The 57,084-nt window shown below is 72.1% G+C and carries 50 protein-coding genes (1 of these 50 only partly in view); 27 read left to right on the forward strand and 23 right to left on the reverse strand.

The features are described from left to right. On the reverse strand, positions 1-1,098 hold a 1,098-nt coding region (locus ACYVK5_RS19550; RefSeq protein ID WP_460707645.1), incomplete at its 3' end, for a hypothetical protein. Positions 1,099-1,644: 546 nt separating this feature from the next. Between ACYVK5_RS19550 and ACYVK5_RS19555 the strand changes: the two genes are divergently transcribed. Both ACYVK5_RS19555 and ACYVK5_RS19560 read left to right on the forward strand, forming a co-directional pair. After that, positions 1,645-2,253 (forward strand): TetR/AcrR family transcriptional regulator, encoded by a 609-nt coding sequence (locus tag ACYVK5_RS19555; protein ID WP_460707646.1) that lies wholly within the window; start codon positions 1,645-1,647, stop codon positions 2,251-2,253. Beyond that, a complete protein-coding gene (locus ACYVK5_RS19560; protein WP_460707647.1) occupies positions 2,250-3,413 on the forward strand; it encodes an FAD-dependent monooxygenase in 1,164 nt (387 codons plus the stop codon). The genes ACYVK5_RS19555 and ACYVK5_RS19560 overlap by 4 nt, the downstream gene beginning before the upstream one ends. A 26-nt stretch (positions 3,414-3,439) precedes the next feature. Here ACYVK5_RS19560 and ACYVK5_RS19565 read toward each other — a convergent pair whose 3' ends face one another. After that, positions 3,440-3,631 carry a DUF4236 domain-containing protein gene (locus ACYVK5_RS19565; RefSeq protein ID WP_123813808.1) on the reverse strand — a complete coding sequence of 64 codons (192 nt, stop codon included), beginning with the start codon at positions 3,629-3,631 and terminating at the stop codon, positions 3,440-3,442. Positions 3,632-3,920: 289 nt separating this feature from the next. Here ACYVK5_RS19565 and dnaG point away from each other — a divergent pair, with 289 nt between their 5' ends. From dnaG to ACYVK5_RS19580, 3 genes are all read left to right on the forward strand, one after another. Further along, complete coding sequence (gene dnaG / locus ACYVK5_RS19570) at positions 3,921-5,903, forward strand: DNA primase (protein WP_460707648.1); 1,983 nt, start codon at positions 3,921-3,923, stop codon at positions 5,901-5,903. Positions 5,904-6,173: 270 nt separating this feature from the next. Further along, entirely contained in the window at positions 6,174-6,443 is a 270-nt protein-coding gene (locus ACYVK5_RS19575) for a hypothetical protein (RefSeq protein WP_460707649.1), read from the forward strand. Then, on the forward strand, positions 6,440-6,832 hold the full coding sequence (locus tag ACYVK5_RS19580; RefSeq protein ID WP_460707650.1) for a PIN domain-containing protein: 393 nt from the start codon (positions 6,440-6,442) through the stop codon (positions 6,830-6,832). Before ACYVK5_RS19575 ends, ACYVK5_RS19580 begins: the two co-directional genes overlap by 4 nt. 209 nt (positions 6,833-7,041) lie before the next feature. Here ACYVK5_RS19580 and ACYVK5_RS19585 read toward each other — a convergent pair whose 3' ends face one another. The 3 genes from ACYVK5_RS19585 to ACYVK5_RS19595 form a co-directional block, all read right to left on the reverse strand. Then, positions 7,042-7,968: a sugar ABC transporter permease gene (locus tag ACYVK5_RS19585; RefSeq protein WP_460707651.1), complete on the reverse strand. Its 927-nt coding sequence runs from the start codon at positions 7,966-7,968 to the stop codon at positions 7,042-7,044. After that, positions 7,965-9,551 (reverse strand): ABC transporter permease subunit, encoded by a 1,587-nt coding sequence (locus tag ACYVK5_RS19590; protein ID WP_460707652.1) that lies wholly within the window; start codon positions 9,549-9,551, stop codon positions 7,965-7,967. Before ACYVK5_RS19590 ends, ACYVK5_RS19585 begins: the two co-directional genes overlap by 4 nt. A 170-nt stretch (positions 9,552-9,721) precedes the next feature. Then, positions 9,722-11,002, reverse strand: a complete 1,281-nt coding sequence (locus ACYVK5_RS19595; RefSeq protein WP_460707653.1) for a sugar ABC transporter substrate-binding protein — start codon at positions 11,000-11,002, stop codon at positions 9,722-9,724. 269 nt (positions 11,003-11,271) lie between these two features. Between ACYVK5_RS19595 and ACYVK5_RS19600 the strand changes: the two genes are divergently transcribed. The 5 genes from ACYVK5_RS19600 to ACYVK5_RS19620 all read left to right on the forward strand — a co-directional run bounded on the left by ACYVK5_RS19600 (position 11,272) and on the right by ACYVK5_RS19620 (position 17,195). Then, on the forward strand, positions 11,272-12,318 hold the full coding sequence (locus tag ACYVK5_RS19600; protein ID WP_460707654.1) for a LacI family DNA-binding transcriptional regulator: 1,047 nt from the start codon (positions 11,272-11,274) through the stop codon (positions 12,316-12,318). A 155-nt stretch (positions 12,319-12,473) separates the two neighbouring features. Further along, entirely contained in the window at positions 12,474-14,234 is a 1,761-nt protein-coding gene (locus tag ACYVK5_RS19605) for a glycoside hydrolase family 13 protein (RefSeq protein ID WP_460707655.1), read from the forward strand. A gap of 308 nt (positions 14,235-14,542) precedes the next feature. Further along, entirely contained in the window at positions 14,543-15,178 is a 636-nt protein-coding gene (locus ACYVK5_RS19610) for a hypothetical protein (protein ID WP_460707656.1), read from the forward strand. Further along, positions 15,175-16,779 carry a hypothetical protein gene (locus ACYVK5_RS19615; RefSeq protein ID WP_460707657.1) on the forward strand — a complete coding sequence of 535 codons (1,605 nt, stop codon included), beginning with the start codon at positions 15,175-15,177 and terminating at the stop codon, positions 16,777-16,779. Before ACYVK5_RS19610 ends, ACYVK5_RS19615 begins: the two co-directional genes overlap by 4 nt. A gap of 2 nt (positions 16,780-16,781) precedes the next feature. Continuing rightward, positions 16,782-17,195, forward strand: a complete 414-nt coding sequence (locus ACYVK5_RS19620) for a hypothetical protein (RefSeq protein ID WP_460707658.1) — start codon at positions 16,782-16,784, stop codon at positions 17,193-17,195. A 160-nt stretch (positions 17,196-17,355) separates the two neighbouring features. On the opposite strand, the gene ACYVK5_RS19625 is transcribed toward ACYVK5_RS19620, so the two are convergent. Next, on the reverse strand, positions 17,356-19,089 hold the full coding sequence (locus tag ACYVK5_RS19625) for a carbohydrate-binding module family 20 domain-containing protein (protein WP_460707659.1): 1,734 nt from the start codon (positions 19,087-19,089) through the stop codon (positions 17,356-17,358). 306 nt (positions 19,090-19,395) lie between these two features. On the opposite strand from ACYVK5_RS19625, the gene dusB reads away from it, so the two are divergent. The 4 genes from dusB to amaB all read left to right on the forward strand — a co-directional run bounded on the left by dusB (position 19,396) and on the right by amaB (position 25,202). Next, positions 19,396-20,613 carry a tRNA dihydrouridine synthase DusB gene (gene dusB, locus ACYVK5_RS19630; protein WP_460707660.1) on the forward strand — a complete coding sequence of 406 codons (1,218 nt, stop codon included), beginning with the start codon at positions 19,396-19,398 and terminating at the stop codon, positions 20,611-20,613. Between the two features lie 81 nt (positions 20,614-20,694). Beyond that, a complete protein-coding gene (locus ACYVK5_RS19635) occupies positions 20,695-22,086 on the forward strand; it encodes an NAD(P)/FAD-dependent oxidoreductase (RefSeq protein ID WP_460707661.1) in 1,392 nt (463 codons plus the stop codon). Positions 22,087-22,122: 36 nt separating this feature from the next. Further along, positions 22,123-23,652 carry a 2-oxoadipate dioxygenase/decarboxylase gene (hglS, locus tag ACYVK5_RS19640; protein WP_460707662.1) on the forward strand — a complete coding sequence of 510 codons (1,530 nt, stop codon included), beginning with the start codon at positions 22,123-22,125 and terminating at the stop codon, positions 23,650-23,652. Then, on the forward strand, positions 23,649-25,202 hold the full coding sequence (gene amaB, locus ACYVK5_RS19645; protein WP_460707663.1) for an L-piperidine-6-carboxylate dehydrogenase: 1,554 nt from the start codon (positions 23,649-23,651) through the stop codon (positions 25,200-25,202). The genes hglS and amaB overlap by 4 nt, the downstream gene beginning before the upstream one ends. Positions 25,203-25,395: 193 nt before the next feature. Here amaB and ACYVK5_RS19650 read toward each other — a convergent pair whose 3' ends face one another. After that, positions 25,396-25,560: a hypothetical protein gene (locus tag ACYVK5_RS19650; RefSeq protein ID WP_460707664.1), complete on the reverse strand. Its 165-nt coding sequence runs from the start codon at positions 25,558-25,560 to the stop codon at positions 25,396-25,398. A gap of 326 nt (positions 25,561-25,886) precedes the next feature. On the opposite strand from ACYVK5_RS19650, the gene ACYVK5_RS19655 reads away from it, so the two are divergent. Both ACYVK5_RS19655 and ACYVK5_RS19660 read left to right on the forward strand, forming a co-directional pair. Beyond that, positions 25,887-26,339, forward strand: coding sequence for a helix-turn-helix domain-containing protein (locus ACYVK5_RS19655; RefSeq protein ID WP_460707665.1), 453 nt, complete (start codon positions 25,887-25,889; stop codon positions 26,337-26,339). After that, entirely contained in the window at positions 26,336-26,707 is a 372-nt protein-coding gene (locus ACYVK5_RS19660) for a HepT-like ribonuclease domain-containing protein (protein WP_460707666.1), read from the forward strand. Before ACYVK5_RS19655 ends, ACYVK5_RS19660 begins: the two co-directional genes overlap by 4 nt. A gap of 172 nt (positions 26,708-26,879) precedes the next feature. Here ACYVK5_RS19660 and ACYVK5_RS19665 read toward each other — a convergent pair whose 3' ends face one another. The 4 genes from ACYVK5_RS19665 to ACYVK5_RS19680 form a co-directional block, all read right to left on the reverse strand. Further along, positions 26,880-27,461 (reverse strand): hypothetical protein, encoded by a 582-nt coding sequence (locus ACYVK5_RS19665; protein WP_460707667.1) that lies wholly within the window; start codon positions 27,459-27,461, stop codon positions 26,880-26,882. Between the two features lie 139 nt (positions 27,462-27,600). After that, positions 27,601-28,734 (reverse strand): zinc-binding dehydrogenase, encoded by a 1,134-nt coding sequence (locus ACYVK5_RS19670; RefSeq protein ID WP_460707668.1) that lies wholly within the window; start codon positions 28,732-28,734, stop codon positions 27,601-27,603. A gap of 55 nt (positions 28,735-28,789) precedes the next feature. Continuing rightward, positions 28,790-29,158: a MerR family transcriptional regulator gene (locus ACYVK5_RS19675; protein ID WP_460707669.1), complete on the reverse strand. Its 369-nt coding sequence runs from the start codon at positions 29,156-29,158 to the stop codon at positions 28,790-28,792. A gap of 131 nt (positions 29,159-29,289) precedes the next feature. Next, the gene (locus ACYVK5_RS19680) at positions 29,290-30,696 is read right to left on the reverse strand and encodes a glycine--tRNA ligase (RefSeq protein WP_460707670.1); all 1,407 of its coding nucleotides are present in this window, start codon (positions 30,694-30,696) and stop codon (positions 29,290-29,292) included. Between the two features lie 146 nt (positions 30,697-30,842). Here ACYVK5_RS19680 and ACYVK5_RS19685 point away from each other — a divergent pair, with 146 nt between their 5' ends. From ACYVK5_RS19685 to ACYVK5_RS19700, 4 genes are read left to right on the forward strand one after another with little or no spacing between them, the layout of a single operon-like run. Further along, the gene (locus ACYVK5_RS19685; protein ID WP_460707671.1) at positions 30,843-31,877 is read left to right on the forward strand and encodes a metal ABC transporter substrate-binding protein; all 1,035 of its coding nucleotides are present in this window, start codon (positions 30,843-30,845) and stop codon (positions 31,875-31,877) included. Then, a complete protein-coding gene (locus tag ACYVK5_RS19690) occupies positions 31,874-32,671 on the forward strand; it encodes a metal ABC transporter ATP-binding protein (RefSeq protein ID WP_460707672.1) in 798 nt (265 codons plus the stop codon). Before ACYVK5_RS19685 ends, ACYVK5_RS19690 begins: the two co-directional genes overlap by 4 nt. Before the next feature lie 23 nt (positions 32,672-32,694). Then, complete coding sequence (locus ACYVK5_RS19695; RefSeq protein WP_460707782.1) at positions 32,695-33,606, forward strand: metal ABC transporter permease; 912 nt, start codon at positions 32,695-32,697, stop codon at positions 33,604-33,606. A 5-nt stretch (positions 33,607-33,611) separates the two neighbouring features. Then, positions 33,612-33,986 (forward strand): Fur family transcriptional regulator, encoded by a 375-nt coding sequence (locus tag ACYVK5_RS19700; RefSeq protein WP_460707783.1) that lies wholly within the window; start codon positions 33,612-33,614, stop codon positions 33,984-33,986. A gap of 60 nt (positions 33,987-34,046) precedes the next feature. On the opposite strand, the gene ACYVK5_RS19705 is transcribed toward ACYVK5_RS19700, so the two are convergent. Then, entirely contained in the window at positions 34,047-34,727 is a 681-nt protein-coding gene (locus ACYVK5_RS19705) for a DUF4386 domain-containing protein (RefSeq protein ID WP_460707673.1), read from the reverse strand. 114 nt (positions 34,728-34,841) lie between these two features. Here ACYVK5_RS19705 and ACYVK5_RS19710 point away from each other — a divergent pair, with 114 nt between their 5' ends. The 5 genes from ACYVK5_RS19710 (at position 34,842) to ACYVK5_RS19730 (ending at position 42,083) form a co-directional block, all read left to right on the forward strand. Further along, a complete protein-coding gene (locus ACYVK5_RS19710) occupies positions 34,842-37,727 on the forward strand; it encodes a BTAD domain-containing putative transcriptional regulator (RefSeq protein ID WP_460707674.1) in 2,886 nt (961 codons plus the stop codon). A 113-nt stretch (positions 37,728-37,840) separates the two neighbouring features. Next, entirely contained in the window at positions 37,841-38,893 is a 1,053-nt protein-coding gene (locus tag ACYVK5_RS19715) for a FecCD family ABC transporter permease (protein ID WP_460707675.1), read from the forward strand. A gap of 2 nt (positions 38,894-38,895) precedes the next feature. Further along, positions 38,896-39,987 (forward strand): FecCD family ABC transporter permease, encoded by a 1,092-nt coding sequence (locus ACYVK5_RS19720; protein WP_460707676.1) that lies wholly within the window; start codon positions 38,896-38,898, stop codon positions 39,985-39,987. After that, the gene (locus tag ACYVK5_RS19725; RefSeq protein ID WP_460707677.1) at positions 39,987-40,913 is read left to right on the forward strand and encodes an ABC transporter ATP-binding protein; all 927 of its coding nucleotides are present in this window, start codon (positions 39,987-39,989) and stop codon (positions 40,911-40,913) included. Before ACYVK5_RS19720 ends, ACYVK5_RS19725 begins: the two co-directional genes overlap by 1 nt. Before the next feature lie 126 nt (positions 40,914-41,039). After that, positions 41,040-42,083 (forward strand): iron-siderophore ABC transporter substrate-binding protein, encoded by a 1,044-nt coding sequence (locus ACYVK5_RS19730; protein WP_460707678.1) that lies wholly within the window; start codon positions 41,040-41,042, stop codon positions 42,081-42,083. A 212-nt stretch (positions 42,084-42,295) separates the two neighbouring features. Here ACYVK5_RS19730 and ACYVK5_RS19735 read toward each other — a convergent pair whose 3' ends face one another. The 3 genes from ACYVK5_RS19735 to ACYVK5_RS19745 are packed head-to-tail and all read right to left on the reverse strand — an operon-like array spanning position 42,296 to position 45,241. Then, on the reverse strand, positions 42,296-42,931 hold the full coding sequence (locus ACYVK5_RS19735; protein ID WP_460707679.1) for a hypothetical protein: 636 nt from the start codon (positions 42,929-42,931) through the stop codon (positions 42,296-42,298). A 31-nt stretch (positions 42,932-42,962) separates the two neighbouring features. After that, positions 42,963-43,688 carry a cytochrome d ubiquinol oxidase subunit II gene (locus ACYVK5_RS19740; RefSeq protein ID WP_460707680.1) on the reverse strand — a complete coding sequence of 242 codons (726 nt, stop codon included), beginning with the start codon at positions 43,686-43,688 and terminating at the stop codon, positions 42,963-42,965. Continuing rightward, on the reverse strand, positions 43,685-45,241 hold the full coding sequence (locus ACYVK5_RS19745; protein ID WP_460707681.1) for a cytochrome ubiquinol oxidase subunit I: 1,557 nt from the start codon (positions 45,239-45,241) through the stop codon (positions 43,685-43,687). Before ACYVK5_RS19745 ends, ACYVK5_RS19740 begins: the two co-directional genes overlap by 4 nt. Positions 45,242-45,360: 119 nt before the next feature. On the opposite strand from ACYVK5_RS19745, the gene recO reads away from it, so the two are divergent. Next, the gene (gene recO, locus ACYVK5_RS19750; RefSeq protein ID WP_460707682.1) at positions 45,361-46,092 is read left to right on the forward strand and encodes a DNA repair protein RecO; all 732 of its coding nucleotides are present in this window, start codon (positions 45,361-45,363) and stop codon (positions 46,090-46,092) included. Next, positions 46,089-46,895, forward strand: coding sequence for an isoprenyl transferase (locus tag ACYVK5_RS19755; protein ID WP_460707683.1), 807 nt, complete (start codon positions 46,089-46,091; stop codon positions 46,893-46,895). Before recO ends, ACYVK5_RS19755 begins: the two co-directional genes overlap by 4 nt. A gap of 178 nt (positions 46,896-47,073) precedes the next feature. Here the strand turns inward: ACYVK5_RS19755 and ACYVK5_RS19760 are convergent, their stop codons facing one another. The 8 genes from ACYVK5_RS19760 to ACYVK5_RS19795 form a co-directional block, all read right to left on the reverse strand. After that, entirely contained in the window at positions 47,074-47,640 is a 567-nt protein-coding gene (locus ACYVK5_RS19760; protein ID WP_460707684.1) for a nucleotidyltransferase family protein, read from the reverse strand. A 215-nt stretch (positions 47,641-47,855) separates the two neighbouring features. Next, on the reverse strand, positions 47,856-48,332 hold the full coding sequence (locus ACYVK5_RS19765; protein ID WP_460707685.1) for a nucleoside deaminase: 477 nt from the start codon (positions 48,330-48,332) through the stop codon (positions 47,856-47,858). Beyond that, positions 48,329-51,463 (reverse strand): molybdopterin-dependent oxidoreductase, encoded by a 3,135-nt coding sequence (locus ACYVK5_RS19770; RefSeq protein WP_460707686.1) that lies wholly within the window; start codon positions 51,461-51,463, stop codon positions 48,329-48,331. Before ACYVK5_RS19770 ends, ACYVK5_RS19765 begins: the two co-directional genes overlap by 4 nt. After that, positions 51,460-52,314 (reverse strand): FAD binding domain-containing protein, encoded by an 855-nt coding sequence (locus tag ACYVK5_RS19775; RefSeq protein ID WP_460707687.1) that lies wholly within the window; start codon positions 52,312-52,314, stop codon positions 51,460-51,462. Before ACYVK5_RS19775 ends, ACYVK5_RS19770 begins: the two co-directional genes overlap by 4 nt. Positions 52,315-52,450: 136 nt before the next feature. Next, positions 52,451-53,269, reverse strand: a complete 819-nt coding sequence (locus tag ACYVK5_RS19780) for a MurR/RpiR family transcriptional regulator (RefSeq protein WP_460707688.1) — start codon at positions 53,267-53,269, stop codon at positions 52,451-52,453. Then, positions 53,269-54,570, reverse strand: coding sequence for an allantoate amidohydrolase (locus ACYVK5_RS19785; protein WP_460707689.1), 1,302 nt, complete (start codon positions 54,568-54,570; stop codon positions 53,269-53,271). Before ACYVK5_RS19785 ends, ACYVK5_RS19780 begins: the two co-directional genes overlap by 1 nt. After that, positions 54,567-56,054 (reverse strand): pyridoxal-phosphate-dependent aminotransferase family protein, encoded by a 1,488-nt coding sequence (locus ACYVK5_RS19790; protein WP_460707690.1) that lies wholly within the window; start codon positions 56,052-56,054, stop codon positions 54,567-54,569. Before ACYVK5_RS19790 ends, ACYVK5_RS19785 begins: the two co-directional genes overlap by 4 nt. Beyond that, a protein-coding gene (locus tag ACYVK5_RS19795; protein ID WP_460707691.1) for an amidohydrolase family protein crosses the window boundary here: on the reverse strand, positions 56,051-57,084 show its 3' portion. The gene runs 607 nt beyond the window's last position; 1,034 of the gene's 1,641 nt are visible here — the last part of the coding sequence; the start codon falls outside the window, past its right edge; its stop codon occupies positions 56,051-56,053. The genes ACYVK5_RS19790 and ACYVK5_RS19795 overlap by 4 nt, the downstream gene beginning before the upstream one ends.

A 57,084-nucleotide genomic window follows, 5' to 3' on the forward strand; every position in this document is an offset into this window, starting at 1 on the left:
ACCCTCCGGGTCCGCCATGTACATGATCGCGCCATCCTCCGGAAGCATGATCGTCGGCGCAGTCAGCTCACCCTCCACACACTCGGCCTGCGTCACCATCGGATCCTGCGGCACCACGATCTCGTCACACTCGACCTCTTCGAGCACGACGACGAACTCCGCCTCGGTATCCGAGGTCTGCTCCCAACCCTCCGGCAGCTCACCCCACACGTGACCCTCGGTCAGCGTCGCGGTCACCGTGACCTCCTGACCCGGCTCATACGGACCCTCCGGATCAGCGACGTACATGATCGCGCCATCCTCCGGAAGCATGACCGTCGGCTCAGTCGGCTCACCCTCCACACACTCGGCCTGCGTCACCAACGGATCCTCCGGCACCACGGCGACGAGGACGGCATTCGCGAACAGGGGCACGGTCTGCATGCCCTGGCCGGTCTCGCCGCATTCACCCGCGCCCGCGTCCAGGCAGACCTGGATCCCCAGGTTGGAGGCATGGAGGTTGCCGTTGATCGTGCCGGGCGGGATGCCGCACGTCAGGGTGGCGTGGTACTCGACCACGATGGTCTCCCCCGCCTCGACGTCGTCGATGGTGGAGGCGAGAACGAGTTCCCCGTCGGTCCATGTCCCCGAGGCCATCGTGCCCATGATCGTTTCCTCGCCGTCCGAGGACCATGAGGAGTCGTCCATGGCGAGGAACGCCGTGACCTCGGTGATGCCGACCTGGTCGTTGTTGCCGAACCGGGTCTCGAACTCGGCCGTGACCGTGACCTCGGACTCGCCGAGGGGCGCGTCCTCGGCCACGGGGATGACCTGGAAGTACACGATGGTGTCGCCGCATTCGAAGAAGCGGTTCTGCGTGTTGCTCGTCAGCTGGGTCTGTACGTTCGAGGTGTCCGCGCCCGACGGGTCCGCGGTGGTGTACGTGTCCGGATGCGCGGCCCGGAAGATCGGCTGGTCGATGTCGCCGGCCGCAGGCCCGGGGCCCTCGGTGTCGTCGGCGGAAGCAGGTCCCGCGCCGAGCCCGCCGACGAGCAACGCCGCCCCGGTCAGTACCGCGGCGGTACGCGCTGACCTCCGGGTGAGTCGCATGAGTTTCATCTTTCGCTCCTCTCAGCACTTCTGAAGTCCTGGTGCTCATGAGTGGAATGGATTCCGTGAATCGACAAGGATCTGATGCGTGAAAAAACTGGACAGAATCCTCGCCATCGGCAGGCTAACAACGGAATGCGCCGACCGCAGGAGCGGCCTGACAACCCCGACGGGCCGCGGAATCACGGGGATCCGCAGGGGTCAGGATGGGCAACGATCCACCCCGCCTTTTTGCCGGAAAATGATGGGCGAAAACACCCACACATCTCGAAAGAATGATTGACAATTCATCGATCGACCCGTCGCATCGGACCTGCTCAGTGCATATTCCCTCGCGATACCACCCCGCGCCCAGCCGTGCGCACCGCCGTGCACACCGGCGCGCGCCCTGCCCTGCGCGCCCCTGCGCGCCCCTGCGCGCCCCTGCGCGCCCCTGCGCGCCCCTGCGCGCCCCTGCGCGCCGAGCCGGTGCACGCCGAGATGCTCCCTTGCCACTCCCCCGTGAGCGCGCTACAGTTTGGGCAGTTGCCCAAGTCGATCGCCCAAGGAGCAGGAATGACCTCACGGACGAGTGCCGACCGAGGGCGCGCGGTGCGCGCGCAGCTGCTCGCGGCCGCGCGCGAGCTCGTCAGCGAGATCGGGTGGAACGCGGTCAGCACCCGGAACCTCGCGGAGCGGGCCGGGGTGCACGCGGGCCTGGTGCACTACCACTTCGAGTCCTTACCGGCGCTGCTGCGCCAGGCCACGATCGAAGGGATGCGCGCCACGCTCGACGAGTCCGCCGCGTGGTTGTCGCAGGCCGACACCCCGGCCGACGGGATCGAGGCGCTCCTGACCGGTCTCGACCGGTACGCGGCCGACGACGCCGCCTCCCTCCTCTTCGTCGAGGCGTACCTCGCCGCCACCCGGGATCCCCTGCTGCGCACGCAGATGACCGATCTCATGCTCGGCTTCCGCCGCGCCCTCACCGCGGCGCTGGAACACGCCGGTCACCCCGCGCCCGAGGCGACGGCGGTCGTCGTCCTCGCCACGCTCGACGGCTTCATGCTGCACAAGGGCCTGGACCCCGAACTCTCGGCCGCGACGATCGCGCCGGTGCTACGACAGCTCGCCGGGGCCGGCGTCGGCCAGGAACCGGCCGGACCGGAAGGAGAACACGAATGAGGGCAATCATCTGCGGAGCCGGCATCACCGGCCTGACCGCGGCCGCCCGGCTCCACCGTCACGGGTGGGACGTGGTCGTCGTCGACTCGGCGCCAGGGCCACGCGAGCAGGGGTACATGATCGACTTCTTCGGCCCGGGATTCCAGGCCGTCACGGCCATGGAGCTGCTGCCGCAGCTGCGCGAGGCCGCCAGCCCCGTCGACGAGCTCCGGTACGTCGACGGAGACGGCCGCACGACGGTCGGCGTCGACTACTCCCGGTTCACCAAGGCGCTCGACGGCGAGATCGTCAGCATCATGCGCCCCGCGCTCGAGCGGATGCTGCGAGAGACGCTGCCCGGCGGCGTCGACCTGCGCTACGGCACCACGATCGAGCGTATCAGCGACGACGAGGTCGAGCTGTCGGACGGCACGGTAACGGCCGCGGACCTCGTGGTCGGAGCGGACGGCATCCACTCGCGGGTCCGGTCGCTCGTGTTCGGGCCCGAGCAGGAGTACCTACGGCCCCTCGGGATGCACACCGGCGCCTACGTCTTCACGGATCCCGAGATGCACCGGCGGGTACGCCGGCAGTTCGTGCTCACCGAGTCGCTGAACCGCCAGATGGGGCTCTACGGGATCGGCGACGACCAGGTCGCCGTGTTCGCCGTGCACCGCACGCCGGACGTGCGCCTCCCGGCTGATCTGCGCCGGACGCTGCAGCACGAGTACGCGGGGCTGGGCGACCTCGCCGACCGCGCCCTGGCCCACTGCCCGCCGTCGGACGAGATCTACTACGACCTGGTCGCGCAGATCGACACGCCGCGGTGGCACGCGGGCCGTGTCGTGCTGATCGGCGACGCCGCCCACGCCGTGTCACTGGTCGCCGGGCAGGGCGCCTCGCTCGGCGTTGCGGGCGCGTACGTGCTGGCCGAGCGGCTGAGCCGGGCGAGCACCGTGGCCGAGGGACTGGCGGACCACGAACGCCTCTGGCGTCCGATGGTCGCCGGGATCCAGGTGAACGCCAGGGATCGCGCGGCCGACTGGTTCGTCCCCGAGACGACGACGAAGCTGCTGCTGCGCCGCTGGGGATTCCGTGCGATGCGGCTGCCCGGCCTCGACAAGATCCTCGTGGGGCCGCTGTTCCCGAAGAACCGGACCATCGCGGAACTGGTGGACTGACGCCCACCGGCCCGCGTGGCCCGAGGTCACTTCGAGTTGCTGTACCAGCTCAGGCCCCCCGGCAGGTTCAGCGAGTGCTTCTTCGTCCGCGAGTTCCACGTCCAGAAGCCGAGCTTGATGCTCATCGACGACAGGCCCTTCTGGGTGATGTTGAACTTCAACGGCCCCAGCGACAGCCGCTTGCGGTACCGGAGGTTGCCTCCGCCGAGCTTGACCATTCTCTCCCTCTCCAGCAAAAAACCGCGGGCCGGTACGCCCGCGACCGAACTCTGGGCAAAGAGTATCGAACACGTGTAGTCCGACAAATCCAAGTTTGACGAAGCGTGGCGCGCGACGGTCCTGCGCTCGTGCCGTCGTCGCGCCCGCCCCCCGTCGTCGCGCCCGCCTCCCGTCGTCGTACGCCGTGGTGGGCGCGCCAGGCGCGGCGGTCCACCGCCGGACCTCCCCCGGCAGCGCCGCCTGTGGACGGTGCCCGCCCCTCCCCCGCCCGCGCATAGACTCACGTGCGTGGCGGGGATCATCAGGCGCGAGGACGTGGACGAGGTACGCGAGCGCGCGCGTATCGAAGAGGTGATCTCGGCCCACGTCACCCTCAAGCCCGCCGGCGTGGGATCGCTCAAGGGCCTGTGCCCGTTCCACGACGAGCGCTCCCCCAGCTTCAACGTGCGCCCCAGCGTCGGGCGCTACCACTGCTTCGGTTGCGGCGAGGGCGGGGACGTCTTCACCTTCCTCATGAAGATGGACGGCATGGGCTTCGCCGAGGCAGTGGAGCACCTTGCCGCCAAGGTCGGCGTCCAGCTGCGCTACGAGGACGGCGGACCGACCCGGCCTCGCGAGGAGCCCGGCAAGCGGCAGCGGCTGCTCGACGCTCATCGCGTCGCCCAGGAGTTCTACGCGGAGCAGCTCATGGCGCCCGGCGCCGCGGCCGCCCGCCGGCTCCTCGCGGAGCGCAGCTTCGAGCGCGCGGACGCAGAGCACTTCGGCGTCGGCTTCGCGCCCCAGGGGTGGGACAACCTGTCGCGCCACCTGCAGGCACGCGGCTACACGCGGGAGGAACTGATCGCCGCCGGCCTGGTCAGCCAGGGACAGCGCGGCGTGTACGACCGCTTCCGCGGCCGCGTGGTCTGGCCCATCCGCGACGTCACGGGCGGCGTAATCGGGTTCGGCGCCCGCAAGCTGTTCGACGACGACAACGGCCCCAAGTACCTCAACACCCCCGAGACGCCGCTCTACAAGAAGTCCCAGGTGCTGTACGGGATCGACCTGGCCAAGCGCGAGATCGCCCAGCACAAGCAGGTCGTCATCGTCGAGGGATACACCGACGTCATGGCGGCACACCTGTCAGGGGTGACGACGGCGGTCGCGACGTGCGGCACCGCGTTCGGCGCGGAGCACGCGCGCGTCATCCGGCGCCTCATGGGCGACACGGCCGCCGGCGGCGGCATGCAACTCCGGTCCGGAACCACGCTCGGCGGCAAGGTCATCTTCACGTTCGACGGCGACGAGGCCGGCCAGAAGGCCGCCATGCGCGCCTTCGGCGAGGACCAGCGCTTCTACGCACAGACCTTCGTCGCCGTGGCCGACGACGGCATGGACCCCTGCGACCTGCGCGTGGCCAACGGCCCCGAGGCCGTCAAGGCCCTGGTGGAGAAGCCCACACCGCTGTTCCAGTTCGTCATCGAGACCGACCTGAAGGACTTCGACCTCGGCACCGCCGAGGGACGCGTCGGAGCGCTCCGCAAGGCCGCGCCCCGCGTCGCCGGGATGCGCGACACCGCCCTGCGGCCCGAGTACGCGCGCATGCTCGCCGGCTGGCTCGGCATGGACGAACGCACCGTCGCGCAGGAGGTCAAGCGGGCCGCGAGCGCGCCGTCGCAGCGTGATGTGCCGCAGCAGCGCCCGGGCGGCCCGGCGTCGGACAGTGGCCGTGGGGGTCGCGGGGGTCCTGGCGGCCGCGCCGGAGACGGCTCCGGTGACGGGGCGGACGCCGCACCGCCGTCGGGCATCCGCGCTCCGGATCCGCGCGACCCGGTGGCACGCGCCGAACGGCTGGCGCTCGCCGTCGTGCTCCAGTACCCGCAGCACGTGCCGGAGACGTTCGACGAACTGGGGCCCGATGCGTTCCTGACGCCCGCGTGGCGGATGGTCCACGAGTCCGTCATCGCGGCGGGCGGCGCGGTGACCGGGAAGGCGGTCGGCCCGGCCGCGTGGGTCGACGAGGTGCTGGACCGCGCCCCGGAAGCGGTCGCCCCGACCGTCACGGAGCTCGCCGTCGTGAACCTCCCCGAGGACCGGGAAGCCGCGGTCCCGGGCTTCGTCGAGGGTGTGGTCCGCGGCCTGGTCGACATGGGCCTGAACCGCCGCATCGCCGAGGCCCGCAGCCGCCTGCAGCGCCTGGACCCGGCCGCCGACTTCGAGGCGTACCAGGCGGCCTTCGCGGAACTGACGAAGATCGAGGGAGCACGCCGCGCCCTCCGCGAGACCGCCTGAGGTCTCCCACCGACCGATGGCCGATCCGGGGCACAAGAGGGCCCGCGGGGAGGCTGTCAATTCCTTTTGAGATCACACCCTCCTCCGATTGACAGCCCAAAGCCCTCTAGGCGTAGCGTTCCCCGCATTCGTGGAACAGCCAGTTCCAGGATTCCTTGCGGGCCGAACCCGGCCCGCTCCATCAAGCAGGGAGCACTCATGACCACAGCAGTACTCGGTCGCGCCCTCATAGGTGTAGACGCACGTCTACGTGCGCTCTACGATGCCTTCATGAGGACCGTCGGCACGCGCGAGCTGAAGCAGAACCCCCAGGCCGTGATCCAGCGTGTGCTGGAGACCGGCGAGGACCACGAGATCACCGCCTACGGGCAGCCCACGGGCGTCGTCCTGGTACGGCGCGAACCCCGGCCGAAGCGCTGGGTCCGCGGCTCCGAGATGCCTGAGATCACACCGATGAGCCGTGAGGACCGCGAAGCCTGGAAGCGGGACATCGACGTATGGGAGAAGGAAGAGCTCGTCGACCCCTGGGAGCGCCGATGATCCTGCTCGACACGAACATCCTCATCGACTACGACGACTACGAGTTCGACACGGACGAGCAGCAGGCGGCGAGCATTCTCTCCCGAGCCGAACTGGAGTTCGGTATCCGCTCGGCGAGCAGCCCACATCTGGCGGCTCTCAGGACGCGTAGGCTCAACGAGTTCGATACGGCTTACGACTGGGTGCCGTTCGATCTCGACTGCACGCGCTCATACGGCATGATCGCGGCACAGGCCACGACCCGAGGGGCGAAACTTCGCGGCAAGGACTCGCTCATCGCAGCGCAGGCACTCCGGCACGGCGCAACACTGATGACAGCCAACCGGGCCGACTTCAGGCCATTCGAGCACCTGATCGAGGTCATCGACCCGGTCCGCCGCGAGAACTGACCTGTCGGGCCCTGACCCGCGGCCTCCGCTCGCGGTCAGTCCTCGCTCGGTCAACCCGTCCTGAGGCCGGTCCTTCGTCGAGTGATCGGCAGTTCAATCTGCCGATCACTCGACGAAGGACCGATCGAGCCGCTGGTCGGTCATCCCATGACCGACCAGCGGCCGGAAGCCGGAGCGCCGCGGCACGCCAATGCACCGGGGGGGAGCACTCAACCCTTGACCGAGCCCGCCGTCAGACCGCCCACGATGTACTTCTGGAGCAGCAGGAACAGCACCACCACCGGCACCGCCGCGAGGACCGCGCCCGCCGAGAACAGGCCCCAGGGCGCGTTGCGCTCGTCGGACGCCCACTGGTACAGGCCCACCGCGAGCGTCAACCGGTCCGGGCTCTGCAGCACCGTCTTGGCGATGATGAACTCGCCGAACGTCCCGATGAAGCTGAGCAGCCCCACCACCGCGAGGATCGGCGACACCAGGCGCAGGATGATGGTCCAGAAGATCTGGGCGTGGCCCGCGCCGTCGATCTTCGCGGCCTCGTCGATCTCCCGCGGCACGGTGTTGAAGAACCCGTACATGAGGAACGTGTTCACCCCGAGCGCACCGCCCAGGTACACCGCGATGAGGGCGAGGGTCGAGTTGGTCCCCAGCACCGGGATCACGTCCCCGATGGTGAGCAGCACCAGGAAGATCGCCACGACTGCCAGCATCTGGGGGAACATCTGCACCAGGAGCAGGGTGGTCAGGGCGGCGCGACGCCCCGAGAAGCGGAAGCGGCTGAACGCGTACGCCGCCGCCCCGCCCATGAGCACGGTCCCGATCGCGGTCGTGGTGGCGATGACGAACGAGTTGACGAACCAGCGCCAGTAGCGCGACTCGAACAGCTCGGCGTAGTTGTTCCAGCCCACCTCGCTGAACAGCCGGTTCGACCCGGTGAACGTCCCTGACGGGTTGAGCGACGCCGAGATCACGTACAGCAGCGGGACCACGCAGATCACGACCATCACGATCCCGACCAGGTGCCGCCAGCCCACCTCGGCCCACCAGCGCGAGCCGCGCGGGCCGACGTCGTGCCGGATCCGGTACCGCTCCTCGCGGGCCGCGCCCTCGCTGGGCGCGGACTTGGTCAGAACGCTCACAGTTCCTCCAGGGTCCGGGTGCGGCGGAAGCCGAGCCAGGAGATGAGGCCGACGATCACGAAGATCAGCAGCGACACCGCGCTGGCCAGTCCGTACTGCTTGACGCCCGAGTCGAACGCGACGGAGTACACCATCGAGATGAGGATGTCCGTGTGCCCCACGAGCACGGGCGCGCCCTCGAAGTGCGGCCCGCCGCCGGTCAGCATGTAGATCAGCGCGAAGTTGTTGAAGTTGAACGCGAACGCCGAGATCAGCAGCGGCGCCGTCGACACCATGAGCAGCGGCAGCACGATCGACCGGATCGCCCGCCACCGACTCGCGCCGTCCACGCGCGCCGACTCGAGGACGTCGCCCGGGATCGACTGCAGCGCGCCCGTGGTGACGAGGAACATGTACGGGAAACCCAGCCAGAGGTTCACGGCCAGGACCGAGACCTTGGCGAGCCACGGGTCGGTGAGCCACGGGATCTCCGCCCCGCCGAGCAGCACCTCGTTGACCCAGCCGAACTTCTCGTTGAGCATCCCCCGCCACACGAGCGTCGCCAGGAAGGCGGGGAAGGCGTACGGCAGGATCAGCAGCGACCGGTAGACCTTGCGTCCCTTGACGCGCGGGTCGTTGAACACCATCGCGAGGAACAGCCCCAGCGCGAAGGTGGTGATCACCGACAGCCCGGCGAACACGAACGTCCACACGAGCACCTGGAAGAACGGGCCGGCGAGCCGGCCCTCGGTGAAGATCGCGGTGAAGTTCTCGAAGCCCACGCCGACGCGCCAGCCCGGGGTGAGCGCTTCTCCGTCGGCGGACACGAAGGAGCCGTGGTCGTCCGGCGTGTAGGTGGCGCCGGTGTTCACGTCGGTGAAGGTGTCGGCGGCGGCGGCGTACACGAGGACCGGCGCGGCGACGAAGCCGAGGGAGCCGTCCTGGGTCCGCAGGCCGCCGTCGGACGGGTCGTCGGAGAAGGGCACGCGCAGCTCGGTGATCTCGGCCGAACGCGACACGAGTTCCGCGAACTCGAGAGTGGTCCAGCCGTCGACGGCGGTCACGCGGGCGCCGTCGTCGGCCCCGGAAGCGGGCGCCAGCGGCGTCCCGGCGTCGCCGACGACGATCTCGCCGTCCCGCAGGATCGCGAACCCGAGTTCGCCGCCCTGCTCCACCACCGTCAGCGGGAACGTCGCGGACCCCTCCACGCGCCGCTCGTTCTGCGCGGAGATCGCGGCGACGGCGTCCTCCTTGGTGGAGTTGTGGCCGTCGCCGTAGTTGGTGAACGCCACGTACGCGGTGTACAGCATGACGAACAGCTGGAACGCCAGCAGCAGCACCAGCCCGGGGTACAGGTACTTCGCCGGGAGCATCCGGCGGGAGAAGTACACCCAGTCCGCGGCGGCGACGGCGAGCGCCAGGAACGCCGCCACACCCCACGAGCCCACCATGACGGCGGTCCAGACCCCGTACAGGCCCAGCGCGTTCACCGCCGCCATGAGCACGATCTTCACGTACCAGCCGGGCCCCGTGCGGCGGGCATGGGAGTCGCTCCCTCGCCTGCGGCGCGTGTCGGCCGGGCCTCCGAGCGAAACCTCGGTCATCGTCGCCTCTCCGTCTCATCCGCGGTGGCGCCTGCCGCGGCTGGGGGCCGGGGCAGGCGCTACCGCTCACGTTGTGGTTCCGCGTCGTCGGCCGTCGGGCGTGTCCGACGGCGTCCTCGGCGTCCGCTTCGGGCGCGGGCCTCGGCCCGCGCCCTCCGCCGCACCGGTCGTCAGCCGTCGATGGCTCCCTGGATGTTGTCGACCATCGCGTTCCAGGACTTGGCGGGGTCCGTGGCCTTGCCCTGGATGAGCTCGACCTCGGTCACGCCCCAGAACTGCCACACGGAGCCCATCTCGGGGATGGAGGGCATGGGGGCGGTGCCCGCGGCTTCGGAGAACTGCCGCATGATCTCGTCGTCGACCTGGCCGGCGGCCTCGGTCGAGGCGGGGGCGCGGCCGCCGGCCTCGGCGAGGCGCAGCTGCACGTCGGCGGAGCCGAGGTAGTTGGTGACGAAGTCGTTGGCGACGAGTGCGTTCTCGGTCTTGGCGCTGATGAACGCGCCCTGCACGCCGACGAACGGCTCGGCGGGCTCGCCGCCGGCGCTCGGGACGGGGAGCACGGAGATGCTCATGTCGGCGCCCGTGAACTCGGCGGCGTACCAGGGGCCCGTGACCATGTAGGGGGTCTTGCCGTCGAGGAAGAGCTGCTTGGCCTTCTCGCCGTCGATCGCGGGGTCGAGGACGCCCTGGTCGCCGAGGTCGCCGAGGTACTCGGCGAACGCGTCTCCGGCGTCGCCGCCGAGCGCGAGTTCGGGGCTGTAGGAGCCGTCCGCGTTCTGCTCGAAGACGGGGGCGCCGAACGAGGTCTGCAGCGGGTAGAGGTGGTAGGCGTCGCCCTCGTCGCCCTGCTGGATGACGACCGGGTAGTCGGCGCCGGTGTCGTCGTTCTGCGCGACCAGGTCGTCGAAGGTTCCCGGCGTGTCGGAGACGAGGTCGTCGTTGCGGACCAGGGCGATGTTCTCGACCGCGTAGGGCACGCCGTAGACGGCGCCGTCGTAGGTGAACGCGGCGATCGACACGTCGGAGAAGCCCGCCGCGCTGTCGCCGAGCTCGATGGGCTGGACGACGCCGTTGGTGACGAACTCGCCGGTCCAGTCGTGGGCGCCGACGACGATGTCCGGTCCCTCACCGGTCGGGACCTGCTGGACGAACTCCTCGCGGATGTCGCCCGATGCCTTCTGCACGACCTCCATCTCGATGCCGCGCTCGTCCGAGTAGTCCTCGGCGAGCTCGGTGAAGATGTCGATCCGGGTCTCGTCGACCCACACCGTCAGGCTGCCCTCGAGCTCGGGCGCCGCTGCCGATTCCTCGGCCGCCGGCTCCTCGCCGCCCGAGCACGCGGCCAGCGCCAGCGTTGCCGTGACGGCGGTGGCCGCCGTCAGGATGCTCCGTCGCATCGGTACTCCCAGTAGGTTCACGGCCATGACCTCGTGGTCGCTGACCTGGTTCATGTCCGACGGCGTCGTGCCCGGCGCGTCCGCGCCGGCTCCCGCCGGCCTCCGTGAGGCCGGCCGCCCTCGGTCCGACGGTGCTGACCGTAGATGCGTTGCAACGTGTTGTGCAAGTTCTTGCGATAAAGTTTCAGCATCGGTGTGCGGACGCGCCGGTCACGACCTCGCGCGAACCCGCCCCGTCGCTGGACGATGTCCGGCGACACCTCGGACCAGTTCGACGACGAAACGGCGACACGATGCGGACGACCAGTACGACGACACACGCGATGTCACCTAGGCTTCCTCTCGTGCGCACCCGACTCTCCGACCTCGCGGCCCAGGCCGGCGTGTCCACGGCGACGGTCTCCCGCGTGCTCAACGGCAAGCCGGGTGTCGCCGGCGAGACCCGGCAGGCCGTGCTGACCGCCCTCGACGTGCTCGGCTACGAGCGCCCGGCGGCGCTGCGTGCGCGTCCCGCGGGGCTGGTCGGCCTCGTGGTGCCGGAGCTCTCGAACCCGGTGTTTCCCGCGTTCGCGCAGGCCATCGAGTCACAGCTGACCGAGCACGGGTACACGCCGCTGCTGTGCACCCAGTCCCCCGGCGGCACCACCGAGGACGAGTACGTCGAGACGCTCCTCGACCACGCCGTGGACGGGATCGTGTTCGCGTCGGGCAAGCACGCCGACATGCGTGCGTCCCGCGAGCGGTACCAGCGGCTGCGCGGCCGCGGGATGCCGATCGTCCTCGTCAACGGGTACGCCGAGGGGATCGACGCGCCGTTCGTCTCCCCCGACGACGCCGCCAGCATCGAGCTGTCGGTGCGTCACCTGGTCTCGCTGGGGCACCGCAGGATCGGGCTCGCGATCGGGCCGGACCGGTTCGTGCCCGCGCGGCGGAAGATCGACGCGTTCTGCGCCGAAGTGGTCGCCCACGGGCTGGCCGACAGCGCCGAGGAGGTCAGGAAGCGGCACATCGTTGGCACGCTGTACACGCTGGAGGGCGGGCAGGCCGCCGCGAGCGAACTCATCGCCGCAGGTCACACGGGGATCGTCACGGGGTCGGACCTCATGGCGCTCGGCGCGATCCGTGCCGCCAGGCAGCGCGGCCTGTCCGTGCCTGGCGACGTGTCCGTGGTCGGGTACGACGACTCCCCGCTCGTGGCGTTCACCGACCCGCCGCTGACCACGGTGCGCCAGCCCGTGACCGACATGGCCCGTGCGGCGGTCTCCGCCCTGCTCACCGAGATCCACGGGGAGCGCGCGCCGCGCACGGAGCTGCTCTTCACGCCCGAGCTCGTGGTGCGCGGGTCGACGGGCGCGGCTCCCGTCGCGTAGGTCACGGCCCCGACGGGGCGTAGATCACTGCCCCGACAGGCGAATCGGCTGTACGCTCCCTGCAACGTGCTGCAACAATCTTGCAGTGGCGTCGTGCCCAGACCGACGCGAGCAGGCCCAGACGACATTCCCGACTTCTCGAGGACGATTCATCGATGACTCGCACCGAACTCCCCGCCGTTTCCCTCGCCGGCGGCGACCAGGTCCACGCCCCCGCCCCGGGCACCGAGTGGTGGCGTGACGCCGTCATCTACCAGGTGTACCCGCGCTCGTTCGCCGACGGGAACGGCGACGGGATGGGTGACCTGCCCGGCATCACGGCCCGGCTCGACCACCTGGCGACGCTCGGCATCGACGCAGTCTGGCTCAGCCCGTTCTACCGCTCTCCGCAGAAGGACGCGGGATACGACGTGACCGACTACCGGCAGATCGACCCGCTGTTCGGCACGCTCGATGACTTCGACGCGATGCGCACCCGCGCGCACGAGCTCGGCCTGCGCGTCATCGTCGACCTCGTCCCGAACCACAGCTCCGACCAGCACGTCTGGTTCCAGGAGGCCCTCGCCGCCCCGGCCGGTTCCCCGGCACGCGACCGCTACATGTTCCGCGACGGCAAGGGCTCCGACGGCGCCCAGCCGCCGAACAACTGGCGGTCGATCTTCGGCGGCCCCGCGTGGACGCGGCTCGAGCCCGCCGACGACGACGGACCGGCCGGCCCGCAGTGGTACCTGCACCTGTTCGACTCCTCGCAGCCGGACCTGAACTGGCAGAACCCGGAGGTCCGTGCCGAGTTCGAGGACGTGCTGCGGTTCTGGCTGGACCGGGGCGTGGACGGCTTCCGCGTCGACGTCGCGCACGGCATGGTCAAGGAGGACGGCCTGCCCGACTGGGGCGGCAAGGTCGCCATGGTCGAGGGCTCGGACGCGGCGGACCAGGCGGAGACCACCGGCGCCCCCGGCGGCTCGAACGAGGGCCCGATGTTCGACCAGGAGGGCGTGCACGAGATCTACCGCGCCTGGCACAAGGTGCTCGCCGAGTACGTCGGCGACCGCTGCCTCGTCGCCGAGGCCTGGGTCAGCCCGATGTCCCGCCTCGCACGGTACGTCCGCGACGACGAGATGCAGCAGGCGTTCAACTTCGCGTTCCTCACCACGAAGTGGGACGCGGCGGGGATCCGCGGCGTCATCGCCGAGTCGCTCGAGACCATGGACGCCGTCGGCGCCCCCACCACCTGGGTGCTGTCGAACCACGACGTCGTGCGGCACGCGTCGCGCCTCGGCCTCGACAGGATGGCCGACGGCCCGATGAACGGCATCGGCCCCGAGGACCCGCAGCCCGACGCCGAGCTCGGCCTGCGCCGCGCCCGTGCGGCCACCCTGCTCATGCTCGGCCTGCCCGGCTCCGCGTACCTGTACCAGGGCGAGGAGCTCGGGCTGCCCGACCACACGACGCTGCCCGACGACGTCCGCCAGGACCCTGCCTTCTTCCGCACCCAGGGCGCCGAGACCGGCCGCGACGGCTGCCGCATCCCGCTGCCCTGGGAGGCGGACCGGCCCGGCCTGGGCTTCGGCTCGTCGGAGGCGACGTGGCTCCCCCAGCCCGGCTCCTACCGCGCACTGGCCGCGGACCAGCAGTACGGCGTCGACGGCTCGACGTTCGAGATGTACCGCGCCGCGCTCGGCGTGCGCCGGGCCGAGCGCCTCGGCCAGGGCGGACTCGCCTGGGTGGCCGGGTACGAGCACGCGAAGGACGTGGTCGCGCTCCGCGTGGCCGACGTCGTCGTCCTCACGAACCTGGGGAAGACGCCGGTCGCGCTGCCCGGGGACGCCGAGGTCCTGATCGCCTCGGGCCCGCTGGCCACGTCGCCGGAGGGCACGGGCCTCCCGACGGACACGACGGTCTGGCTCCGCGCCTGACCTGCCGGCGGGCGCGGCCCGGCCCCGCGCCTGCCGCGCCCGCACGGCTGCACGTTTCGGCCCTGGCTGAAAGGCCGGTCCGTCCTGCCCGGCGATGACGCGCCCCCGGTGAACGTCGCACCGGCGGTTCCGACGCCGGGAAATCCTTGGAAACCCGGGCCTCGGACGCCGTGTCGCACACCCGCGCGGCTCTCCGCGACCCGCGCAATGGGGATTTCTTCCCCTCCGACTTCCGTAGCGCTCTCGCCGGACGCTGGCTAGGTTCGCCCCGAAATAGGGCGATATCCATCCGGCGAGAGGCTCTGAAGATGCCCGGCTCCAGGACCCTGCGGGTCGAGACCGAGGAATGGCGGCAACTGCAACGTGCCGCACGTGCGGGTGCGACGGACGGCGTGGCCGGGGTCTTCGCGGACCATCTGGACGCCCCCGTCAGAGCGCTGGTGGTGACGACGGCCGGGGATCGTGGCGTGCGCTCCCGGCTGACGATGGTCGGCGGGCAGACGGTGATCGCGGCGCAGCGCATCGCGTCGGTCGAGGGCGAGGTCCGGGCGGAGCCCGGCGCGCAGTTCACGTTCACCGGTCCCGACGAACTGTGGCAGTCGCTCGCCCGGACCCTGCCGGACACGGAGCTGCTGCGTGCGCCGGCGTCGGCGGCCGTGGACGACGACGAGCCCCTGACCCTGGCGTTCGAGGACGCGCAGGAGCTCCTGGGCCGCGAGGAGTGCAACCTGCGCGTGCAGGTCGAGGCCTGGCGTGGCGGCGACGTCCCGGTGATGGTGTGGGGCCGCCTGTGGTCGGTGGCCGACGGCCGACTGATCGACGTACGGATCGACGGCGACGACCTGAGGCTCGTCGCCCGTCCCGCGGGCTCCGTCGCGAAGGAGCTGCGGTGGGCCCTGACCGGGGCCATCGACGCCACCGCCCGGGTGGGGACGGCCGGATGAGCGACAACCTGTGGGGCCAGGACATCGAGCAGGTCCGGGAGCTGTCCCGGACGTTCGAGCGATCCGCCCAGAACCTGGAGTCCGCCCGTCAGCTCGTCGACGGTGTCGTGTTCGGCTTCGACGGCTGGGGCCCGAACGTCGACCAGATGCGCGACCTGTGGTCGAGCGACCTCGCCCCGTCCCTGACCCTCGCGGCGGACGCCCTGCGGGGTGCGGGCGACAAGGCCGCGCAGAACGCCGACGACCAGCAGGACACCACCGACTCGGACGGCGGCGGCGCCTTCGCGGGGGCGACCGCCACGGGCTCGGTCCAGGCCGAGAGCCCTTTCGCGGGCGTGACGGCGGAGATCTCCGGCGAGGCCGACGACGGCGGCGGTGTGCTCGACTGGTTCGGCGACCGCCTCGACGACGCCGGGGACGGGATCGACTGGCTGGGCGGCCAGGTGTCCGACGGCGCCGGCTGGATCACCGATCAGGCGTCCGACCTCGGGGACTGGATCACGGACACGGCGTCGGACGCCGGGGACTGGATCACGGACACGGCCTCCGACATCGGCGACGGGCTCGCGGACGCCGGATCGACGATCGGGGACAGCTTCAGCAACCTCGGGGATGCGGGTGGTCTGTTCTGGGACGCCACCGGCGGCTCGATCCTCGACGGCGAGTGGCCCCGCACGACCGAGGTGATCGCCTCCGGACTGATGCTCGAAGGGGCCTGGGTCGACACCCTCATCACGGCCGGCACCGGCGGCATGGTGGACCTGAACCTGTTCGACGACGGCGATCCGTACGCGGGCGAGCCGCAGCCGGTCGACGAGAACGACGTCACCGTCCCGCATGAGCTCGACGACATCACGCAGAGCGTCACCGACGCGTACCAGGCGGGCGACGGCAACGTCCGCATCACGACCATCGACACGCCGGACGGGCCGCGCGTCATCGTCAGCGTCCCGGGAACGGAACCCTGGACTCCCGGAACGGGCGACATTCCCAACGACCTGGCGGGGAACCTCATCACGGCGGGCGGCGGCACCTCCTCGATGACGGAGGCGGTCGAGCTGGCGATGCAGAACGCGGACATCCCTCCGGGCGCCGAGGTCCTGATGGTGGGCCACTCGCAGGGCGGTATGACCGTGGCCGACCTGCTCTCGGACTCCGACTTCGTGTCCGAGTACAACGTGACGAACGCGATCACGCTCGGCGCGCCGATCGACAGCGATCACATCGACCCGAGCGTCAGCGTGCTGGAGATGCAGCACGAGTACGACGCGGTGCCTGCCCTCGACATGGGTGACGGTCTTTACAACCCGGCCGCCCCGCTGATCCCGATCCCGAGCGGGTCCGAGCAGGCCGGCCAGAACCACACCGAGGTCACGTTCGACAGTCCTGACGGCGTCGCTCCGTACGATGTGCTGGGCAACCATTCGCACGAGAAGTACACGGATTCGATCGCCGAGGCGACCGACCCGAACCCGGACAACCCGGCCTACGATCCCGCAGTCGCCGCCTACCAGCAGCAGCTCATCGAAGCCGGCTTCCTCGGCGAGAACAACGACTCGCAGACGAGTGCCGTCGACATCCAGCTCGGGAGGACCCACTGACCATGACACGACACGGACGCGTGCCTGCCACGGCGGCCTTGGTCGCCGGCGTCGCTCTCGCCGTCGGCGGATGCGCCTCGACGTCGTCGCTCCAGGACTGCGAGGAGGCTTTCGAGTCCGCCGCACTGAGCGTGGCAGGCGTCTCGGCGGCCGAGTTCACCTGCACCGAGTCGTTCGGCAATCCGCAGCAGGAAGGCAGGGTGACCCTCGCCGCAGAAACTTCGGACCAGGCGCTGACGATCCTCGACGAGGTGCTCCGGGCCTACGCGTCGTCGGCCGACCTGGAGAACTCGACGGTCGCGTACGTCAACTACGTGACCGAGGACGCCGCGATCGATGTGCATCCGGCCGACCTCGGCTTCAACGGGAACCCGAGCCTCAGGGATATTCGCGAGCACTACGGCATCGAGCCGTAGCGCGACCGGACGCCGGGACCCGAGCCCTCTCCCGCGATCGCGAGGTGGACGTTCACAGCAGGTGTCGGTGTGGTCGGTCCTTCTGTGAGTGATCGGCAGATTCAAGTGCCGATCACTCACAGAAGGACCGATCACACCGACCCACGTGCCTCGTGCGGCGCTACTTCCAGGTGTCGTTCAGGGTGAGGGAGCCGTCCGCGCCGACCGTGGCGGTGCGGTTCCCCCCGCTCTCCCAGGTCACGTTCCCGCTCTCGTCGATCTTCACGTACTTGTACTCGAACGTGGTGCCGGCCGGGAGGTCAACCGTGCCGGTCCAGGTCGGGTACGAGGCGGCCGACAGCGCGACGCCGTTCGCCGGCGTCCAGGACCCGAGCTCGGGCCGGTCGCCCACCACGTAGACGTTCTGGCCCCACACGGTCTCGGCGTACACCGCGACGGAGACGTCACCGTCCTCCGGCGACGGCGACGGAGACGGCGAGCTGCCCGACGTCGCGCCCACGTGCACGGCGAGCGAACCGTACGCCGGCAGCGTCGCACTCAACTGACCCGACCCGTCCACCGTCAGCGTGACCGAGCAGTCCGAGGAAGCCACGACATCGCAGTACGTCCCCGCCGGGAGCGAGGTCTGGTAGGTCCGGCTCACGGACGAGCCGGTGTTGTTGATCGCGACGTAGCCGCTCTGGCCGCGGCCGTAGCCGATGTTGTTGTTGCCGTCGTCCCACCAGTTCGTCACGCCGGTGCCGGCGACCTCGTTGTGGAAGCCCACCATGCCCTGGATCTCGGTCCGGCGCTGGGTGCAGGTGAACACGCCGTCGCAGTTCGCGTCGGGCACGGTGGTGTCGGTGGATCCGGGCACGCCGGCATTGTGGTCGGAGAACTCGTATCCCGAGTAGACGGTGGGCGACCCGTACGGCCAGGACAGCATGAACGTGTTGGCCAGCAGGTACTTGGCGCCCCACTGGTAGTTCATCGTCTCGCCGTTGCGCTCGGTGTCGTGGTTGTCGACGAACACGCTCGCGACGTCGCTCGGCAGCTTGTTGTCGCCGATGTAGCGCAGGTTCTTGATCTGGCCGTCGAAGTCGCTCCTGAGCTGGCGGCCGTAGTCGAACTCGTGCACGTCGCCGTTGCCCGTGTACTCGGACGGCTGGATCGGCTCGCCGGCGGCGCCGATGACCTCCTGGACCCAGAACGACCCGGAGGACTGCGCCTTGATCGCGGCGAGATCCTCCGCGGGCATGTGCTTGGCCGCGTCGATGCGGAAGCCGTCGACGCCGAGCGAGGTCAGGTCGTCCAGGTAGTCCGCGAGCCGGGCGCGCACGTAGTCGGAGCCGGTGCGCAGGTCCTGCAGGCTCACCAGGCGGCAGTTCTGCACCTCCCAGCGGTCGCCGTAGTCGGTGATGTCGGTCCTGCAGTCGTTGAAGTCCGGGGCGGAGTAGATGCCGGGGAAGGAGTCCTGCTCGTAGGTGCTGCCTGCGACGCCGGACCCGGAGTCCGCGGCCATGTGGTTCACGACGGCGTCCGCGATGACGCCGACGCCGGCCGAGTGGCAGGCGTCCACCATCGCCGCGAACTCGGCGCGCGTGCCGAGCTTGGACTCGATCTGGTACGACACCGGCTGGTAGGAGGTCCACCACTGGGTGCCGGTGACGTGCTCGCTGGGCGGGGACACCTGAACGTAGCCGAAGCCGACGGGTCCGATGGTGCTGGTGCATTCCGCGGCCACGGAGTCCCACGTCCACTGGAAGAGGTTGAGGATCACGTCCCTGTCGCCGCGCGGCGGCGTACTGGCGGCCGCGTCCTTGGAGGTGACGGTGAGAAGGCCCAGCGTGGCCATGGTCGCGAGGGCCGCGACCAGTGCTGTGAGAAGGGCGAACAACGGAGTTCGGCGCGTCATTGCGTCTCCCGGGGTAGTACTGATCTGGTGTGCAGCAACTCTGCTGCAAGATTTTCCGAACGTCGTTGCAAGACGATACAGAGGTCCCGACGGAAAGGAAAGCGGCACCGGACGACGGCCGACCGGCGCCGACCACGCCATTCGAGCGCGACCACGCCATTTCGCCTGGTGGGAGCGCAACCATGAGTCAAAATGGCGTGGTCGCACAATGGCGTGGTCGCGCAACGGCGTGGTCGCGGGCGGGAGCATCGGGTCCCGGGTGACCGTGACGTAGCCGACGTCGAACCGGCGCGCGGGTTTGGGACAATGGGGCGCGTGACTTCCCTTCTCGACCGTGCCGACACGCCCGCGCCGGCCCCCGTCCTGCCTCCGTTGCGGATCGGGCCGATCACCGTGGCGACCCCGGTGGTGCTCGCGCCCATGGCGGGCGTCACGAACCGCGCGTTCCGCACGCTGTGCCGCGAGGCCGGGCGGAGCACGGGGTTCGACCCGGGCCTGTACGTCGCGGAGATGGTCACCTCCCGCGCGCTCGTGGAGCGCAACGAGGCCGCGCTGCGGATCGTCACGTTCGGCGCCGACGAGTCACCCCGGTCCGCCCAGGTGTACGGCGTCGACCCGGCCACGGTCGGCGCCGCGGTCCGGATCATCGCCGCCGAGGACCGCGCCGACCACGTCGACCTCAACTTCGGCTGCCCCGTGCCCAAGGTGACCCGCAAGGGCGGTGGCGCAGCCCTGCCGTGGAAGCGTCAGCTCTTCACCGACATCGTGCGCGAGGCCGTCGGCGCCGCCGAGCCGTACGGCATCCCGGTCACGGTCAAGATGCGCAAGGGCATCGACGACGACCACCTCACCTACCTCGAGGCCGGGCGCATCGCCGAGGGCCTCGGCGTCACCGCCGTCGCCCTGCACGCCCGCACGGCCGCGCAGCACTACTCCGGCGTCGCCGACTGGGAGGCGATCACCCGCCTCAAAGAGACCGTCCGCACCGTGCCGGTGCTCGGCAACGGCGACATCTGGTCCGCGGAGGACGCGATCGACATGGTCCGCCGCACGGGGGCCGACGGCGTGGTTGTCGGGCGCGGCTGCCAGGGCCGCCCCTGGCTCTTCGCCGACCTGGCCGCCGCCTTCAACGGCTCGGACACCCGCGTGCGGCCGGGCCTGCGCGAGGTGGCCGACGTCGTGCACCGGCACGGCGAGCTGATGGTCGACTACTACGACGGCGACGAGCACCGCGGCGTGCGCGACCTGCGCAAGCACATGGCCTGGTACCTCAAGGGCTACGCCGTGGGCGGCGAGGCCCGGCACGCGCTCGCCCGCGTCTCCTCGCTGGCGGAGCTGCGCGAGCTGCTCGACGCCCTGGACCTGTCGGTCGGCTACCCGGGCGCCGATGCGGAGGGACAGCGCGGCCGCGCCGGCACGCCGAAGACCCCGCACCTGCCCTACGGCTGGCTGGACTCCCGCGACCTGGACGCGGAGTTCGAGGCCAAACTCCGCGAGGCGGAACTCAGCGTCAGCGGCGGCTGATCCAGGCTCACACCCGCCGCATTTCCGCCGCCCCGCGGTGTGATCTGCCGGACCGATGCCCCGCTGGCACAATCTGTGCGCATGCCGATCCCCGCCGTCCGACGGAGCAGGCAGGGCGCTCTGCCGAGGACGGTCGACGTCGTCGTCGCCGGTGGTGGCGCCATCGGGGCCGCCGTCGCGTACCAGCTGGCCGACGCCGGCGCGAGCGTGCTGCTCGCCGAGGCGTTCACCCTGCCCGACGGCGCCGGGCCGACTCACTTCTCCGCCACGGCACGCCGGGCCGCGCCGCCCGTGCCGCTCGCGGGGCCCGGCACCGGAGGGCAGCTCCCGCCCGCCGCGACCGGGAGCGGCGACGGCGGGACCGGCAGCCCGGACGGTCGCGGCGCCCGGGCCGGCGTCGCCGGTCACGACGCCGCGGCAGGGTCCCCTCCCCCGTCCGCCCGGCTGGCGCTCGAGGCGCTCACCCGCCGCAGCGCGGAGCTGTACGCGGACCTCCCAGCCCGCCCCGGGTCCGGCGTCGGGCACGGTGCGTCGACTCGCGCGAGCCTGCACCTGCTGCCCGACGACGACCTCGTGGCCGCGTACACGGAGGCCGTCGCAGGACAGGCCGCGCGCGGCCTGGACAGCATGATGATCCGCGCGCAGGACGCCGCGGTGCTCAATCCGTACGTCGCCGCCTGGCAGTACGCGGGCGCCGCCCTCATCGCCGCCGAGCGGTGGCACACCCCGGGAGCCGCCGCGGCCGATCTGCTCGCCGCCGCGTCGGACCGGGGAGCGATACTGCGCGAGCACTGCATGGTCAATGGGATCGAACGGGCCGGTGGCGCGGTGGCGGCGGCCTGGACGGAGCACGGGAAGGTGCGCACCGGCGCGGTCGTGCTGTGCGTCGGCGCGCACTCCGCGCGGCTCGCGGCCTCGGACCTGGGCTCCGGGCTCGCGGTGATCCCGGGCCCGCCGGCCGGCTCGACGATCCCGGTCCCGTCCTCCGGAGCCGCCGCGGACCGAGGCCCCCTCCACCTCCCGCTCGCCGCCCGACGGCGCGCACTGGGCTTCACCCTGCCGCTCGTCCCGCGGCCGGGTCAGGTCCCGGTGACCATCGACGTCGGCTCCACGTTCTGGTTCGCGAACGCCGAGCCGGACCGCGTGATGCTCGGCGTCGAGCGGCCCGGCCGGCCCCTGGAGGCGGGGCACGAGCCGCGGCTCGTGCCCGTGCTGCGGCGGGCGGCGGCGCTGTGCGCGCCCGCCCTCGGTGAGGCGCCGCTCGCCCCGGGGTGGCTGGGCACGCGGACCGAGACCCCGGACGGGCTGCCGCTGCTGGGCTCCCACGGTTCCGGGCTGCTGTACGCGACCGGGTTCGACGGCGCGGCGGCGCGCGTCGCGCCCGCGGTCGGCGAGGTCATGCGCGACTTCCTGGAACAGCAGGAACCGGACATCGACGTAACCCCCCTCGGCGTGGAAAGATTCTGGCGATAGCACCATGTGCCACAAGCCGTGAGGGAAGGATGGGGCATGTCTCAGGAGAAATTCCTTGAGCCCTGGCAGTTGCGGGCGGCATTCGCCCGATCGCTGTCGGACATGTACGGGAAGGAGGTGCCCGCCTACACCACGCTCCTGGAGGTCAGCCACGAGGTCAACGCCGACGTCATCGCCACACACGGTGCCGACGCCGAGAGGCTCGGCTCGATCGACCGCGTCACCGCCGAGCGGCACGGCGCGATCCGCGTCGGGACGCCCACCGAGATCGCGCAGGTGGCGCGGGTCTTCGGCGCGATGGGGATGCACCCGGTCGGCTTCTACGACCTGCGCGACGCCTCGTCGTCGTCCGTCCCGGTGATCTCGACCGCGTTCCGGCCGATCGAACGCGACGAGCTGGCCCGCAACCCGTTCCGCGTCTTCACCTCGATGCTGGTGCCGGGCGACCGGCGGTTCTTCACCGGCGACCAGGAGCGCCGCCTCGAGGAGTTCCTCGGCGCGCGCGTGCTCTTCGGGCCCGAGCTCCTGCGGCTCGCCGACCGCGCCGAGGCCGAGGGCGGACTGCCGGCCGACGCCGCCGCCGAGTTCCTGCGCCTCGCGACCGAGGCGTTCGAGCTCTCCCGCGAGCCCGTGGACCAGGCCTGGTACCGCGAGCTGGAGGCCGTGTCCGCCGTCGCCGCCGACATCGGCGGGGTCGCATCCACGCACATCAACCACCTCACCCCGCGCGTGCTGGACATCGACGACCTGTACGCCCGCATGACCGCCCGCGGCATCACGATGATCCCCGCGATCCAGGGCCCGCCCCGCTGGGAGGGACCGGACGTGCTGCTGCGCCAGACGTCGTTCCGCGCGCTCGCGGAGCCGCGCGCCTTCCGCACGCTCGCCGGCGAGGTCGTCGAGGACTCGCTGCGCGTGCGGTTCGGCGAGGTGGAGGCGCGCGGGATCGCGCTCACCCGCACCGGGCGCGCCGCGTACGACGCCGCCGTCGCCGAGATCGACGAGCGTGCGGGCGGAGCCGACGAGGCCGAGCGCCAGAGGATCGGCCGCGGGGTCTGGCAGCGGACCTTCCCGGTCACCGAGTCGGCCCTCGCCGACCAGGAGCTCGGGTACTTCACCTACGAGCTGATGCCCGACGACGACGGCGGGCTCGACGGCGGGCTCGGAGACGACGGCAGACCCGGCGTCGACGGCACCGCGAACCCCGATGACGCCGCAGACTCCGGAGGCGCCGCGAACCCTGGTGGCGCCGTCGACCACGGCGCACTCGCCGGGACCCGGGCACCCCGTGTCATCCGCACGCCCGTCGTCTACGAGGACTTCCTGCCGCGCTCCGCCGCCGGGATCTTCCAGTCCAACCTCACCGAGGAGGGCGCCATGGACGCCGGCCAGGCCGGTGCCGAGCGCGACGACGACTGGATGGCCGGTGCCCTGGGCCGCGACCTGCTCGACCCGTTCGAGCTCTATGCTCGACAGGTCGACCGGTCGCGCCATTCGGCCGCCGCGGCACTCGGCGTCGACCCTGAAACCCTGACCACTTCCACCACCCCCGGAGGACAACCATGACCGCCACCACCCCGGCGCAGTCCGTCTCGCCCCTCAGCGCCGAGCTTCGCGACGCGGCCCTCGCCGCGCTCGAACGCCTCGGCGCGAGCGTCCCCGAAGCCGGCGAGGACACGGGCGTCCCAGTGCGTTCGCCCCTGTCCGGCGAGCGGATCGTCACGGTGCGCCGCGACGGCGCCGAGGAGACCCGCGCCGCCGTCGGCCAGGCCGCCGACGCCTTCACGACCTGGCGTTCCGTGCCCGCCCCCGCGCGCGGGCACGTCATCAAGCGGTTCGGCGAGCTCCTCGCCGAACACAAGGCCGATCTCGCCGAGCTCGTGACGATCGAGGCGGGCAAGATCACCAGCGAGGCCCTGGGCGAGGTCCAGGAGATGATCGACATCTGCGACTACGCGCTCGGGCTGTCGCGGTCGATCAGCGGGCGCACCGTGCCGTCGGAGCGTCCCGGCCACCGCCTGATGGAGACGTGGCACCCGCTCGGCGTCGTCGGCGTGATCAGCGCGTTCAACTTCCCGGTCGCCGTGTGGTCGTGGAACACCGCGATCGCGCTCGTCTGCGGCGACACCGTGGTGTGGAAGCCGAGCGAGAAGACGCTGCTGTCGGCGATCGGGTCGGCGGCCCTGCTGGACCGGGCGCTCGTCGAGGCCGGCTACCCGTCCGAGGTGTCGCGCCTGGTGCTCGGCGAGCTCGAGGCCGGCGAGGCACTGGTCGCGGACAAGCGGGTCGCACTGCTGTCCGCCACGGGGTCGGAGCGGATGGGCGCCGCCGTGGCGCCGGTGGTCGCCGGGCGCATGGGCCGCTACCTGCTGGAGCTCGGCGGGAACAACGCCGCCGTCGTGACGCCGTCGGCGGACCTGGACCTGACCACGCGCGGCGTCGTCTTCTCGGCGGCGGGCACGGCGGGCCAGCGCTGCACGACGCTGCGCCGCCTGATCGTGCACTCGTCGGTCGTGGACGACGTCGTCGCCCGGCTGGTCCGCGCGTACGAGGGCCTGCCGATCGGGGACCCGCGCGCCGACGGCACCCTGGTGGGGCCGCTGATCGACGCCGGTTCCGCGGAGCGCATGGCCGAGGCGCTGGCGGAGGCGAGGGCCGACGGCGGCGAGGTGCTCGTCGGCGGCGGTGAGGTGACGGTCGACGGCGCTTCCGGGGCCACCTACATGACGCCGGCGATCGTGCGGATGCCCGCCCAGACCGCCGTCGTCCGGCGTGAGACGTTCGCCCCCGTGCTGTACGTGATGACGTACGACACCCTGGACGAGGCGATCGCCCTGCACAACGACGTCCCGCAGGGCCTGTCCAGCTCGATCTTCACGCTGGACGCGCGCGAGGCGGAGCGCTTCCTCTCGGAAGCCGGGTCGGACTGCGGCATCGCGAACGTGAACATCGGCACGTCCGGCGCGGAGATCGGCGGGGCGTTCGGCGGCGAGAAGTCCACCGGCGGCGGGCGCGAGTCCGGCTCGGACGCGTGGAAGCAGTACATGCGCCGCGCGACGAACACGATCAACTACTCGGAAGAACTGCCGCTGGCCCAGGGCGTCAACTTCGGCTGAGCCTGTCGGACGGTCGGCTGATCGGTCGGCCGGCTGGTCGGCCGCCCGGCTGGTCACCCGAGCCGCAGGCTGAGTCACATGCCTGCTGCCGAACCGCAGGGTGAATCGTTCAAATTGGCGATTCGAACGATTCACCCTGCGGTTCGGCAGCGGAGGCGTGACTCAGCCTGCGGTTCGGCAGCGGCCTAGGTGGTCAGCGGGTCGGGTCCGGGGCCAACTCCGCCGTGACCAGCGGCAGCAGCCGGTCGTCGAAGCCGAACATCGCCTGGTTCTCCCAGGCGTTGCCCGACGCCGGGTCCGCCGGGTCCCAGCCGACGCCGTCAGCCCGGAAGCACTGCGCTGGTTCCTCGCCGAGCACTACCTCCTCGGCGGGGGTCGGCGAGGGGGACGCCTCCGCCCACGTCCTGCGCTACGACTTCGACGCCTGAGAACAAGGGGCACGCCAACCAGGCCATGAATCGCCGGACCACGCTCGGCAGCACGGGTCACAGCACGTTCGGAATCCCGGGTGCGGTCCCGAGGACTGCCGCCTCGACCGGCCGCGGCCCCGCGTACCTTGAGGCCGATCTGCCAGAGCATCTTTGTGGCACTTCTGTGGCACTTTCGCTGCACATCTCCCGCGGGCACCTGACCGACCGATCGACGCCGAGGCCAGTGATAACGCGCCGAGTTGTCATCTACCTCATGGCCTACTCGAGTCGCGTTCGACGACGTCGCCAGATCCTCGGGCTTTCCCAGCGGGAGCTGGAGCGTCGCTCTGGTGTGCGCCAGCCGCTGATCGCGGCGATCGAGACCGGTGCGAGGACGCCGTCCCCTGCCACACGCGAAGCGCTTGACGCCGCGCTGGACATGAGGCCCTCGACCGCGCTCGGCGCGCTGCATGACGAGGTGGTGGCCCGGTTCGCGGCCGTAGGTCTCCCCGCACCGGTCGTGTTCGGTTCCGTGGCGCGCCGGGAGGACGACGCGCGATCCGACATCGATCTCATGGTCGCCTTCACCGACGACTACGACGTCGTCGACCTGCTCGCGCTGGAGGAGGACCTCGCTGAGCTCCTCACGTTCCCCGTCGATGTGATCGATGCACGGGCCGACAGCCGCGTGACGGAGCAGGCGCGCCGCGAGGCGGTGCCGCTGTGACCGACGGCCTCACACCCTCCGACAGGTTGCGCATCGAACGCCGCCTGGAAGATCTGTCGGCGTTCGGTGCCGACGCTGCCTATACCGTCGCGCAAGGAATCGACGCCTACCTCGACGCCTCACCTGCGGGCCGGGTGCTCCGCAACAACGGTCGGCACATCGTGATCCAGGTCGCCACCGTCGTGGAGAAGCTTCCTGACGCGTACAAGGACGCCCACGACGGCGTCGACTGGGTCGGCATCTCTCGCATGCGCAATCTCACCGCGCACCACTACGACCGGGTGGACGACCGCCTGGTCCTCACTGCCCTGGCCTCACGCATCCCTGAGCTCCTCGACCACCTCGGACTCGGCGACGCGCACGCGTAGGGACATCAGGATGCGGCCGACGACATAGAAGATCGGCTGGTCCACCAGCCGCGGCGGCCACGCTCGCCACCCCGACGCCTCGACCAGCGCCAGTTCCTCCGGCCCGGTCGGCCGCCACACGTCACCGTCTGCGCACTCATGGGCCCATCCTGACGGCCCGACAACGCACCAGTCACGGGCAATAGTCGACGGTGACCGCTACGAACTCGTCGTCCGTGAAGGTCGTCGAGGTCTCCTCGTCATTGGCGTCCGCACCGCGCGTCAAGATCTCACCGGCTTGAAGGGAAGAGATGTCGGACGACGTGAACAGGGCGAAACCCGTGGCCTCCTCCCCTCCTCCTTGCGCCCAGTACTTCTGGCCATCGCGCAGGCTGGTCTCCACCTCGGCATCGAGAGGCACCGTCGTTGGGCTCCCAATTGCCTCGCCCGGCGTCCAATGGAACAAGACATCTCGTTCCACAGTCGGAGGGGATTCCCAGTCCCACGGATCACCGGTCGGCACAACGTACTCCTCCAGCGTGACCTCCCGGATCGGATACCCCGGGCAAGGAACGACCCGGAGCGCGAGCTCGCCGTCGTCGGTGCGCGTCAGACCGACCGAACCAATGAGCACGGGGCTGCAACCAGCGAGGGCCAGCACCGAGACAAGCGCCACGAGCAGAGAACCCGCTCTGCGCCACACACTGCCAAGTCGTCGCCGATCCAACTCACGGTCGTCGTTGACCGCCGTTGTCAGGCCACTCCCTGTGGACATGCCTGCACCCTATCGACGCAAATCGGACACCACAATGGCGCGGGCAGCGCCACCCGAGTTTTCCCACTGCCCGCCGCGACGGCAGAGTGCGGACCACGAAGATCCAGTCGGACCGACAGCCGGCCCTCACGGACGCTGCTCAGCGCCAGGGATCGAGGGCCTGCTTGCCGCTGGTGCCGCCTGCTTCGAGCTGCAGCAGCACTGCCCGGCCCTCGGCCAGGGGATGAATCTGAGGGGTACCGGGCGGGTAGACGCCGTCGGCGATGAGCGCCTCGATCTCGGCGAGCAACGATCGATAGGTTGCCGGGACCGCAGCCGCCAGCGCGCCGATATGCAGCCCCTGGACCTGGACCTGGTGGGCGAAGATCAGGTCGTGCGTGCTGAGGTGGGCGTCACCGGACGCGGCGCCGAACACGATCACGCGGCCGGTGAAGGGCTTCGTGACCGACAAGCTGACGTCGAACGTGGCCCGTCCCACCGACTCCAGGACCAGGTCGACGCCGCCGGTCAGGCGGAGGATCTCCGCAGCCAGATCCGGGCGAGACCGGTCCAGGACCTCCTCGGCGCCGAGTGCCCGGACGGTGTCGTGCTTGGCGGGCGCCGCCGTGGCGATCACCCGCGCGCCGTGGTGGCGGGCGAGGCGGACCGCGGCCTGCCCCACACCTCCCGCCGCCGCGTGCACGAGCACCACGTCACCCGCCGTGATCTCGCCCAGCGGCTTCAGCGCAGCCAAGGCGGTGGCCCAGTTCAGCACCAGGCCGAGAGCTTCGGCGTCGCTCCACCCGGACGGGACGGGCAGCGCCTCGGAGACCGGCATCGTCATGTACTGGGCAAAGGCGCCGGGGCCGGTGCCGACGACATGCGCCCCGAGTGGGAGCGGGGCGCGGGGATTCCCGCGGACCGGTGTCGAGCCGTCGACGTCCGGGTCGCGGAGATCCAGACCGCTGGCGTCCGGACCGTCGGTGCCCGGACTGCCGGTGTGCGGGCCGTCCGTGAGGAGCCCGTCGGCATCCGGGCCGACTCCCACGATCTCGCCCGCGGCCTCGAAGCCCGCGACGTAGGGAGTCTGCGGACCGCCTTCGTAGCTTCCCCGCGACTGCAGGACATCGGCGAAGTTGATCCCGGCCGCGCCGACGCGGACCAGGTACTCGCCGGGCCCCGGCGTGGGCCGACGCCGATCGGTCGTGAGGGCCAGATCCCGCGGCCCCCGATCCGACCGCTGGACCAGGGCCCGCATCCGTTCGGTGGAGTGCTGCTGCTCGTCGATCTCCATAGGCCGAACGTATGAGCCTGACACTTACGTCAAGGTCAAGTCACCGACGCCGGGGTCACACGCCGTCCCCGGTCCGACGAGCCTCGTGCAGGTAGGCGTCGAGCGCCGCCTGCTGATCGCGGAGGACGGCAATGCGCGCCGCGAGACGGTCGCGATGGCGCTGCACCTCGCGCAGGAACTCCGCGCTGACAGCGTCGGCGCCGACATCAGGTCCGTCAGCGACAGAAGGCAGGATCTCCCGGATCAACCGCACGGGCAGTCCCGACTCGAGCAGTGAGCGAATGACGAGCACGCGGTCGATCGTGGACCGGCAGTAGTCGCGGAACCCGTTGCCGCACCGGCCGGGCACGATCAGCCCCTCGTCCTCGTAGTGCCGCAACGACCTCGCACTCGCGCCGCTGACCCGGGAGGCTTCGCCGATCATCACCCCCGGGACAACGTCAGCGAACGGCCCGATCTTCCGAGCTACCGCAGTGATCGACGCCGGGTACGCGAAGCGCCGGGGTGATCGGCCCCTGAGGGACCGCCCTCCCCGGCGCTTGTCACCGCCTCGGATCAGACGCCCGGGAGGTGGCCCGCCAGGTAGGTGACGAGCTGGTCGATCGCGATGCGCTCCTGCTGCATGGAGTCGCGGTGGCGCACCGTGACCGCCTGGTCCTCGAGCGTGTCGAAGTCGACCGTGACGGCCAGCGGCGTGCCGATCTCGTCCTGGCGCCGGTAGCGCTTGCCGATCGCCTGGGTCACGTCGTAGTCGATGTTCCAGTACCGGCGCAGCTCGTCGGCGATCTTCTCCGCGGTGGGCAGCAGCTCCGCCGACTTGGACAGCGGCAGCACCGCGACCTTGACCGGCGCCAGACGCGGGTCGAGTCGCAGCACCGTGCGCTTGTCCACGCCACCCTTGGTGTTCGGCGCCTCGTCCTCGTCGTAGGCCTCGATGAGGAAGGCCATGAGGGACCGGGTCAGGCCCGCGGCCGGCTCGATGACGTACGGGTAGTACTTCTCGTTCGTCGCCGGGTCGCGGTACTGCAGGTCCTTGCCCGAGTGCTCCGCGTGGGTCTTCAGGTCGAAGTCCGTGCGGTTCGCGACGCCCTCGAGCTCGCCCCACTCGCTGCCCGTGAAGCCGAACCGGTACTCGATGTCGACCGTGCGCGTCGAGTAGTGGGACAGCTTGTCCTTGGGGTGCTCGTAGTGGCGCAGGTTGTCGCGCGCGATGCCCAGGTCCGTGTACCAGTCGGTGCGGTAGTCGATCCAGTACTGGTGCCAGGTCTCGTCCTCGCCGGGCGTGACGAAGAACTCCATCTCCATCTGCTCGAACTCACGGGTACGGAAGATGAAGTTCCCGGGCGTGATCTCGTTGCGGAACGACTTGCCGATCTGGCCGATGCCGAACGGCGGCTTCATCCGGGCGGACTGCGCCACGTTGGCAAAGTTCACGAAGATGCCCTGCGCCGTCTCGGGCCGCAGGTAGTGCAGGCCGGACTCGTCCTCGACCGGGCCGAGGTACGTCTTCAGCATCATGTTGAAGTCGCGCGGCTCGGTCCACTGGCCGCGCGTGCCGCAACTGGGGCAGGCGATCTCGGCGAGGCCACCCTCCGGGGCGCGGCCCTTCCGCTCCTCGAACTCCTCGACCATGTGGTCCTCGCGGAACCGCTTGTGGCAGTTCAGGCACTCCGTCAGCGGGTCGTTGAAGGCGCCGACGTGGCCGGAGGCCACCCAGACGGGGCGCGGCAGGATGACCGCCGAGTCCAGGCCCACGACGTCGCTCCGGCTGGTCACCATCGCACGCCACCACTGGCGCTTGATGTTCTCCTTGAGCTCGACGCCCAGCGGGCCGTAGTCCCACGCCGATCGCGTTCCGCCGTAGATCTCCGCCGACTGGAAGACGAAACCTCGCTTCTTGGCGAGCGAGACGACGGCGTCGAGCTTGGCGGTCTGCGCGGAGCGCGATGACTTGTCGGACACGGGGGTATCTCTCCAGTGGAATTGGTCGCCGCAGAGCGGTGGGAATGACGGGCTCCAGCCTACCCGTCGCGGGCCGCAGACCCTCTGGGTAATCCACAGAGGAGGAAGTTTGACATCCGTTCTCACAAAGCGTGAGAATCGTTCTCATGACTCGCCGACTTCTCGCCGTGCCCGCCGCCCTGGCGGCGACGTCCCTCCTCGTCGCCGGATGCTCTGCCGACGGCGCCTCCGGGGCTTACGGGGCTTCCGGGTCCGACGGCGTGACCGTGCTCGCCTCCTTCTACCCGCTTCAGTACGCCGCACAGCAGGTCGGGGGCGATCTCGTGACGGTGGAGAACCTCACCCCGCCGGCGGCCGAGCCGCACGACCTCGAGCTCGCGCCGGCCCAGGCACGCCGGATCGGCGAGGTCGACCTCGTCGTGTTCCTGTCCGGCTTGCAGGCCGCCGTCGACGACGGCGTCGAGACGCGGGCGCCTGAGCACGTCGTCGACGCGGCCGCGTTCGCCGACCTGAGCTCCGCCGACGAGGACGAGGACGAGCACGCGGGTGAGGACGAGCACGCGGACGAAGAAGCTCACGAGGGCGAGGGCGAAGGCGAAGACGACCACGCCGACGAGGACGAGCACGCCGACGACGACGGCCACGGCCACGGCGCGACCGACCCGCACTTCTGGCTCGACCCCAGCCGCATGGCCGCGCTCGGCCAGGCCGTGGCGGACGAGCTCTCGGTGATCGACCCCGAGAACGCGGACGACTACGCCGCCGGAGCCCTGCAGCTCGGCCGGCAGATGGAAGAGCTCGACCAGGAGTTCGCCGACGGCCTCGCCACCTGCGAGGGCGCGACGCTCGTCGCCAGCCACGCCGCCTTCGGCTACCTGGCCGAGCGCTACTCGCTCCACCAGGCCGCCCTCGCCTCCTTCGACCCGGAGACGGAGCCGTCGCCTGCTCGCCTGCGCGAGATCGGCGACATCGCGCGCGAGACCGGCGTGACCACCATCTACACCGAGACCCTGGTGAGCCCGAAGGTCGCCGAGACCCTCGCCGGCGACCTCGGCCTGGAGACCGCCACCCTCGACCCGCTGGAGGGGCTGAGCGAGGAGGCCACCGCCGCGGGCGACGACTACGTGAGCATCATGCGCGAGAACCTGGCCGCCCTCGAGGAAGGGCTGGTGTGCGAGTGAGCGAACCCGCCATCGAGGTCGAGGGCCTGCACGTGCATGCCGGCGCCAGCCACATCCTGCGCGGCATCGACCTGACCGTGCCCTCGGGCGAGGCGGTCGCGCTGCTCGGCGCCAACGGCTCGGGTAAGTCGACCCTGGTCAGGGCGCTCGTCGGCACGGCCACGCCGTCGCGGGGCACGGTCCGCCTGCTGGGCGCCACCCTCGGGACCGACCGCGTGGCGTGGGAGCGGGTCGGCTACGTTCCCCAGCGGGTGGGTGCCCGCACGGGCGTGCCGTCCACGGCCGCCGAGGTGGTCGCGTCGGGCCTGCTCAGCGGGCGTCGCTGGTGGCTGCCGCGCGGCTGGCGCGCCCGCGTGCGCGAGGCGCTGGACCAGGTGGGCCTCGCCGACCGGGCCGAGTCCGCCATGCACCTGCTCTCCGGCGGGCAGCAGCAGCGCGTGCTCATCGCGCGCTCCCTGGTGCGCGACCCCGGCCTGCTCATCCTCGACGAGCCGGTCGCCGGCGTCGACCGGCCCAGCCAGGAGGCGTTCGCCGCGAGCGTGCGGCGCCTCGTCGAACGTGGCGTCACCGTTCTCGTCGTCCTGCACGAGCTCGGCGAGCTCGCCGGGATCGTGACCCGCGCCGTCGTGCTCCGGCACGGCGTCGTCGTGCACGACGGCGCCCCGCCGCGCCCCCGCCCCGACCACGACGCGGTGAGCCACCGCCACGTGCACCCGCACGACGACGAGGACCGCCGCGCCGCGCCGCTCACCCAGAACCCGGTCAACGGAAGCCCCGAGGAAGTGGTGTCGTGAACCTGTTCACCGAACTCGGCTGGATGCTGACAGACCCGTTCATGCAGCGGGCGCTCCTGGCCGCGCTCCTCGTCGGTCTCAGCGCGCCCGTCGTCGGGACCTACCTGGTGCAGCGCCGACTGTCCCTGCTGGGCGACGGCATCGGGCACATCGCCCTCACCGGCGTCGCCCTCGGCTGGCTCATCGGGGCTGCCCTCGGGATCGCCCCCGACGCGCTCGCCGTGCCCGGGGCGGTGGTCGCCGCCGTCGGCGGCGCCCTCGCGATCGAGCTGGTACGACGGCGGGGACGCACCTCCGGGGATCTCGCGCTCGCCATCATGTTCTACGGCGGTATCGCGGGCGGCGTGCTCCTGATCGGCATCGCCGGCGGTTCGAACGGGAACCTCATGCAGTACCTGTTCGGCTCCATCTCGACCGTGTCCGGCACCGACCTCGTGCTCACCGTCGTGCTGTCCGCGCTGATCCTCGTCGTGGGGATCGGGCTGCGCGCCGCGCTGTTCTCCGTGAGCCACGACGAGGACTTCGCCGTCGCCTCCGGGCTGCCGGTGTGGCTGCTCAACGCGATGGTCGCCGTGGTGTCGGCGCTGACCGTGACGGTGGCGATGCGGGTGGTGGGCCTGCTGCTGGTCAGCGCCCTGATGATCGTGCCGGTCGCGGTGGCGCAGCAGCTCACGCACTCGTTCGCGCGGACCATGGGCGTGGCGAGCGTCGTCGGCGTCGTCGTCTGCGTGACGGGCCTGACTATCACCTACTTCCAGGACGTGTCACCCGGGGCGACAATCGTGGTGCTGGCCATCGCGGTTTACGCTGTAGCTGCCGCCGTGCGTCCGCTCGTCGCGCGGCGGGGGCCCGTCGAGGACCCGCACCCGGACCTGCCCGACGACGTCGAGCTGCCGGGCGAACGAGCGCGAACCGACCAGGAGGTGTGTACGTGACTCGCATGACCCGGCAGCGGGCCGCCGTCGCCGAGGCGCTCGACCAGCAGGACGAGTTCCGCTCCGCGCAGCAGCTGCACGAAGTGCTGCGCGCCCAGGGCGACTCGGTCGGCCTCGCCACGGTGTACCGAACGCTGCAGACGTTCGCCGACGCCCACGAGGTCGACCAGCTGCGCAACGCCGACGGCGAGGTCCTGTACCGGCGCTGCGAGCGCGTGGAGCACCACCATCACCTGGTGTGCCGTTCCTGCCGCCGCACCGTCGAGATCGACGGCCCCACGGTCGAGGCGTGGGCCGCCAAGGTCGGCGCCGCGCACGACTTCACGGACATCGACCACACGATCGAACTCTGGGGGACGTGCAAGGACTGCCGCGCCTGACGCCCTGACGCCGCCGCGGGCAGCAGCGCGGCGGCGGCGAGGCGCTTCCCGGCGGGAGCCTCACAGAGGGTTCGGAACCTCCCCCGGAGTCGTCCGTGCGGGGCGGACGCCCTTGAGCAACAACCAGAACCCGGCGCCGATCTCGAAGACGAACATCGGCAGCCACAGGAGCATCGAGGCACCTTCTGCCGTGGTCACGCCGGCAGCGGTCTCCATCGGTATCGCCACTACCAGAATGAGCGACGCCACCAGACCGGTCACGGAGAGGAACATCGGGATCGCTCGCGCCCGCAGCAGCAGATAGGCGAACACGGCACTGCTGACGGCGAAGAACGTCGCGCCGATGTTGACGCCCCACGACACCGCGTCGGCGGCGAGGACGGCAAGGGCCAGTTCGGTGGCGCCCGGCGAGCCGCTGAGAGAGAGCAGCGCCAGTGCGCCGACGATCTGCACGACGTACGGCCCGGCTTCCGCCACGCGGCACACGAGCGCCAGCATCGCCAGGTTCTCGTCCTGCCGCCGGGTCACGGCGTACAGCGTCACCCCCAGGGCGAGCGAGGCGACCGCCGCCACGAGCAGCGCGACGATGCTCGCCCGATAGGGAAGCGTGCGCTCGGAGATGGCACGCAGGGCCTCGCCGGCGTCGCCGGTCTCGCCCTGCAGGGCGGAGGCGACGAGCACGGAGACCATGACGAACAGGAACAGGGCGCCCGCGAGGCGGGCTGCGATACGGGATGACACGGTGTGCCCTTCCATGGAGAGGATCAGTGCTGCCGACCCTCTCCCCGACCGCCTGTGCCGCCGTTGTCGTCCGGTTGCGGAAATGTTGAGCGGCCACCGTGAGAGCATGGGCGCGTGAAGCCCCCCGCAGGTGAGACGTCCGGGGTGACGATCAGGCTGCTGGGGGGCGTCGAAGCGGTTTCCGCCGCCGGGGAACGGTTCGATGTCGGTCCCCCGAAGTGCCAGGTACTGCTGGCGGCACTGGCGTTGTCGGCGGGCACGGCCGTACCCGTGTGGCGGCTGGTCGAGGCCGTCTGGGGCGACCGCCCGCCGCGGACCGCCGAGCGGACGTTGCAGTCCTACATCACCCGCCTGCGCGGCAGCCTCGGCCCGGACGTCGTCGTCCGGTCGGGCTCGGCGTACCGTCTCGACCTGCCACGGGATTCCGTCGACGTGCTGCGGTTCCGGCGCGCGGCCGACGCCGGTCGTCTCGCCGAAGCGCTCGGGGAGTGGACGGGGCATCCGCTTTCCGGGGTGGAGGCCCCCGGGCTCGCGGCCGAGGTGGACGGCCTGATCGAGCGGTGGCTCCGCGCGGTCGAGGCACAGCTGACCGCCGACATCGACACGGAGCCGGGAGCCACCATCGCCTGGCTGACCGAGCTCACGGCCAGGTATCCCTTCCGGGAGGAACTGAGCGCGCTCCAGATCACGGCGCTATACCGCATCGGCAGGCAGGCGGACGCGCTGGCCGCCTACCGGGCGGTGCGGCGGCGCATGGTCGACGAACTCGGCGTCGAGCCCACGAGGCGCCTGCGGGAGCTCGAGAAGTTCGTCCTGAGCCAGGACCGGCGGCTCGAAGGAAGCCGGCAGGCACCACGAGGCGGCAACCTTCCGGTGCGGACGCCTCGGCTCGTCGGACGGGAGGGCGACCTGAGCGCCGTCGAGGACGCATTGCGTACCTGTCCCGTGGTCACACTGGTCGGCCCGGGCGGCGTCGGCAAAACGGCCCTTGCCCTGGCGGCGGCACAGCAGGTGAGCGCCGGGAACGACGCCTGGCTCGTCGACCTGACGGAGATCAGCGCCGACCGCGATGTCGCACGGGCGGTCGCAGCAGAACTGGGGGTCAAGGAAGGCCCCGGGCGGTCGCTCGACGAGTCCGTCGTCGTGGCGCTGCGCCCCAGCCGGGCCGTCGTCGTGCTGGACAACTGCGACCACGTCGTCCACGGCGCCGCAGAGCTGTCGCAGGCGATGGCGAGCGGCTGCCCCGAGGTGCGGATCCTGGCCACGTCACGCGAAGCGCTCGGGCTCGGCCCCGACGAGCGGTTGTTTCCCGTCCCGCCGCTGCCGCCCGACGGCGCGGGCGCGGACCTCTTCGAGGAGCGCGCCACCGCGCTGTCCCCGGGATTCGATCCCCGGTCGAACCGGGCTGTGGTCGAGAAGATCTGCCGGCGCCTCGACGGCCTGCCCCTGGCGATCGAGCTCGCCGCCGCGCGGACCACGAGCCTCACCCCGGACGAACTGCTCGGCCGCCTCGACGACCAGCTCCGGCTGCTCGTCGGCGGGCGGCGCACCGGTGCCGGCCGGCACAGGACGATGAGAGCCACCGTCGACTGGTCCTACGATCTGCTCGATCCGTCCGAGCAGGCGGTGTTCCAGCGGCTCTCGGTGTTCGCCGGCGCGTTCGGTCAGGACGGCGCGGAGGCGGCGTCGGCCGGCACAGAGATCGACGTGGACGCGGCACTTCACGCCCTCGTGGTCCGCTCCATGGTGGTGGCCGAACCGAGTCCGTTCGGACAGCGATACCGGATGCTGGAGCCGATCCGCCAGTTCGCGGCGGAGCGACTGGACGCGAGCGGGACGGCCGAGATCGCACGGTCCGCGCTCCCCTCGTTCCTGCGGCAGCGGATCGCGCACATCCACGGCCTGCTGGCCGGCGCCGCCGAGTCCGAGGGCATCGCCCGCCTCGACGCCCTGTGGCCGGATCTGCGCGCCACGGTGGACCGCGCGTGCCTCACGAACGACCACCAGCTGGTCTTCGATCTCGTCCGGCCCATCGCCTCGGAAGGAACGTTCCGGAACCGGCAGGAGATCGGCCACTGGGCGGAGCGGCTCCTCGCGATGATTCCTCCCGCCGACGCGGCGTCGATCGTCGTCGCGCTGGCCGCCGCGGCGCCGAGGTACCACCTGAGGCAGGATCCCGCCGGGTTCGACCGCCTCGTGGAGCGGTACGGCGATCGCGGGCATCCGGTGGTCCGGCACCTGCGTGCCCACGTCCACGACGACTTCGCGGCACAGATCGCGTCGGCACCGGATGCCGCGGCGTGCCTGCGGCACCTCGGGGCGTCCGACCTGGCGGAGCTGATCGAGGTCGATCTGGGTGCGGCCCTGGTCTTCCAGGGCTCCTACGTGCGGGGCGACACCGTGCTCGGGAGTCTCGTCGAGCGCTTCCGGACCCAGGGCCCGCCCACCCTGCTGAACTGGAGCCTGATGCTGCTCGGCTTCTCGGCGGCGTTCCAGGGTGCACGAGAACGTGCGGAGCGACTGTTCGACGAGGGGATCGACCTGCTGATCCCCGACCGCACGCACTCCCCGAACCGGACGGTGCGGGCGGGCGTGCTCTTCCGCCGTGGCGACCGCGCCGACGGCGTGCGACTGCTCCGGTCCTACGTCGACGAGTTGCTGGACACCGACAACATGCAGGGAAGCTGCGTCGCGGCGGTCGAGTTCGTGGGCATGATGACGGCCGCGGACCGGCTGCCGGACTGCGCCCGGATCCTCGGCTTCCTCGATACGACCGGCTTCCTCGACAACAGCGGATGGGCCACCATGGTCGCCGGTCCGCGTGAGGTGCTGGACCGCGCCGACGACGTCGTCCAGGCCGACGGCGCCGTCCGGGCGGACCGCGCCGACCCGATCACCGACCACCGCCGAGCGCTCGACCACATGCGCGCCACGCTCAGCGAACTCCTCGAGGTCGAGACCGCGAACGACGAGCGCAGGAACGACGCCCCACATCCGTAGGGGCCATCCGTCAAGGCGCCGTCGCCCTTGCCGTCGTCACACCCGCCCGCCGTCGCACTCGCAGTCCGAGACGCCCCACCCGACCACCCCTCATACTGTGTCAGACTTAGGCAATGCTTACCTCACCCACGGCGGCCCTGGCCCGTGAGGTGACCCGCACCCCCGATCGAGCACGCCGCAGGGCCATGGTCCTGCTCGGCCTGGTCGCCGCCCTCGGCGCGACCGTGCTGGCGAGCCTCGCCCTCGGGGTGCGCGACATCGATCCCGCGGCCGTGTGGGACGCCCTGACCGGCTGGGCCTCCGGCGCGCCGCTGCCGGACGACCAGGACCACCGCGTCGTCGTCGAGCAGCGCCTGCCGCGCACGGTCGTCGGTATCGCCGCCGGCGCGGCGCTCGCCCTCGCCGGGACGCTTGTGCAGGGTGTCACGCGCAACCCCATCGCGGATCCCGGGCTCCTGGGCCTGAACGCCGGGGCCAGCCTGGCGATCGTGCTGTCCAGCGTCGTCCTCGGCGTCTCCTCGCCGCTGGGCTTCATCTGGTTCGCGTTCGCGGGTGCCGCCGCGGCCGCCCTGCTCGTCTTCTCGATCGGCGCCGGCCGGCCGGTCCGGCTCGCCCTCGTGGGCGCCACCGTGACCGCGCTGCTCACGCCGCTGATCACGATCGTGCTGATCCAGAGCTCGACGGCGTTCAACCTCTACCGGTTCTGGGTGGTCGGATCGCTCGCCGGAGTGCGCTCCGCGGCGCTGGCCGACCTGTGGCTGTTCCTCGTCGTCGGCGCCGTCCTGGCCGCGGCCATGGCGAACCGCATGAACATGCTCGCCCTGGGCGACGACGTCGCCACCGCCCTGGGCCAGCGGGTCGGCACCACCCGGGTGATCTCCGGGGTAGCGATCGTCATGCTCTCGGGCACGGCGACCGCCCTGGTCGGCCCGATCGCGCTGATCGGGCTCGCCGTCCCGCACGCCGCACGGCGCCTGGTCGGCACGGACTACCGCTGGATCACGGCCGTCGCCATCGTCCTCGGCCCCGTCGTGCTGCTGGTCGCCGACGTCATCGGACGCGTCATCATGCCCCACTCCGAGCTGGAGGCGGGCGTCGTCGCCGCCGCGATCGGCGCGCCCGTGCTCATCGCCGTCGCCCGCAGCCGATCCGTGGCGGGGGTGTGACGATGGCCGTCTCCCCCGCGAACACCGCGCCCGCCGCGCCGGACGCCCCCGCCGAGGACGTGGCCGCCGGCATCCGCCATGCTCTCGGGCGACTGCGGACGGCACGACGGCGCCGGCTCGGGATCGTCGTCGGCTCCTGCATCGCGGCGCTGACCGTGCTCGGGACGCTCGGCCTCATGCTCGGCGACTCCACGATCGCCCCCGGGACCGCCCTGCTCGCAGCGTTCGGCGCGGGCGACGGCGGCGACCTGTTCATCGTCCAGCGGCTGCGTCTGCCGCGCGTGGTCGCGGCGATCCTCGTCGGCGCGATGTTCGGGCTGGCCGGCGCGATGTTCCAGTCGACGCTGCGCAACCCGCTCGCCTCCCCCGACATCCTCGGCATCGCCGCCGGCGCGAGCCTCGGCGCGGTGAGCGGGCTGCTGACGTTCGGCCTCGCCGGGATCGCGGTGGCGGCGTCGGCGTTCGGCGGCGGGCTGGCCGTCGCCCTGGCGATCTGGTTCTTCGCCTGGCGCCGCGGCCTGCACTCGATCCGGTTCGTGCTGGTCGGCGTCGGGTTCGCGTACCTGTGCCAGTCGTTCATGACGTGGCTGCTCGCCAGGGCGGAGGAACGCGAGGCGGCCTCCGCCCTGCTGTGGACCGTGGGGTCCGTGGCCGACGTCCGCGGCGACGACCTCGGCATCCTCGCCGGCGGCGCCCTCGTGCTCATGCTCGGTGTGGCGGCCGTCGCCCGGACGCAGAGCCCGCTCGCGCTCGGCGACGACAACGCCCGCGCCCTCGGCGTGCACGTGGACGCGGCGCGGGTGGGCACGCTGCTGCTCGCCGTCGGGCTCGTGGCGCTGGCCACGTCGTTCGCCGGGCCGGTCGCGTTCGTGGCGCTCGTCGCCCCGGCGATCGCCCGGCGCGTGCTGTCCGACGGCAGCCCCGCGCTGGTTGCCTCGACCGCGATCGGCGCCCTGCTGGTCCTGGCGGCCGACCTCATCGGCAACCACCAGGTCTTCGGCGTGGCCGCCCCCGTCGGGATCGTGACCGGCCTCGTCGGTGCCCCGTACCTGCTGTGGCTGCTGGCCACGAACGAGAGAAAGGAGCGCCGGTGATGGCGCGCTCCGAACCCGCCGAACTCCGCACCGAGGACGCCGCGGCCCCCGCCGCCGTCGTCGGCCCGACCGCTGCCGACCCTACGGTCGGCGCCAGGCCGGCCGCCGCCGTCGGCCCGACGATCAGTGCCAGTCCCACGCTCCGCGCCGAGGGCGTGGTGCTCGGCTACGACGGCCGCACCGTCATCGACGGGCTCGACCTGAGCCTCCCCGCCGGGAGGATCACCGCGATCGTGGGCCCCAACGCGTGCGGCAAGTCCACGCTCCTGCGCGGCATGGCGCGGCTGCACCCGCTGTCCGGCGGGAAGGTCCTGCTCGGCGGCCGCGACGTCTCGGCGATGTCGCGGCGCGAGCTCGCGCGCGAGGTGGGCATGCTGCCCCAGTCGTCCATCGCGCCCGACGGCGTCCGCGTCGCCGAGCTGGTCGCGCGCGGCCGGTACCCGCACCAGGGCTGGTTCGGGCGGCACTCGTCCGACGACGACGCCGTGGTCGCCTCCGCGCTCGCCGCGACGGGCGTGGCGGACCTGGCCGACCGCCCGGTCCAGGACCTGTCCGGCGGCCAGCGCCAGCGCGTGTGGATCGCGATGGTCCTGGCCCAGCAGACCGGCATCGTGCTGCTCGACGAGCCGACGACGTTCCTCGACGTCCGCCACCAGCTCGACCTGCTGGATCTGCTGACGTCCCTGAACCAGGAGCGCGGCACGACGGTGGCCATGGTGCTGCACGAGCTGAACCTCGCCGCCCGCTACGCCGACCACTTGGTGGTGATGAACTCCGGGCGGATCGTCGCGGAGGGCGATCCCGGCGAGGTCCTGACCAGCGACGTCGTCCATGGCGCGTTCGACCTGGAGTCCGACGTCGTCCCGGATCCGGTCTCCGGCACCCCGATGGTGGTCCCCCGCGGCCGCTTCCACACCGCGCGCTGATGCGATGGACGCCACACCCCGCAGCGAATTTCGTGATGCGGACGTGACGTAATGGTTCGACTGATGAGGTTAGGCTCGCCTCACATGAGCCTGACGTCGTCGGGCCCCGGAAATCAAGGAGGACCCGTGCGAGTTCGCCGCACCCTCACCGCCGCGACCGGCCTGCTGGCCGCGTCCGCCCTCGCCCTGGCCGGCTGCGCTTCGCCGGCCTCCGAGGACGACGACGCCACGCCGGCGGCGGAGGACACCGCCGACCAGTTCCCGATCACGATCGAGCACGCCCTCGGCACCACGACGATCGAGGAGGCGCCCACGCGCGTCGCCACGTGGGGCTGGGGCTCCACCGAGGCCGCGATCGCCTCCGGCGTGTTCCCGGTCGCGGTCGCCGAGCAGGTCTGGACCGTCGGCGAGGACGCGCTGCTCCCGTGGGTCGAGACCGCGTACGAGGAGGCGGGCGAGGAACTGCCCGTCATCCTCGACGACTCGGCCGCCGGCGAGGAGGTGCCGTACGAGCAGTTCGCCGAGGCCGCCCCGGACCTGATCGTCGCCACCTACTCCGGCATCACCGAGGAGCAGTACGAGCTGCTCGAGGAGATCGCCCCGGTCGTCGCCTACCCGGACGCGCCGTGGACCACCCCCTGGGACGACACCGTCACGCTGACCGCCGAGGCCCTCGGCCGCAGCGAGGCCGGCGAGCAGGTGCTCACCGAGTTCGAGGACTACGCGGCCGGCATCGCGACCGAGCACCCCGAGTTCGAGGGCAACACGGTCGCGGCGATCGTCGACGACCCGCAGAACGGCCAGATCTTCGTCTACACCTCGGCCGACCCCCGCGCCGGGTTCCTCGAGAAGCTCGGCTTCTCGACGGCCCCCGCCGTGGACGAGCTCGACCCGTCCGGCGGCGAGGACTTCTTCTACACCCTCTCCTACGAGGAGCTCGACAAGCTCGAGTCCGACGTCGTCGTGGCCTACTCGTACACCGAGGAGCAGGCCGAGGCCCTGCCGGACAGCAAGGAGCTCAGCGCCCTGCCCGCGCTCCAGGACGGAATGGTGGCCCAGGTGGTCGGGACGGTCAACGTGTCGTCCGTGTCGCCGCCCACCGCCCTGTCCTACGACTGGCCGGAGGGCGTCCCGGCCCTGGCCGACGACCTGGGCGAACTCCTGGGCTGAACCAGGCCGGACCGGGCTGACCCCCGGGGCGAGCTGACGAACCGGCCGAGGGCCGCCGATCAGGCACTGCGCCTGGCCGGCGGCCTTTCGGCATCGCTCGACGCGCCGCCGCGACCCAGGTCGCCGTCGTCCCCCTCGCTCTCCTGGGTCCGTGAGCGTGCGTCAGTGGCCCGCGCTCGGCCGCTCTCGCGCTCCGGGAGGGACGGCGCTCCTCAGCGCTCGACGAAGCGCGTGCCGTCCGCCGTGAGTTCCGGTTCCCAGACCACCCGGTGGATGACCCACCGTTCCAGGACGGCGCGTACGGCCATCGCCACCGCTCCCCACACCGCGAACAGCAGGAGCGCCGTGATCCAGTTGCCCCCGAACGTGCCGAACCCGATCACCGCCAGCAGCGGAAGCGCCAGGCCCACCCCGACCAGCACCGGGAAGATGTGCACCCCGACCCACTGCAGCGCGGACAGCGGCTCGAACCGCCGCTCCGCGATGACGCCGCGGTAGTCGAGGACCTGCACCACGTGGTCGCCGCGCCACTTGGGCACGTGCCGCGCCACGGTCCATTGCGCGTCGCGCGCCTCGAGGTGCTCGATCTGCGCGGGCAGCCAGATCCCGAGCATCTGGTGCACCTCGGCCGGGGTCATGTACCCGCGGTCGAGGATGGTGACCGAGTGCCACGGCGGCTGCTTCATGTAGGCGGGGCCGGGGATCGCGAGCGAGACCAGGAAGAGCACCGACCCGCCCACGCCGAGCAGCCAGGTCAGGGCATCGGGGACCCAGGTGATGAGCAGGAAGGTCACGCTGACGGCGCCGGCGCCCAGGAGCGCACAGAGGATGCGGTTCTTGGTGGTCATGGTGCTTCGATCCTACCGAAATCGGGCACGATTAGAAGAACATCACGTCACGCGGGCCGAGCGGGCGGATCATGAGCCGCCACGCGAACCACTGGGCGATCCCCAGCACCGGCAGCAGCGCGATCACCACCCCGCCGAGCGCCGCGGAGGGACCATTCCCCACGGTGCCCGCCATGAGTTGCGGCCACGCCACGACCGCCGTCACCAGCACGGGCGCCGCCACCACGGCCGACGTCGTCCACAACCCGAGCCGGGACGGCTCGCCCAGACGACGCGCCACGAGAGCTCTCCCGTGCAGTCGCGTGGCGACGACGTTCCAGACCGCGAGCACGACGGCGGCGATCACGCTGCCCCAGGCTGCGCCGAGCAACGCGCCCCAGGCGGCCGCGAGCAGCGTCGACGCTCCCGCGAGCAGCCGGTCCCACACAGTGCGCCAGGCGCGGCCCGGGCGGCGGGACCGCAGCCAGAGCGCGGCGTCGCGCAGCGCCCACGACGCGATCAGCGCGATCGCGCTCGCGTACCCCGCGCGCAGGAGTTCCGCCTCGGCGTGCGGGAACGCGCCGAGCAGCACGCCCGCCCCCGCGACGAGCCACACCTCACCGGGCAGCAGCAACGGGCCGACGGCGGCCAGCCGCACCCGGCGTGCGGCGCCGCCCCGGGCTCCGAGGTTGGTCGCGCCGGCGCCCTGGACGGCGCCGTCGAGCACGGACCAGCCCGTGAGCAGGACGATCAGGAGGATTCCCCAGGCGGCGGTCATCGGGCACCTTCCGGTGTGGTCGGATCGATCGGGACGGGGCGCACGTCCGGCCCGAAGGCCGGGGCAGGCTCGGCCGACGGGCCGACGCCGGAGGCCGGGGCGGGCTCGGTCGACGGGACGGCGCCGGAGGCCGGAGCAACGCCAGTGGACGGAGCGACGCCGGCGGGCGGAGCGGCGCCGGCGGGCGGGACGACGCCGGCCGACGGGACGGCGCCGGCGGGTGGGACGACACCGGTGGGCGGGTCCGCGAAGCGGAGCAGGTCGGCGTCGGTGGCCCCGTCCGACTCGGCCCCGAGCACCTCGTCCGGCGGGGCTCCCAGCACGAGGCGGTCCGCGCCGCGGGCGGCGAGCTTCGCGAGGACGGACCAGTCGACGACCGCGAGCGTGACCATGAGCCCGACCAGCACGAGCAGCGAGGCGAGCACCGCCCCGGCGGGCTGGTCGCTCACGACCTCGTCGGTGCGCAGGACGCCCGCGACCACCCACGGCTGCCTGCTCAGCTCCCGGGTGAGCCAGCCGGAGATCGCCGTGACGAACGGCACCGGCAACAGGGCGATCAGCACGCCGTAGAGCGCGGCCCGGAACCCCCGCCGCAAGCGGAAGATCCCGTTGCCGATCAGCATCAGGAGCAGCACGATGCCCACGAGGACGACAAGATTCGCGACGGTGTCCATGAGGCCGAGCCCGATCGCGGCGATGATGTCGAGCGGGCCGTCCACGTCGCCGCCCGACGGCCCCGGGTTGTCGAGGCCGGTGATGTACGTGAACTGGCTGTACCCGAAGCCCGTCGCGAGGAGGGCGCCGATCGAACCGGTGACGATGCCGCTGCGCATCGAGCGGCGCCACAGGTCCTCGTCGATGTCCGCGGGCCGGGGCCCGCCCCACGGCCCGCCCGCGCCCGAGCCGCGGCGCAGGTGCCACGCGCCGACCGCGACCAGCAGAAACCCGCCGGTCATGAGGCACGCCCCGAGCACGTGGAACGCCGACAGCAGTGCCGCCGGGTTGAGGATCAAGGCGAGCGGGTCGCTGATCGTGGCGACGCGTCCGTGGGCTGTGTCGACCAGTTCGTAGCCGACGGGGTTCCGGAGGAATCCGTTGGCGATCATCACGGTGAACGCCGAGGCGTATCCGGTGGCCACCACGCCCCAGAAGATCAGGGCGTGCACGTGGCGCGGGATCACGTGCCAGCCGAACACCCACAGCCCGAGCAACGTGGACTCCAGGAAGAACGCGCCCAGAGTCTCGATGGCGAGCGGCGCCCCGAAGACCTCTCCGGCGACGTCGAGCAGCCCGGGGAAGTGGAGCCCGAACTGCAGCTCCAGCACGATCCCGGCCGCGATGCCGAGCGCATAGTTCACCAGGTACAGCTGACCCCAGAACCGGGTGGCGCGTTCGAGCACGGGGGCCTGCCACTGGCCGCGGCGCTCGGCCCGGGCCCAGCGGCTGCCGAAGAGGGCGACGACCGGGCCGAGCCCGAGCGTCACCAGCACGAAGAGGAAGTGGACGGCCGCCAGGAGCGCGAACTCCAGGCGGGCGAGATCTGCGGCGTTCACGGCGGCAAGCGTAGCCACGCTACATATTGAAACGAAGAGAATTGGCGAGATCTCAGGGCAGGTTCAGGGTTCCCCCGGACGGCGATGTCGATGTCAGCCACACCTGGGACACTGGTGTCGTGCCCCTGTACCGAGACGACGCGATCGTGCTGCGTGCCCAGAAGCTGGGCGAGGCGGACCGGATCGTCACGTTCCTGACCCGTGAGCGGGGCAAGGTGCGCGCCGTCGGGCGAGGGGTGCGCCGGACGTCGTCCCGGTTCGGGGCGCGGCTGGAGCCGTTCATGGCCGTGGACGTGCAGTTCCACACGGGCCGTACGCTCGACACGGTCACGCAGGTCGAGACCATCGGCGCGTACGCCCGGCGGATCTGCGAGGACTACGAGCTCTACACCGCGGGAACCGTGATGCTGGAGGCGGCCGACAGGCTGGTGGATCAGGAGCGTGAGCCGGCGGTGCAGCAGTACTGGCTGCTTGCGGGCGGGCTGCGCGCGCTGGCCGAGCGGCACCACGCCGCCGGTCTGGTGCTGGACTCCTACCTGCTGCGGGCGCTGGCCGTGGCGGGCTGGGCGCTGTCGGCGGTCGACTGCGCGCGCTGCGGCGAGCCCGGCCCCCACGCGGCGTTCAACGTGGCGCAGGGCGGTGCGGTGTGTCCGCGCTGCAGGCCACCAGGGTCGCCGTCGCCGTCGCCCGAGACGTTCGTCCTGCTGGCGGCGCTGCTGTCGGGCGACTGGGACACCGCGGACGCGGCCGCGGCGCGGCACCGGAACGAGGCGAGCGGCCTGGTGGCCGCGTACGGCCAGTACTACCTGGAGAGGACACTGAGATCGTTGAGGATGGTCGAACGCTCATGACCGACGTGCAGTCGAGCCCACGAGGCTCGTTCGCGGAGCCCTACCCGCATCCCTCGGGTGCGCGGGCGCCGCAGATCCCCCGGGACCTCCTGCCCCGGCACGTGGCCATCGTGATGGACGGCAACGGCCGGTGGGCGAACGCGCGCGGGCTGCCGCGCACCGAGGGGCACCGGGCGGGCGAGTCGTCGCTGCTCGACATCGTCGCCGGCGCCGTCGAGCTCGGGATCGAGCACATCTCGGCGTACGCGTTCTCGACGGAGAACTGGAAGCGCTCGCCCGACGAGGTCGCCTTCCTCATGCGGTTCACCAAGGACGTGATGGAGCGCCAGCTGGAGACCATGGCCTCCTGGGGCGTGCGGATCCGCTGGTCGGGACGGCGTCCCAAGCTGTGGAACTCGGTGATCAAGGTGCTGGAGCGGTGCGAGGAGCGCACGCGCGACAACGACCGCTGCACCTTGACGATGTGCGTCAACTACGGCGGACGCGCGGAGGTGGCGGACGCCGCCGCGTCCATCGCCCGGGAGGTGGCGGCCGGGCGGCTGGATCCGCGCAGGATCACCGAGAAGACGATCCAGCGGCACCTGTACGTGCCGGACGCGCCCGACGTCGACCTGTTCCTGCGGTCCAGCGGCGAGCAGCGGACCAGCAACTTCATGCTCTGGCAGGCGGCCTACGCGGAGATGATCTACCTGCCGGAACCGTGGCCCGACGTCGACCGCCGCCACCTGTGGCGGGCCGTCGAGGAGTACGCGGGGCGTGACCGCCGCTACGGCGGGGCGATCGACGCGGTCGAGACGGCGTAGAGATCGGCCGGTTGTCGAGCGGTCGGTTCGATGTCGAGCGGTCGCCCGCGTCGCTCGGGTCGCCCGCGTCGCTCGGGTCGCCCGCGTCGCTCGGGTCGCCCGCGTCGCTCGGGTCGCCCGCGTCGCTCGGGGAGCCGAGCGCTCGACGTCGAACCGACCACACCACCTGCCCGATCCCTCACCGCCGGTCCACGTCGTCGCCTCCGCCAAGGTCCGTGCAGTCGACGGCCGTGGCGGCATGCTTCCGCAGGTAGTCGGCCGCGCCGCGATCTCCCGTGGCGGTGTTCGCGACCGCTTCCCAGTGCCGCCGCCCGAGCACGACCGGGTGCCCCGGCCGCCTGTCGTGGACCGCACGACGTAGCGTGTCCTCGCCCACCACGCCGTCGTCGGGCCCGAGCAGCCGCCGGACCGCCGCGGACGGCAGGTCCGGCAGGTCGACGAGCGTGATCACCGCGACGTCGGCGCTGGTCCCGGCGGCTGCCGCCAGGCCGGCCCGGAGCGACGCGGACGCGCCGTCGAGCCAGTCGGGGACGACGGCGGTCGTGGCCCAGCCCGGCACGAGCGGCCCGGCCTGGTCCGCGCCGGCGCCGAGCGTCACGATCACGTTCTTGCACCCGCCGTCGAGCAGCGTGCGGCAGGCGATCTCGACCCAGGGAGTCCCGTCGTCGGCCCGCGCGAGCGCCTTGGGCCCGCCGAACCGGAGCCCCGCCCCGGCGGCGAGCACTATCCCGACCGCTTCCACCATGGTGCCCACGCTACTTCGGAGGTCACGCAGGCGGGGCGGCCGGGGCGGGTACCGCAGACCGCGGAGGGCGGTGGCTACGGCTTGTGCGGGTAGCTGCGGCCGATGAGCCACGAGGTGGCGTACGAACCAGGAGTTTGCTTACGCCTCAAGGGTCCGGAGCGCAAGCAAGCTCATGGTTCATCGACCGCAGCTGCCCCGCCGCAGCCGCGCCGCTGTCAGTACGGTGTGCGGTCCTCGGTGGACCTCCAGGCCGCGAACGGTTCGCCTGCCGCCGGGATCCGGCGGGCGACCACCGGGTTCGGCCACGTGTCGCGGTCCTGTTCCAGCAGTTCGTAGAACTCGCGGTCGTCGAATCCGGCCGCGGCGGCGTCGTACCGGTCGGCCGCGAACACGACGCGGTCCACGCGAGCCCACAGGGCCGCCGTCAGGCACAGCGGGCACGGCTCGCAGGACGAGTACAGCACCGCCCCCGCCAGCGAGAACGATTCCGTCACCCGGCAGGCCGCACGGATCGCGACCACCTCGGCGTGCGCGGTCGGGTCGAGGTCGCGGGTGACGCGGTTGACGCCGGCGGCCACCTCTGCGCCGTCGCGCACCACGACCGCGCCGAACGGCCCGCCTCCGTCCGCGACGTTCTCGGTGGCGAGCGTGATGGCGCGGGCCAGCCAGCGTTCGTCGTCGGCGTCGGTCATGGTGTCTCCTTGCTGTTGAGCAGCCGCCACAGGACGTCGGGCTGCATCGGGATGCCGTGGGGGCGGACGCCCGTCGCGTCGGCGATGGCGTTCGCCAGCGCGGGAGCGACCGGGTTGTAGGGCGCCTCGCTCATGGATTTCGCGCCGCGCACGCCGAGCCGGTCGGCGGTGTCGGCGAAGAACACGTCGGTGCGGGGCACGTCGGCCATGGCGGGGAGCCGGTAGTTCCGGAAGGTGCGGGTGCGGACCGTGCCCGCGGGGGCGTCGTCGGACCCGTCCGACACCTCCAGCCGCTCCTGCAGCGCCGAGCCGATCGCCTGCACTACGCCGCCCTCGATCTGGCCGCGCAACTGCTCGGGGTTGATGACGACGCCCGCGTCGGCGGCGTGCACCGAGCGCAGGATGCGCACCTCGCCCGTCGCGCGGCGTACGGCCACGCGGAACCCGTGCACGTTGAACGCGACGGAGCGCGGGGTGCCGTCGTGCGAGGCGGTCGCCTCGACGACGTCGGCGGGCAGGCGGTCCGACGACGGCGGCCGTCCGCCCGTCGCCAGCTTCTCGCGCACCTCGGCGGCCGCGCGCGCCACGACGAGTCCCGCCACGACGGTCCCGGCGGATCCGTAGGCCCCGGTGTCGTACCCGGAGGTCGCCGTGTCGGACTGCACCAGCCGCACGCGTTCGGGCGCCACGCCGAGCTCGGTCGCTGCGATCTGCACGAGCGCCGTCGACGTCCCGTTCCCGAACTCGGCGGTCCCGACGTGCACGGCGAACGTCCCGTCGGGGTGCGCCACGACCCGCGCCTGCGACCGGTGCCCGCGCGGCGGCAGCGTGGCGATCATCGCGAGCGCCAATCCGGTCCCGACGCTCCACTCGCCGTCCGGGCTGTCGCCCGCCGCCGTCACCGCCGCGCCGACCACGCCATCTCTGTCGACCACGTCATCTCGATTGATGTTGACGTCACCATTGGTCGAAATGGCGTGGTCGACAGAAATGGCGTGGTCGGCCGCGGCCGAGTCGGCATCGGGGCCCGGGGTGGCGGGGAGAGGCGCGCCGAGCTCGCGTTCGACGATGTCGAGGCACTGGTCCAGGCCGTACGAGCCGTACTCCAGGTCGCCGTCGTCCACGTGGCCCGTGACGAACGGGTCGCCGGGGCGCACCACGTTCCGGCGGCGGATCTCCGCCGGGCTCAGGCCGGTGCGGGCGGCGAGCTCGTCCATGGCCTGCTCGACCGCGAGCTGGATCTGGCCGAGGCCGTACCCGCGGAACGCCCCGGAGGGCAGGTTGTTCGTGTAGACGGCCTCGCCGTCGACCCGCTTGGCGGGGGCGCGGTAGACCGCGACCGACTCGTTGAGCCCGTGGAACAGGACGCCGGGTGCGTGGTTGCCGTAGGCGCCGGTGTCGGAGAGGGCGTCGACGGCCAGTGCGGTGAGGGTGCCGTCGTCGTCGGCGCCGAGGGTGACGGTGACGCGCATGGGGTGCCGGCAGGGGAAGGTGGCGAATGCCTCCTCGCGGCTGGGTTCCCACTGGACGGGGCGGCCCGTGCGCAGCGCGGCGAGCGCGACGACGTCCTCGAGCAGCATCTCCTGCTTGCCGCCGAACCCGCCGCCCACCCGGGGTGCGACGACACGCACGGTGGCCGGGTCGCGTCCCAGCAGGTAGGCGAGTTCGTCGCGGATCAGGAACGGGACCTGGGTGGAGGTGCGCACGACGAGCGTGCCGTCGGCCGCGACCTGGGCGCGGGCGGCGTGCGTCTCCAGGCTCGCGTGCGCGACCCGCGACGTCGTCCACGTGCCGCTGACGGTGTGCGCGGAGGCGGCGAGCGCCGCGTCGACGGCGCCGCGGGCCGGGTACTCCTCGTGCACCTGCGCGACGACGTTCCGCGCGGGGTCGGCGATGCGGGAGGCAACGGGATCCTTGTCGCCGTGCAGGAGCGGGACCGGTGTTCGTGCGGCGGTCGGTCCAGGTCCGACGACGACGGGCGGAGCCGCGCCGCCTGCGAGAGGCCGGCGGGCGGCGGTGGGGTCGAGGCCGACGGGTGGCAGCTCACCACGTCCGACGGCGGCCGGGGACGCCTCCCCGTGCCCAGCGGCGGGCGGCGCCTCGTGGCCGACGGCGGCAGGCCGGCGGGCGAGGTCCGGGTCGAGGACCGCGGGCAGGGGCTCGTACTCGACCTCGACGAGGGTCAGTGCCTCGCGGGCCTGTCGCGGGGTGTCGGCGACGGCGACGGCGACGCGCTGGCCGCGGAAGCGGAGCACGGGGTCGAGGATGCGGGTGTCGTCCGGGTCGTCGGTGCGGTGCTCGTGGCGGCCCGTGGAGTAGAGGGTGTCCGGGACGTCGGCGTGGGTGAGGACGAGGTGCACGCCCGGCGCGCGGTGCGCGGCTTCGGCGGAGATGCGGGTGATCCGGGCGTGGGCGTGCGGACTGCCGAGCACCGCGACGTGCAGGAGGCCGGGCGGGGCGGGCTCGTCGAGGGTGTAGGGCTCGCGCCCGGTGACGACCCGCGCGGCGGCGGGCGCGCGCACGGACCGGCCGAAGGCGACGGGTTCAACGCCTTCCTCACCCCGGCCTCCGGCGGGTTCGTCGGTGTTGACCCGGCCGGCCAGGGCGTCCCTGATGGACCGGTACCCGGTGCACCGGCAGAGGTTCCCTTTCCACTTCTCGGCGTCGGCCTCGGTGTCGCCCTGTGTGGTGAACAGCTGCCCTACGCAGCCCGTGCCGGCCATGGCGGCGACCCCCTCCGCAGCAACGGTCGCGTCGGCGGCGGTCGCGGAGATGTCGGCGACCGTCGTCGTGGCCGCCTCCGTGGCTGCCAGAGCCGCGGCCGTGACCACCATGCCCGGGGTGCAGAAGCCGCACTGGAAGCCGCCTGCTTCCGCGAAGCAGCGCTGGACCGGGTGCGGCTCCTCCGGGGTGCCGAGGCCCGCGGCCGTCGTGACGTCCGACTCCGCCGCGCGGTGGGCGGGGATCAGGCAGGAGTGCACGGGTTCGCCGTCGAGCAGCACGGTGCAGGCGCCGCAGTCGCCGGCGTCGCAGCCGCGTTTGACCGCGGTGGCGCCGTGGTCGCGCAGATAGGTGCGGAGGCACTGGCCGGGGCGGGGCATGTCGGCGACGTCGGTCCCGTCGATCCTCATGAGAGTTCCTCCAGCACCTCGTGCGCGAGCCGGCGCGTCATGGCGGCGCGCCAGTCGGGGGCGCCGTGGGGGTCGTCGTACCAGTCGGTGATCCGGTCGACGGCGGTGTCGAGCGCGGCGTGGTCCCCGCCGGGGACGGTGAGCACGTGCGGCCGTGCCACGGACGCGGTCACGACGATCCTGGCTCGCGCCGCTGCCGGGTACGGCACCTCCGGACCACCGGCGACCGCCGTCGCGTCGTCCCGACCGGGTACCGCTCCCGTGACCAGTACCGCCGAGCGGCCGAGCGCCGTCAGGCTCAGCTTCCGGGACGACGTCCGTGCCGTGAGGCCCGCGGCGGGGACCCGGAGGGCGCGCAGCACCTCGCCGTCGGCCAGCGTCGTCGTGCCGGGACCGGTGATCAGGTGCGCCACGGGCTCGGTCCTGGTGCCGCCGTCCGGCGTCCAGATCTCGGCCGTGCCGTCCAGGGTGGCGAACAGTGCCGCCATCGGGCCGGCCGGCAGGCCGAGGCACAGGTTCCCGCCCACCGTCGCGGTGTGCGCGACCTTGAAGGACAGCAGGAACGCCGAGACGCAGGGCCCGACGAGGTGCAGGCCCGGATACTGCGGGGCAGCCTCTGCGGCCCTGTCCCGCAACATCGCGATCGTGCAGGTCGCGGCCACCTCGAGGCCGCCGTCGGAGACGGTCCATGGCTTCCAGTCCAGGCCGAGCAGGTCGACGAGCCCCGTCACGCCGGCCGGAACCGGCTCGGAGTACAGGAACGTCCCGCCGGCGAGCAGCCGCTCACCCGGGCGCAGCGCCAGGTCGGCGCGGTCGCGTGCGATACGCACGCCGTCGATGTCCAGGTCCATGAGTCCTCGTGTCAGCCCTGTTCGTGCTCGTTCCGTGGCCCCTGCCCCGGGGCGGGGCGGCTCCTTCCGGCGGCGGTCCTCCCGCGCCGCGTCCCGGAGCCGGCGTCAGCTCCTGAAGTCAGCGTCAGCCTTCGCGTCAGCCCTCGTCCAGCTCTCCCAGTTCCGCGTACAGGGCGTCGACCTCCGCGATCCGGGCCGCGCCCCGCGGTGTTCGTGCGAGCACCAGGTCGGACAGCGCGGCCACGACGCTCATCGGCACCGCGTGCGAGTCGAAGGCGCCCTCGTATCCCACGGGACACTCGATCCACCAGCGCACGCGGGCGGCGAGCCGGCGCAGGGTCGGGTCCGCCAGCAGCAGTACCGGCACGCCGCCTCCGACGAGCCCCTCGACGGCGGCCACCGTCCCCGCGGGATGCCGCCGGAAGGCCACCATGACGACGACGTCGTCCCCGGTGGCGCCCACCAGGTCCTCCGCGAGCGCCTGCCCCGGCGACGGCGCGAGGGCCACGCCCGGCCGCACCTGCGCGAGGTTGCGCGCCAGCTCGGCCGCGACCGGGTGGCTGCCCCGCCGCCCGACCACCAGCACCCGGCGCGCGCGGGCGAGCGCCGTCGCGGCGTCCTCCAGCGCGGTCTCGTCGAGCGCCGCGTAGGCGCGCTGCAGGTGTTCGGTCTCGCGCTGGAGCCGGGAGGCGAGGCCGGCCGGCGGGGTCACCGTCACCGGGAGGCCGCGGCCGCGCTGTTCGCGCAGGTGCTCGCGCAGGCCCTCGAAGTCCTCGTAGCCGAGGCGCCGCACCAGCCGGCTCATCGTCGCCTTCGACACCCCGGCGAGTTCCGCGAGCTCGGTGGCGCGGTAGGCCGCGAGTTCGGAGATTCGTTCCAGCAGCAGGTCGGCCGCGCGGGCCTCCTGCGGCGACAGGTCGGCGTAGCGCTCGCGGACGCGCTTCTCGAGCGTCATCACGCCGTCGTCCCGGAGGGGGCCGGTTCGGCGGCCGCCGCCTGTGTGTCGCGTGCGACGGCGAGCACCGCGGCCTCGAAGGCGTCCAGTGCGACGGCGACGTCGTCCTCGCGGACCGATTCCGCCGGGTGGTGGCTGATGCCGTCGTGGCAGCGGATGAACAGCATGCCCACCTCGGCCACCGCCGCCATCGCCATGCCGTCGTGTCCTGCGGGGCTCCACAGCCCGGGGACGGCAGGGCCGGGTACGGCGGTGCGGATGCCGTCGGCCACCGCGCGGCTGAGCCGGTCGGAGCAGAGGGCCGACGACGCGCGGTGGGTCTCGGTGATGTCGAACGTGACGCCCCGGGCGGTGCCGATCCTGTGGCCCGCGGCCTCGATGTCGGCGACGAGCGCGTCGCGTCCGGCGTCGTCGACGGCGCGGACGTCGAGCGTGAGCTCCGCCTTGCCGGGGATCACGTTGACCGCGCCGGGGAGCACGTGCACGTTACCCACGGTCGCCAGCGCCTCGGCCTCGCGGGCGAGCCGTTCGGCGGCCAGGACCACTTCGGAGGCGGTGACCAGGGCGTCCTTGCGGCGCTCGTAGGGTGTGCCGCCGGCGTGCCGGGCCTCGCCGGTGAGGGTGAGGACGAACCGGCGGGCGCCCGCGATGGAGGTGACGTAGGCGAGCGGCAGGTCGGCGGTCTCCAGGCGGGGTCCCTGCTCGATGTGGGCCTCCAGGTAGCCGACCAGGTCCTCGGGAGGCCGGGACGCCTCGGCGATCCGGTCCGGGGCGAGCCCGAACCGTTCGAACGCCTCGCGCACCGTGACGCCGTCGGCGTCGCGCCGGTCCCACCATTCGTCCTTCCAGAGGCCGGCGACGGCGCTGCTGCCCATGAGCGCGCCGCCGAAGCGGGTGCCTTCCTCGTCCCAGAACCCCACGACCTCCAGGGCGAACGGCAGCGCGACGTCCCGCAGCCGCTCGGCGACGGCGATGCCGAGCACCACGCCGAGCATGCCGTCGAACGCGCCGGCGTCCGGCACGGTGTCCAGGTGCGAGCCCAGCACCAGTGCGGGGACCCCGCGCATGCCCGGTTCCTGGCGGGTGCCACCCGGCCCGGGAGGCTCGGCGGCGCGGCGGCCCCACAGGTTCCCGGCCGCGTCGGTCTCCGTGTCAAGGCCTGCGTCCCGCATCCAGCCTGCGACCGCCGTGTTCGCCGCCGCGTGCTGCGGGGTCAGGTAGGTGCGCTCGAGGCGTTCCGGGCTGGCGGAGTAGGCGGTCAGGGCGGCGCAGCGGTCGAGGACCCGGCGTGCGGTGGTCATCGGTCTGCCTCCCGGTGAGCCGGCGCGGTATCGGCCGACACCGCGCCGTGGACGGTCGCGGCGCCCGCCCCGGCCCGAGCGCCGGGCACGGCCACCCCGGCCGGGACATCGGTCGTCACTCGGCCGACCTCGGTCCCGGGGACGCCCGGCACGTCGATGCCCGCGCCGGCAGCACCCGAGGCGTTCGCCACCGCGTCGCCACCCACTCCGCCGTCGGACCACCTGCCGTACGCGTCGACACCGTCGCCGGCCCGCCCGTCGTACGCCGCCAGCGCCGCGTCGACGCCGCCGCCGGCCGGGACCGCGACCCCGGCGCGCCGCAGCACGTGTTCCAGCCCGGCGAGGGTGGCGAGCACGGCGTCGCGTCGTGCGCCGGTCCCCATCACGCCGATCCGCCAGACCTGCCCGTGCAGCGGCCCGAACGAGGTGCCGATCTCGATGCCGAAGTCCTCCAGGAGCGCCGCACGGACGGCGTCGCCCGCTCCGGGCTCGGCACGCAGCCGCTGCGGGATGCGCACGGCGACCACGTTGTTCATCCGGAACCGGTCGTCGCCGAACGTGTCCAGTCCCAGCCCGCGCACCCCGGCGACCATCGCGGCGCCGTGCCGGGCGTGCCGGGCGACCCGCGCGTCGACTCCCTCGGCGCCGATCAGCCGTGCGCACTCGCGCGCGGCGTACAGCATCGACGTGGCCTCGGTGTGATGGTTGAGGCGCCGCGGCCCCCAGTACTCCATGATCTGCGCGAGGTCGAGGTAGTTCGACAGGATGCGTGCGCCCGGCGCCTCGACGTCGTCGTCGGCGCGGATGCCCGCCTCGACGTGCCGGCGCGAGCGGATGTGCGCGGCGGCGCGCTCCGACAGCGTGATCGGCGCGCTGCCCGACGGCCCGCCCAGGCACTTCTGCAGTCCCGCCGTGGCGGCGTCGATCCCCCAGGCGTCGGTCTCGAAGGCGTTGCCGCCGAGGGTCGCGGTCGCGTCGGCGTACAGCAGGGCGCCGGCATCGCGGGCGATCTCGCCGAGGGCGTCGAGCGGCTGCGCCATCGTCGTGGACGTGTCCCCGTGCACGACGGCGATCACCCGCGGCCGCACCCGCCGTGCGACGTCGGCGACGCGATCCGGGTCGACGACGCTCCCCCACTCCCCCTCGACCGTGTGCACACGGGCTCCCGCCCGCGCGGAGATCTCCGCGAGCAGGTGCCCGAACCGCCCGAACGACGGTACGACGACGTCGTCCCCGGGCTCCAGCAGCGACACCAGCGCCGCCTCGACGCCCGCCCGCGACGTGCCGTCCACGAGGAAGGTCTGCTCGTTGGCGGTGCGCCAGACCTCGCGCCAGAGCCCCATGGTCTCGGTCATGGTGTCGGTCATGAACGGGTCGAACTGGCCCACGAGGGGCGCCGCCATGGCGCGCAGCACGCGCGGGTCGGCGTCGACGGGGCCGGGGCCCATGAGCAGGCGCGGCGGCGGGTTGATCTGGGATGTCATACGGTCTCCTCCTCCTCGGCGGCGGCGCTGCCGGGACGGACGAGCAGGCGGCCGCCGCCGCGCACGTGCTCGAGGTCCTCCACCGGTTGCCGGGTCCCGCCGTTCCGGCGCGACGTCTCATCCACCCCGGACTCTCCGGCGTCTTCCCCGTTCACCGCGGTGCCGAACGCCACGTCGGACATCGCGCCCGACGCCGCGCCGGTCACGACGTTGCCGCCGACGATCGTCGCGGCGATCTCCCCGGTGATCGTCATGCCGTCGTAGGCGCTGATCGGGTTGCGGTGGGCCAGGTCGGCCACGTCGATGGTGCGCTCCACGTCGGGGCGGTACACGATCAGGTCGGCCGCCGCCCCTTCCGCGAGCACGCCCTTGGGGTGGTCCGCGCGGTCGAGGCCCACGAGTTCCGCGGTCTTCCGCGAGGTCCAGCGGGAGACGTCGGCCAGGGGTACGCCGCGACGCCGGGCCGCGTCCGCGAGGGCGAGGAACCCGGTCTGGAGGCCGCTGATGCCGCCCCAGGCCCGCTGGAGGTCGACGCCGCCGGGCCGCTCGGCGCCGTACTTCTCGGCGGCGGTCGCGGGCGAGTGGTCGCTGACCACGCAGTCGAGGATGCCGTCGCGGAGCCCGTCCCAGAGGGCGTCCTGGTTGCCCCGGTCCCGGATGGGCGGGCAGCACTTGTAGGCCGGGTCGCCGGCGGGTACGTCCTCGGCGGCGATCGTCAGGTAGTGGTGGCAGGTCTCGGCCGTGACCGGCAGGCCCTCCGCCTTGGCCTCGGCGAGCAGGTCGAGCACCCGCGCCGAGGACACGTGCAGCACGTGGGTGCGCGTCCCGGTCTCGCGAACGACGTCGAGCAGCCGGGCGACCGCCGTCGTCTCCGCCTCGTCCGGGCGGGACAGGAGGAAGTCCGCGTACGCGGGGCCCGGCCGCGCGGGGGCGGCCGCGAGCACGCCGGGGTCCTCCGCGTGCACGATCATCAGCCCGCCGAACCGGGTCAGGCGGTCCATCGCGGCCAGCAGGTCGTCCGGGCCGAGCG

The sequence above is a fragment of the Myceligenerans halotolerans genome (assembly GCF_054782975.1).

Coding starts and splice junctions, on each gene's coding strand:
- ACYVK5_RS19555 (WP_460707646.1), top strand. CDS start 1,645: ATGACCTCACGGACGAGTGCCGACCGAGGGCGCGCGGTGCGCGCGCAG.
- ACYVK5_RS19560 (WP_460707647.1), top strand. CDS start 2,250: ATGAGGGCAATCATCTGCGGAGCCGGCATCACCGGCCTGACCGCGGCC.
- ACYVK5_RS19565 (WP_123813808.1), bottom strand. CDS start 3,631: ATGGTCAAGCTCGGCGGAGGCAACCTCCGGTACCGCAAGCGGCTGTCG.
- ACYVK5_RS19575 (WP_460707649.1), top strand. CDS start 6,174: ATGAGGACCGTCGGCACGCGCGAGCTGAAGCAGAACCCCCAGGCCGTG.
- ACYVK5_RS19580 (WP_460707650.1), top strand. CDS start 6,440: ATGATCCTGCTCGACACGAACATCCTCATCGACTACGACGACTACGAG.
- ACYVK5_RS19590 (WP_460707652.1), bottom strand. CDS start 9,551: ATGACCGAGGTTTCGCTCGGAGGCCCGGCCGACACGCGCCGCAGGCGA.
- ACYVK5_RS19595 (WP_460707653.1), bottom strand. CDS start 11,002: ATGAACCAGGTCAGCGACCACGAGGTCATGGCCGTGAACCTACTGGGA.
- ACYVK5_RS19600 (WP_460707654.1), top strand. CDS start 11,272: ATGTCACCTAGGCTTCCTCTCGTGCGCACCCGACTCTCCGACCTCGCG.
- ACYVK5_RS19605 (WP_460707655.1), top strand. CDS start 12,474: ATGACTCGCACCGAACTCCCCGCCGTTTCCCTCGCCGGCGGCGACCAG.
- ACYVK5_RS19610 (WP_460707656.1), top strand. CDS start 14,543: ATGCCCGGCTCCAGGACCCTGCGGGTCGAGACCGAGGAATGGCGGCAA.
- ACYVK5_RS19615 (WP_460707657.1), top strand. CDS start 15,175: ATGAGCGACAACCTGTGGGGCCAGGACATCGAGCAGGTCCGGGAGCTG.
- ACYVK5_RS19620 (WP_460707658.1), top strand. CDS start 16,782: ATGACACGACACGGACGCGTGCCTGCCACGGCGGCCTTGGTCGCCGGC.
- ACYVK5_RS19625 (WP_460707659.1), bottom strand. CDS start 19,089: ATGACGCGCCGAACTCCGTTGTTCGCCCTTCTCACAGCACTGGTCGCG.
- dusB (WP_460707660.1), top strand. CDS start 19,396: ATGGGGCGCGTGACTTCCCTTCTCGACCGTGCCGACACGCCCGCGCCG.
- ACYVK5_RS19635 (WP_460707661.1), top strand. CDS start 20,695: ATGCCGATCCCCGCCGTCCGACGGAGCAGGCAGGGCGCTCTGCCGAGG.
- hglS (WP_460707662.1), top strand. CDS start 22,123: ATGTCTCAGGAGAAATTCCTTGAGCCCTGGCAGTTGCGGGCGGCATTC.
- amaB (WP_460707663.1), top strand. CDS start 23,649: ATGACCGCCACCACCCCGGCGCAGTCCGTCTCGCCCCTCAGCGCCGAG.
- ACYVK5_RS19655 (WP_460707665.1), top strand. CDS start 25,887: ATGGCCTACTCGAGTCGCGTTCGACGACGTCGCCAGATCCTCGGGCTT.
- ACYVK5_RS19665 (WP_460707667.1), bottom strand. CDS start 27,461: ATGTCCACAGGGAGTGGCCTGACAACGGCGGTCAACGACGACCGTGAG.
- ACYVK5_RS19670 (WP_460707668.1), bottom strand. CDS start 28,734: ATGGAGATCGACGAGCAGCAGCACTCCACCGAACGGATGCGGGCCCTG.
- ACYVK5_RS19675 (WP_460707669.1), bottom strand. CDS start 29,158: ATGATCGGCGAAGCCTCCCGGGTCAGCGGCGCGAGTGCGAGGTCGTTG.
- ACYVK5_RS19685 (WP_460707671.1), top strand. CDS start 30,843: ATGACTCGCCGACTTCTCGCCGTGCCCGCCGCCCTGGCGGCGACGTCC.
- ACYVK5_RS19695 (WP_460707782.1), top strand. CDS start 32,695: ATGCTGACAGACCCGTTCATGCAGCGGGCGCTCCTGGCCGCGCTCCTC.
- ACYVK5_RS19700 (WP_460707783.1), top strand. CDS start 33,612: ATGACCCGGCAGCGGGCCGCCGTCGCCGAGGCGCTCGACCAGCAGGAC.
- ACYVK5_RS19715 (WP_460707675.1), top strand. CDS start 37,841: ATGCTTACCTCACCCACGGCGGCCCTGGCCCGTGAGGTGACCCGCACC.
- ACYVK5_RS19720 (WP_460707676.1), top strand. CDS start 38,896: ATGGCCGTCTCCCCCGCGAACACCGCGCCCGCCGCGCCGGACGCCCCC.
- ACYVK5_RS19725 (WP_460707677.1), top strand. CDS start 39,987: ATGGCGCGCTCCGAACCCGCCGAACTCCGCACCGAGGACGCCGCGGCC.
- ACYVK5_RS19735 (WP_460707679.1), bottom strand. CDS start 42,931: ATGACCACCAAGAACCGCATCCTCTGTGCGCTCCTGGGCGCCGGCGCC.
- ACYVK5_RS19740 (WP_460707680.1), bottom strand. CDS start 43,688: ATGACCGCCGCCTGGGGAATCCTCCTGATCGTCCTGCTCACGGGCTGG.
- ACYVK5_RS19755 (WP_460707683.1), top strand. CDS start 46,089: ATGACCGACGTGCAGTCGAGCCCACGAGGCTCGTTCGCGGAGCCCTAC.
- ACYVK5_RS19760 (WP_460707684.1), bottom strand. CDS start 47,640: ATGGTGGAAGCGGTCGGGATAGTGCTCGCCGCCGGGGCGGGGCTCCGG.
- ACYVK5_RS19765 (WP_460707685.1), bottom strand. CDS start 48,332: ATGACCGACGCCGACGACGAACGCTGGCTGGCCCGCGCCATCACGCTC.
- ACYVK5_RS19770 (WP_460707686.1), bottom strand. CDS start 51,463: ATGAGGATCGACGGGACCGACGTCGCCGACATGCCCCGCCCCGGCCAG.
- ACYVK5_RS19775 (WP_460707687.1), bottom strand. CDS start 52,314: ATGGACCTGGACATCGACGGCGTGCGTATCGCACGCGACCGCGCCGAC.
- ACYVK5_RS19780 (WP_460707688.1), bottom strand. CDS start 53,269: ATGACGCTCGAGAAGCGCGTCCGCGAGCGCTACGCCGACCTGTCGCCG.
- ACYVK5_RS19785 (WP_460707689.1), bottom strand. CDS start 54,570: ATGACCACCGCACGCCGGGTCCTCGACCGCTGCGCCGCCCTGACCGCC.
- ACYVK5_RS19790 (WP_460707690.1), bottom strand. CDS start 56,054: ATGACATCCCAGATCAACCCGCCGCCGCGCCTGCTCATGGGCCCCGGC.